Raw genomic sequence first — 57,671 nt, forward strand, 5'->3', positions numbered from 1 at the left:
ACTGAATCCCGTATTTTGCATTTACACAAAATATTTTATAGTGCCTTCTATAGTTTATATCACTTCTTCTTCGGTGTCCGTCTTGCCCACCCTTCTTCACTGAAGTCGGGCTCTGCATCCTTAAAGTCATTGTTGCCCTGGAAGAACTGTTTCCAGTCATCCTTTTTGCCACGGGCTTTGGTGTAACCCCGCTCTTCGCGGCTGGGCTTGCCTTTCTTCTTGTCGTTTGCAGGACTTTCGGCCTTTTCGCTGCGTTTGCCGGTGGCATCGTTCCGTTTGCCGTCTTCCTTGTAACTGCGCTTCTTGCTGTCAAACTCTTTTTTCCCATGGCTTCCGGCTGTACCCGGACGTTTGCCCCTCGGAGCCTCCTTACCCTCGTCTCCAGCAACCTCTACGGATACTTTACGGCCGTTCCAGCTGGCGCGGTTCAGGGCCTTCACTACATTGGTGGCTTCCTTTTCCTCCACTTCGAAGAAGGAGAACTTCTGCATCAGGTCAATTCGTCCCAGCTCTACACGTCCACGTGTATTGTTGTTCAGCAGGCTGATTAATTCGTTGGGGAAGAAGTTGTCCATTTTACCCAGGTTGATGAACAAGCGGGTAAAGCCGGGTTCTGCTTTGCGGCTGCTTCTACGGTCGTTGCGGTCGCCCCTCTCGCCACTTCTTGCACCACGCTCACTACCGGTTGCTGTCTCTATCTCGTCACGGCCGCGATAGTAATCCAGGAAACGGTTGAATTCATGCGAAACCATGCGTTTAATCAGGTCCTCTTTGCTCAGCCAGTCCAGCTTGCGGTAGATGTCGGTCATAAAGTCGGCGATTTCCTCCTCGTTCACTTTCACCTTTTCAAGATCGTCTATCACTTTGAGCAGTTGCTTTTCGCATATCTGTTTGCCGGTGGGCATTTCGCCTGCAATGAATTTCTTGCCGATGATGCGCTCAATCTCGCGCATTTTGCCTTTCTCTCGCAGGTTGATGATGGCGATGGAAGTCCCGGTTTTGCCGGCACGTCCCGTACGGCCGCTGCGGTGGGTATAACTCTCGGTGTCATCGGGCAATCCGTAGTTGATGACGTGTGTCAGGTCGTCCACATCGAGGCCGCGTGCGGCAACGTCCGTGGCAACCAGCAGTTGTAGGTTGCGGATGCGGAACTTTTGCATCACGGTGTCACGCTGCGCTTGACTCAGTTCGCCGTGCAGCGAGTCGGCATTATAGCCTTCCTGCATCAACTTGTCAGCTATTTCCTGCGTTTCTTTGCGGGTACGGCAGAAGATGATGCCGTATATCTGCGGATAGTAGTCCACAATACGTTTCAGGGCAGCATACTTGTCTTTGGCATGTACACAGAAGGCTACGTGTTTCACGTTGCTGGTGCTTTCATTTTTGCGTCCGATGGTGATTTCCTTGGCATCGCGCAGGTACTTCTTGGAGATGCGTGCGATTTCCGGGCTCATGGTAGCGGAGAACAGCAAGGTGTTGCGCTCCTGCGGCACATCGGCGAGAATGGCGTTGATGCTGTCTGTGAATCCCATGTTCAGCATTTCGTCCGCTTCGTCCATAACCACGTTCTGTATGGTGGCGAGGGACACGGTTTTGCGTTCCATCAGGTCCAGCAGTCGTCCCGGTGTGGCTACGATGATGTGTACACCCCGTTTCAGGGCGCGTATCTGGCTTTCGATGGACGAGCCTCCATATACGGGCAACACTCGCAAGCCATCGGTATATTTAGAATAATCGTTCAAGTCGCCTGCTATCTGCAAACAAAGTTCGCGGGTGGGGCAGAGAATAAGTGATTGGGGAATTCGGTTGTTGACGTTAATCTTCTGTATGAGCGGCAGGCCGAACGCTGCGGTCTTTCCTGTTCCTGTTTGTGCCAGTGCTACTACATCATTGTTTTCTCCTAAAAGGTAGGGAATTACTTCCTCTTGTACCGGCATGGGCTGCTCGTAACCCATTTCTTCGATGGCGCGGCGTATCTCCGGCGACACACCGAGCTCTTCAAATGTCTTCATTAAATCTTCTGTATATCTTTATCTTTATATTTCGGGCGCAAAGATAGTGCTTTTCAATGGATAATTGATAATTGATGGTTGATAATTATGCAATTACATGATAAAATCGTTTTTTATTGGCTACTCATTATCCATTATCCATTGTCAATTATCCGTTAAAAGAATGTCTTGCAGTCTCTTTCTTTCTTCTTTTGTCAGACCGATGCCTCTTTGCAGGTAGGTGTCGGTATCTCCATACCTTCGTTCCATTTCTTCGATGGCGGCATTCAGGAAATCCTCGCGTGCCGAGAAGAGGGTGGTGATGGCCTCTTGCGAGCGTGCCGGAAGCTGGTAGGCGTATCGGGAGGCCGCCGGGATGTTGAAGTAGTCGTTGCTGAGGCGGTAGTCTTCCATGATGATGTCTTCGTCCACTCCAAGGGAGGCAAGCACAAGTGCCGATACGATGCCTGTGCGCCCTTTGCCCGACGAGCAATGGATAACGACGGGATAATTGTTCTTGTCCAGCAGAATATCGAAAATCCGGCGGTATTCTTTGGTGTAGTTGCTGATGAGCTCGCGGTTCATCTGCTCCACGATTCGGTAGACAGTATCGCTCTTGATTTTCTGTTCCTGTACACCTTTCAGGATATACTCCATGTCGCCGGTAGGAATGGGGATATGGATCACTTTGAATGCCTGTTGCAAAGGGCTTTGTCTATTCGCTTCGACAGATGAACGCAGGTCGATGATAGTCCTTATGCCTATGTTCTTGAGCTCTTTGCGCGAACACGGTTTCAGTTTATCTATTTCGGCAGAGCGGTACAGCATGCCCCAATGCACTTTCTTTTGGGTGGGATAGGAGGAATAGCCTCCCAGGTCTCGGAAGTTCTGTATGCCGGGGATGTTGATGTTGCGGGTGGCAATCTTTACCCGGTATTTGTCAGCGAATACAAGTGTGTAGTAGTATCGTTGTGTAGGGTCGGTAGTGATGACAGTCATCTTCAGGTCGGAGATGTTGGCGACGGCAACGGGAACATCTTCGGGGATATGGTTGGGATTGGTCGAAGCATATACCTTCACATTTCCTTTGATGAGAGGGGCCATTTCCCATTTTACAATGCAGTTGCCCACGTTGTTTTCTTCGCATACAACGGAAATGTGAGGGGCAGTGCCATTGCAGGAAGGGAGCAGCACTGCCAAAACAAGCAAGTTCAATAAGTTCTTATACATAATTCGTAACCTCTCTGATGTCGTTAATCACAAATATATGTAATTTACCCACAGAAGGTAACAGCAATGCCAAGCTTTTATATTTCTTTTTTGAACTTTAAAAAAACTGCTATAGATTCTTTCGTGCATAGGCAGGTTGGTTTACAATGTTACATCAGCGAACCGGGAGGTGGTAATGGGGGGAGTTTCCCTTGGGGCTTTTGTCTCCATGACAGCATGATGTAATTGAGTTGTTTTCCCACTTCTCCGGGTTTAAAGTGTATTTGTTCTTTCAGTTTTACTTCGATTTCCCTATATACATGCAGTGGTACTCTGGCGTATGGGCTAAAGGTCGTGAAATTGAAATTCACTTCCATTACTTTCCCCGTATCCGGACTGAGTAGCATGGTTATTGTGAACTCACGCTTTCCGAGTTCATCTGCCATGGCTTTGGTAAAAGCTTCGTCCACAATGAAGTCTGCTTGTTTACTCATGGAGCTATTGTATTCAATTACTTTTTTTTCATTCCAGCTACCGATGTATATTTTTCCTGTGGCTTTATATACAATATCTTTGTATGTCAACTTGTTCTCTTTGTTATAAAGAGTCACAAACTGGCTACCGTCATCTACGTCACATTGATACGTATAACCATCTACCTCGAAAGTGGTGGTTTTTTTATAAATGACTGTTCCTTCAAGCGATTCTTCTGTTCTGATAGGTTTATCCTGTGCTACACAAGGGTAGATGTATCCTATAAGCAGTGTAATAAGCAATAGTCTTTTCATTCGTCACAATTTTTAGTTGTTAATTTTGTATGTTGCTTACATTAGCGAACCGGGAGGAGGTAATGGGGGGAGTTTCCCTTGGGGCTTTTGCATCCATGCCAGCATAATGTAGTTGAGTTGTTTTCCTTCCTCTATGGGTTTAAAATGAATTTGTTCTTTCAGTTTTACTTCGATTTCCCTATATACATGTAGTGGCACTTTGGCGTATGGCTCAAAGGTGAAAAAATTGAAATTCACTTCCATTACTTCTCCCGTATTTGGACTGAGCAACATGGTTATCATAAGTTCCGTTTTCCCAATTTCATCTGCCATGGCTTTGGTGAATGCTTGGTCTACTATGAAATCTGCTTGCTGACTCATGAATCTGTCATATTCAATTACATTGCTACTCCAGCTGCCAATATATGTCTTCCCCGTGTCTTTATACACAATCTTTTCGTATGTCAGTTTGTTTTCTTTGTTATAAAGAGTCACAAACTGGCTACCGTCATCTACGTCGCATTGGTACGTATAACCATCTACCTCGAAAGTGGTGGTCTTTTTATAAATGACTGTTCCTTCAAGTGATTCTTCTGTTCTGATAGGTTTGTCCTGTGCTACACAAGGGTAGATGTATCCTATAAGCAGTGTAATAAGCAATAGTCTTTTCATTCGTCACAATTTTTAGTTGTTAATTTTATGTTGGGAAAAATATTGGTGATATCCGAATACTCTTTAAATGGATAATTGTCGTATCCTTCCTGACGGAAAGCATTAACGACATTATTAGATATATAGGTTTCAAAGATATCCAAGAATGAAGTTGTAACATGACCTTGCTGATTTACATATTTAGTCAATGAAGTTGTTGCTCTTAGGCGTTGGCTTTTTGCATATTTATCTTGTTTTTTGTCCGTCCACTCCGCGCTCCTTTGTAAGAACAGGTATTGCGCATAGTGCGCTTCTATCTCTCTGTTCATCATAGAACTTTTGAACGATGATATAGGCTCTTGTGTGGTTTGGAAAACATGGAACATTTCATGCAGAAGGTTGTTTGCTTCCAAGTCTTCCAATCCGATGTGCAAGGTATGCTCTTCCCAATTGTAGGAATACCCTTTGCCGAAATCGAATTCCAGATTGATTTTGTTGTTTTTGACTTTCTCTTTCAGTTGGCTGTATAGGTCTCCTCCCAAACAGTCTTCCATGATTCGGGCTGTCATGTTTTCGGTGATTACCCATAAAAGCGAGTCTTGGTCGGCCTCTTTCTTGAATATATTTCCTGCCGGAGTGCCCGATGAAGAGCCGGAACCTCCTGAACTTCCTCCTCCAATCCACACATCGCCGCTTCCTCCTCCTTCACTGTTCCAGTTGCTATTATTTATAAGGGCATCATCTACCCAATAGGAATGACTAACGCAGTTGGTATAGCTGTATTCCAGCTGGTCTTTAGGTCCGGTATATACATCCCAGCATTGGGTGACGGTTATTACCGAACGGGTCTGGGCATGAGGCTTGAATGTGAGTCCTTGCGCATTCTCTTCGCCAAATACCAGATAGCTTAACAAGTCGAATATGAACACTTGGTCGCTTTCTCTTATGAGTTCGTCATCACGCTTCAATGGAAGGAATTTCATCCATCCGTCTTTGATGTGCAACAGCCAGATGGCATCGATGCAGTGTGGCTTGTCAAGGCGGTAGAGGGGAACGAAGATGCAGGTCTCTTCTTCTTCGGTCAATTGGTAGGTGAAGTTCCAGAGAGGAATGCCGTATTTCAACAGGAAAGGAGCGGTGAAATGCTTTTCTTCTTCTACTCTGCGTAATGCGGAAATCACGGCTTTCAGGGTAGAGTCGGTGTAGGCAAAGAAGTTTTCCGGCTTGAATAACGCTTGCCGGGTCAACGGGATGTTGTTTGCCGGGAATCGGGGTTGATAGAAAGATTCTTCTGTTTCGCAAGAGGCGAGCATTCCTAAAAGAACGCACAGTGCAAGGTAGATGTTTTGCCATTTCTGCTTAGGAGGGGTTGGAGAGTGCTGTCTGTTTCCTTTTCTATTCATAGCGCGAATGCTTAAGGTATAAAGAATAGACAAATAAAGCAAAAAAAAAGCAGAAATGAAAGGAAAAACAGGAGAATTTTGTTAATCCGGAAGCTGTCCTACCACAGATTGCATGGATTTTCAGGCCGTGTAATCTGTGGTGAACACCCTTTTGTAAGGGTGCCTATGGTTGGTATTTCCGTGCTTCTGCAAATTCCTTTGAAACGGAGTTATTGAAACTCTTGCATACCTCGGCGGCAAACTCAATGCCGCATTGGATGATTTTGTCCCAAGTGGCCTCGTCCATGGTATCGAGGTCCTCGTAGCGTACATTGTACTTCAGCAGCCCGAAGATGATGCCTGCATTGAAGTTGTCGCCCGCACCGATGGTGCTGACCGCTTCCAACGGAGGAATGGAGTATTCTTTGGAAATTGTGCCGGTACGCAATGAAACCTGCTCCGCGCCGGCCGTGCAGAGGAAGTTGCGGCAGTAGAACTTCACTTTGTCCTTGTATATCTTGTCGGCCTCCTGCAAGCCCCACATATAGAAGAAATCCTCCTGCGAGCCGCGTACAATGTTGGCGTATTCCAGATTCTCGATGATGGTGGGAGCCAGCTTGATGGCCTCCTCTTTATGGGACGAACGGAAATTGGGGTCGTAATAGATGATGGCATGCATGTCGTGCGCGCGTTCCAGCAGTTCCAATACCTTGTCGCGCAATACGGGGTTTAAGGCATAATAAGACCCTATTATAACGATGTCGTCCTCTTGAATCTGCGGATATTCCACGTCCAGGCGTTGTTTGGGATAATCTTTGTAGAAGATGTATTCCGCATCGCTCCGGTTGTTCAGGAAAGCGAGTGATACGGGGGATTTCCCGTCGGGGAAGACATTGACATGGTCTGTGGGAATATTGTTCTCGCGCATGAAGTTGAGGATGATATTGCCCACGTGGTCGTTGCCCGTTTCACTGATAAAGCAGATGGGAACGCCGATACGTCCCAGTGAAACGATGCCGTTGAATACCGAACCGCCCGGAACGGCCGCTGTGGGCTGTCCGCCACGGAATATGATGTCCAGTATGGTTTCTCCTATACCTATTACTTTACGCATAACGATCTTGATTTTTCTCCGAGGTAACCGCCGTGATGGCGTTTGGAGTAGTCTTCAATGGTGAATCCGGTCTGTTTCATGGTCTGTACTACCAGGATGTCGCCGATGACGGTCATGGCAGTGGTCGAAGTCGTGGGCGTCATGCCCAATACGCATACTTCTTGGGGTTTTCCGGTGCTAAGGCATACATCGGATTCGTGTGCCAGGGGGCTGTCGGGGTTTCCGGTGATGACGATAAACTTCAGTTCTGGGTTCAGGTTATGTGCCAGCTGTGTCAGCTCCACGATTTCACGAGTTTTGCCCGAATTGGAGATGAGCAGCAACAAGTCATTCTCCTGGAGGATGCCGAGGTCACCATGCTGTGCTTCGCTGGGGTGCAGGAAAACGGACGGAATACCGGTAGAGCAGAAGGTGGTAGCGATGTTCATGGCTATCTGTCCTGCCTTGCCCATGCCCGAAGTTACCAGTTTCCCTTTTTTGCGGTGCACTTGTTCTACGATGAGTTCTACAGCTCTTTCATAAGCGTCCGTCACTGGAATGTTCAGTACGGCTTGTGCCTCTTTCTGCAAAAGCTCTTGAATGGATGCAATCATACTTAATGTGCTAATTTGATTAATGTGCTTAAAATTATAGCAATTGCAAATATCTGCAATTTTCTATAAACGGCAATAAGTTTTATTGTATTTTTGTCGCCTCAAATAGTTTGAAACGTCAGAATGAAGAACTTAAAAGAAAATTTACTGCCAACTTTCAATCAATATACCCTGCCCAATGGCATGCGCATCATTCACGAACCCTCAGCCTCCAAAGTGGCTTATTGTGGTTTTGCCGTAGATGCGGGTACGCGTGACGAGCTTGAAAACGAGCAGGGTATGGCGCATTTTGTGGAGCACCTTATATTTAAAGGTACCGCCAAGCGCAAGGCATGGCACATTCTGAACCGCATGGAGAATGTGGGCGGTGACCTCAACGCTTACACCAACAAGGAAGAGACGGTGATTTACTCTGCTTTCCTGACCGAGCATTTCGGCCGTGCCTTCGAACTTCTGGTGGATATTGTATTCCACTCCACCTTTCCGCAACGCGAGATAGAGAAGGAGACAGAGGTGATTATCGACGAGATACAATCCTACGAAGACAATCCTTCCGAGCTAATCTTCGATGATTTTGAGGACTTGATATTCAGGGGGCATCCCCTGGGACGCAACATTCTTGGCAATCCCGAGCAGTTAAAGCAGTTTCGCAGTGAGGATGCTGCCGCATTCACTGCCCGCTTCTACCATCCCAACAATATGGTTTTCTTTGTTCTGGGCAATCTGAGTTTCAAGAAAGTTGTGCTTATGGCAAAAAAACTTCTGGCGGATATACCGGCAACACCGGTGCATTATGGTCGTACTCCGCCTCCCCTCTATGTACCCGAGCATCTTGTAGTGCATAAGGATACTCACCAGGCACACGTCATGATTGGTAGCCGGGGATATAATGCATACGATGACAAGCGCACCGCACTTTACCTGCTGAACAATGTCTTGGGTGGCCCGGGCATGAACAGCCGCTTGAACGTCTCTCTCCGTGAACGTCGTGGGCTGGTCTATAACGTAGAATCTAACTTGACTTCCTATACCGATACGGGAACTTTCTGCATCTACTTCGGTTGCGACCCTGCAGATTTGGACTACTGCGCCCGCCTGGTATATAAGGAATTGAAACGCTTGCGTGATGTCCGGATGACTTCCTCGCAGCTTGCGGCTGCCAAGAAGCAGCTTATCGGGCAAATCGGTGTAGCTTCGGATAATAATGAGAACAATGCGCTGGGTATGGGAAAGACTTTCCTGCATTATAATAAATGCGAAACTTCCGAAGCTGTGTTCCATCGTATTGAACAGCTCACTTCGGAAGCTCTGTTAGAGGTGGCGAACGAGATGTTTGCCGAGGACTATCTTTCGACGCTCATTTATCGCTGACCGCTTTTTTATTTGAAAACCTGCAACATAGGACGTCCTATCCATACTTGTGGCTGTTTCAGCCCGAAGATGTGGGCAATGGTGGAGGCAACGTCATACTGCATCATGCTTTCGTGGAATTCGCCTTCTTTCTTAATGTTCTTTCCGGAGATGATGAAGGGAGTCTGCATTTCCTGCATGGTCTTGCCGCCATGTCCTTTTTCAATGCCTCCGTGGTCGGCAGTAACGATGAAGATGGTTTCTTTCAGCATACCTGCCTCTGTAACGGCCTGGATGATGCGGCTCACATAACCGTCGAGTTCTTTCAGTTTGGAGTAATATTCAGGAGTATTGTGTCCGGCTTGATGGCCTACATGGTCGGGGTTGTCAAAGCAAATGGCAAGAAGGGTCGGTTGTTTCTCCTTGATATACTTTTCTGCCATACCGCATAAGGCTTCGGGATGTTTGTTGTAGTCGGGCGCTTGCGCATAGTGGCTTAAGGCAAGAGTGTCTACAAGGTATTTGATACCGTCCCATTCATACAGGCAGCCTATTTCCGCTTCCGGCCGGGCATCACGTAGCAGCTGGAAGATGGTAGGAAATATGCCGTGCTGGTTCAGTACGCGTGACGGAAGCTCGGGAGTCTTGGAGCCCCATTGCGTATATCCGTGCAATTCAGGACCTGCCCCCATAAACATGCTTGCCCAGTTGACGGCGCTGGAGGAGGGAAGTACAGTCCGTTTTTCTAATGTATAAGAACCGTCTGCCATCAGTTGCTTGATGTGGGGGATGTCTGCTTTGGGAACACTGTAGCTACCCCAGCCGTCAAGACCGATGAAAACTACGTGTTTTGCTTTTCCCTTGGCATTGCAGGGAACTGAAAAGAGGCATGCCACTGCTAGGGCGATGAATAATGTAAAAGTCAGTTTCTTCATGTTTTCTTTAGTTCTTATTGTTAACATGAAACAAAGTTACGGGAAACGTACCTAGTTTTAGTACGATATCGTACATAATCCGGCCGATTTTATATCGTTTCGTTCTTTTCCAACCGTTGCATGCTGAATTCACAGCCGCAATACTGCTGGTTGTAGAAGTCATACTCTTTCAGCAGTTGGTTGCGCCGCTCCTGGAGCCCGCCTTTCCGCCAATTCTGTTCCCAGAAGAGGGTATCCGGATAGAGCGCGGCGGCACGGCGTCCGGCTTCATTGATTTGCTCCAGGCTTTTCCAGCGCGAAGAGGCGAGGGTAGTGGTGAATACGGAGAAACCATGCTCGGAGGCGTAGCGGGCTGTCTCTGTCAGGCGCAGTGTGAAGCACTTTAGGCATCGGCTGCCACGTTCCGGCTCGTTTTCCAGTCCTTTTATAGTGTGCAGCCAGTGTGCATAGTCGTAGTCCGCGTCGATGAAATCGAGGTTTTTGGAGGTTACGAAGCGGATAGCCTCCTCTTTCCTTATCTCATATTCCGCCTGCGGATAGATGTTGGGATTGCAGTAGAATACGGTGGGGCGTATGCCGTTCTCCAGCATGCACTCGATGATGGCAGAGGAGCAAGGTGCGCAGCACGAATGCAGCAGCACCTTGTCTTCACCGTTGGGTGTTTGGACTTTCAACATTATACTTTCAGTTTAATCTTGCCTTTCACCAGCAGGCCGGTCAGCCCCACAATGACAAGCGAGAACATGAGGGACTTGAGCAGCCCCGGTACACCGCTTCCCAATGCCTCGGGATAGTGCAGATGCAGCAGTTGCTGGACAGCATACCAGATGTAAGGGATAATATAGCAGGTCAGCGTTGCCGTACCTGCAGGTTTGATGATATCGAACCAGTTGGTTTTGCCTTTCACGTCCGTCAGCCAGTAGAAGAAACCGAACAGCGGGAAGAACATGGCGAGGCAATAGAACAGCCATGTCGGTGTGGCTTGTATTTTGGATATAATCCAGAACGGGTGTGAGACGAGGGCAAGGACAAGCATTCCTACGCCGAGGGCACAAAGCATGCCGATGAATCGTCCCGGCCGTTCCCGGTCGGCATAGCGCTGCATGAGCAGGGAGGTCAATACGCCGGACATACCGAAGGCATGCAGTGTCCAGTCACTCGGGATAAAGGGAAGCAGGATAATCCGGCTGCCGTACTCTCCCGGTATCAGGTCTGAATGGCTGATTACGGCAAGCAATACGACCACGAACCAGGCAATGGCATTCTTCCGCAGGCTTTCCCGGGTGAACAGATAGATGCCTGCACATACCGCATACGTCCAGCCGATAAGTCCGAGGATGCCCCACCAGCTTATCTGGAACGGTTTCCCGTTCATGTCCTTGTAGATGACGAGGAAGGCGAGCAGCAGCACGCCTGCTGTTTTCATTGCGGTGAAAAGGGTCTTTTTCGTTCCTTCCGCTTTGGGATATACCCCCCAGGTGAGGAAGAAGCCGATGACCATCAAGATGGAAAACCATTGATGTGAGAGGCCGCCTTCGATGCCTCCGCTGTTCAGTGAAAACAGTCCCATGGCAATCAGTGCCACTGTCCGCCAGAAGATATGGGCCACGACTTGCAGGGTGTTGTCTCCCTTTTTGTACCGGTTTTGTATGGCAAAGGATACGGACATGCCCATGCAGAAAAGGAAAGCAGGGAAGATGGTGTCGGAGAATCCCATCATGTCTTCGTCCATCCTGGCATGCATCAGCCAGTGGGGCACGTTTTTCAGTCCGGGAATGTCGTTGACAAAGAGCATGAGGAACATGGTGAGTGCGCGGAATACGTCTACCGCGGCAATCCGTTGGAGTGTTAAGCTTTTCATGATAGATAATTTGTTTGGGGGTTTTGAACGCAAATATAGGAAACTATTCTTTCCGATGCTACTGCTTTGCAGGATTTCTTGCTATATTTGCATGAACTTTATGGTCATGGAAAGGAGATTGTTCATTTTTTGTTTTCTTGCCGTCGTGGTATGGCAAAGTGTGGCTTTGGCTGCCGGCACGCCCTCTTTTACTGCGCTGACGTCCTCTTTGGATGAGGCTATCGAGGCGCACCGGCACTATGTCGCCGTGCGTGAAGGACGCATTGCCCGGCTGAAGCGCCAAGTGTTGGATACCGATACCGCCAATATCTCTTTTTTTCGATGGAATGGGGAAATTTATAAGGAGTATAAGGCATATATCTGCGACTCTGCCATCCATTATCTTCGTGTCAATCTGGATTGGGCAGAGCGCTATGGCCGGCAGGATGCAGCACTCGAAACAAGGCTGGAGCTTGCCCACTTGATGGCTTCGGCAGGCATGTACGAGGAAGCCGCCGAACTCTTGAGGCAGACGGACAAAGCCTCCCTTCCCTCCCATCTGCTGCCGGACTATTACAATGCCTGTCATAAACTTTACACAGAACTGAGTTTCTATACGCTGGACGATTCTTTCAAGAAGCATTATCAGGCTTTGGCTACCCATTATGACGATTCTTTGATGCAGGTACTTCTGCCTTCATCCCCCCTCTATCTGGAACGAAGAGAGACGCGGGAGGCCGCTGCAGGCCATCCGGACGAAGCCTTGAGCATCAATGATACGCGTCTGGCACATGCCAAGCCCAATACTCCCGAATATGCGCTGGTGACCTATCAGCGCTCATTGCTCTACCGCCGGCTCGGGAACCGGGAGGAGGAGAAGCGCTATCTGGCTTTGTCTGCACTGACCGATATTCGCCTGAGCATCACAGACCATGCCTCACTCTGGAACCTGGCGGAACTTCTTTATGAGGAAGGGGATATGGAGCATGCCTACCGTTACATCCGTTTCTCGTGGGACGAAACCAACCGATACAACGCCCGTAGCCGCAGCCTCCAGACTGCCGGCATCCTTTCACTGATAGACCTCACTTATCAGGCCATGCGTGAGAAGCAGAATGACCGGCTCCGGCTGTACCTCTGGCTCATCAGCGCTTTGATTGTGCTGTTGGTGGTGGCAGTGGGCTTTATCTACCGGCAGATGCAGCGACTCTCTGCCGCACGGAACAAGCTGGAGCATGCCAACGAGCAACTGCAACTCTCAAACAACATCAAGGAGGAGTATGTGGGCCGTTTCATGAATCTCTGCTCCGTTTATATCAACCGGCTGGATACCTACCGGCGGATGGTCAACAAGAAAATCTCTGCCGGGCAGATGGAAGAGCTGCTGAAGATGGTGCGTTCCCGCGAGGTGCTGGACGCCGGACTGAAGGAACTCTATGATAACTTTGATACTGCCTTCCTGCACCTTTTCCCCGATTTTGTCGATGAATTCAATGACTTGCTGCAGCCCGAAGAACGCATCGTGCTCCGTAAAGGCGAGTTGCTGAATACGGAACTCCGCATTTTCGCCCTGATTCGTCTGGGCATCGACGACAGTTCGCAGATTGCAGAATTCCTCCGTTATTCCGTAAACACCATCTATAATTACCGTGCCAAGGTGAAGAACAAGGCCCGCATTTCGCGCGAGGACTTCGAGATGCGGCTGATGCAGATACGCTGACAATACGTCAAACTGGCTTTTTGAATCCACTTTCTGCCTTTCTCTTCTTCTGATTATATTTCTGATTATTAGTTGTTTGTTTGTTCATGCTTCTTCACTCCTTCCACCTATTCCCGATTCGCCGGTACGAGGTGTTCTTATCTTTCCTAACTTTGGGGAAGCAAAAGCGAATATCGCAACTAATACTATAACCAAAATTATTGCCATGAAACATTTATTAGCGACAAGCATTTCCATCGCCTTGCTGTCTTTGGGCCTTGCGGGATGCGGTGAGAAACAAGCGACAAAAGAAGTAACTTCGGATGCATTCGTAACCATTCAGGGTCAGGACTTGATAAAGCCCGACGGTACCAAACTCTTCATCATGGGTACCAACCTGGGCAACTGGCTGAATCCGGAAGGATACATGTTCAAGTTCAACAAGACCAATTCCGGCCGTTTCATCAATGAGATGTTCTGCCAGTTGGTGGGACCGGACTTTACGGCCGACTTCTGGAAAGCATTCAAGGACAATTATGTAACGCGCGAGGACATCCGCTTCATCAAGGAGCAGGGTGCCAACACCATCCGCCTGCCTTTCCACTACAAGCTGTTTACCGACGAGGACTATATGGGACTGACTGCCGACCAAGACGGCTTTGCCCGCGTGGACAGCCTGGTAGAGTGGTGCCGCGAATCGGACTTGTACCTCATCCTCGACATGCACGACGCTCCCGGCGGACAGACGGGCGACAATATCGACGACAGCTACGGCTATCCCTGGCTGTTCGACAGCGAAGTCAGCCAGCAACTCTACTGTGACATCTGGCGCCGGATAGCCGACCGCTACAAGAACGAACCGGTCATCCTCGGTTACGAACTCTTCAACGAGCCCATTGCCCCTTACTTCGAGAACATGGAGGAACTCAACGGCAAGCTGGAAGATGTATATAAGAAAGGTGTAGCCGCCATCCGCGAGGTGGACAGCAACCACATCATCCTGCTGGGCGGTGCGCAATGGAACGGTAATTTCAAGCCTTTCAAGGACTCCAAGTTCGACGACAAGATAATGTACACTTGCCACCGTTACGGAGGCGAACCTACCCAAGCTGCCATCCAGACGATTATCAACTTCCGCGACAGTGTGAACCTGCCCATGTACATGGGTGAGATAGGCCACAATACGGACGAATGGCAGGCCGCTTTCTGCCAGACGATGCGCGAGAACAACATCGGCTATACCTTCTGGCCCTACAAGAAGATGGACGGTTCTTCTTTCGTCGGCATCACTCCGCCGGAGAACTGGGCAAACATCGTGTATTTCTCCGAAGCACCGCGTGCCACGTACAAGGAAATCCGTGAGGCACGTCCCGCGCAGGCCATGTCCCGCAAGGCGATGATGGACTTTATCGAGGCATGCAAACTGAAGAATTGTGTGGTTCAGGAGGGTTATATCCGGTCATTGGGAATGAAGTAGCGGGTGCTGCCTCGCTGCAAACAGTACGTATCAAGTCCCAGAGGATGAGATGCCGGGACTTAGCATGAAAGAGGTAGGGACTGAGCTGTACACACCATAGGACTGAGTATCCAAAACATCCGGATGTTTTAGGGTAAAACATGGGGATGTATTGGGATAAAACATCCGGGTGTTTTGGGGTAAAACATGGGGATGTTTTGGACAACAACATCCGGATGTTATGGGTACTCACTATACGGGTGTAAGGACTTCAGTTCCTATGTAGGTAGGGCTAAGTCATATTCCCTTGTATGTTGGGGATTATCAATGGTACGGACTGATTATGATTGCTTACTTATATAACAACTTAATTATACAACAATGAAAAAAGTATTATTCGGTTTGGTTCTGGCCGCTGTCGCGCTGCCTCTTCTGGCGCAGCAGAAGCCCGTCTATCTGGACGCAAGCAAACCTATTGAAGAAAGAGTGGAAGACGCCTTGAGCCGTCTGACCCTGGAAGAGAAAGTGAAGTTGACTCATGCGCAAAGCAAGTTCAGCAGTGCGGGTGTGCCCCGTCTGGGCATTCCCGATGTATGGACGGACGACGGCCCCCACGGCATACGTCCCGATGTGTTGTGGGACGAGTGGGAACAAGCCGGATGCACCAACGACTCCTGCGTGGCTTTCCCTGCCCTGACCTGTCTGGCGGCAACCTGGAACCCCGAAATGTCTCTCCTTTACGGACAGAGCATCGGTGAAGAGGCGCGCTACCGCAACAAGTCCGTCCTGCTGGGCCCCGGTGTCAATATCTACCGCACACCGCTCAACGGACGCAACTTCGAGTATATGGGTGAGGACCCTTATCTGGCCGGAAAGATGGTGTCGCCCTATATCCGGGGCGTGCAGCAGAACGGCGTGGCTGCCTGCGTGAAACACTTCGCCTTGAACAACCACGAAGTGAACCGCCACACCACCAACGTCATCGTGGACGACCGTGCTCTTTATGAAATCTATCTGCCTGCTTTCAAGATGGCCGTGCAGGAAGGCGGAGCGTGGAGCATCATGGGTGCCTACAACCTATACAAAGGCCAACATCTTTGTCACAACCAATACACATTGAACGATATATTGAAGGGCGAATGGGGATTCGACGGCGTAGTCATTTCCGACTGGGGCGGCACGCACGATACCCGGCAAGCCATCACCAACGGGCTGGATATGGAATTCGGCAGTTGGACCAACGGGCTCTCGAACGGTGCCAGCAACGCATACGATAACTATTATCTGGCAAATCCCTATCTGAACCTCATCCGCGAAGGTAAGGTAGGTACCACGGAACTGGACGACAAGGTACGCCGCATTCTGCGCCTTATCTTCCGTACGGTGATGAACCCCGATCGTCCGTGGGGAAGCATGCTCTCTCCGGAACATTACGAGGCTGCCCGCCGCATCGGTGAGGAGGGCATCGTACTGTTGCAGAACAAGGGCAATGTGCTCCCGATAGACCTGAACCGGGCTAAAAAGATTCTTGTAGTGGGCGAGAATGCCATCAAGATGATGACCGTAGGCGGTGGTAGTTCTTCCCTGAAGGTACAGCGCGAACTCTCTCCGTTGGACGGCATCAAGCAGCGTGTGGCCGGCAAGGCCGAGGTGGTCTATGCCCGTGGCTACGTGGGCGATGCAAGCGGTGAATACAACGGGGTGGTGACCGGACAGAATCTGAAGGATGACCGTACTCCCGAAGAGCTGATAGCTGAAGCCGTGAAAGAGGCCCGGGATGCCGATTATGTCATCTTCATCGGCGGCTTGAACAAGAGCAACGGCCAGGACTGCGAGGACTCCGACCGTAAGGGTCTGGGCTTGTCCTACGGTCAGGATGCCGTTATCTCCGCACTGGCCGAGGCGAACAAGAATCTGATTGTCGTCAACATCTCCGGCAACGCCATTGCCATGCCGTGGGTGAACGAGGTGCCTGCCATCGTGCAGGACTGGTATCTGGGTTCCGAAGCCGGCAGTTCCCTTGCCGCCATCCTCATGGGTGATGTCAATCCCAGCGGCAAGCTTCCGTTCACCTTCCCCGTGAAGCTGGAGGACTGCCCGGCCCACAGCTTGGGCGAATATACCGGCAAACGGAGCAAGGACATCATCGACATCAAGTATAATGAAAGCATCTTCGTGGGCTACCGTTGGGCCGATAAGCAGAAGAAGGTGAAACCGTTGTTCCCCTTCGGCCACGGTTTGAGCTATACCACTTTCGAATATGGCAAGCCGACGGCCGACAGCAAGACCATGCAGGCCGACGGTACGCTGACCGTGAAGGTTTCTGTAAAGAATACCGGAGCGCGCGAAGGGCAGGAAGTTGTCCAACTGTACATCAGTGACAAGAAGTCCTCTCTGCCTCGTCCCGTCAAGGAACTGAAAGGTTTCCAAAAGGTGAAACTGGCTCCGGGCGAAACAAAGGAAGTCACATTTACCATTGATAAGGAGGCTCTTAGCTTCTTCGATGACACCCAGCACGCTTGGGTGGCCGAGCCGGGCAAGTTCGAGGCTGTCATAGCAGCTTCGGCAGCCGATGTGAAGGGAACGGTTCCTTTTGAATTGAAATGATGTAGGAAAATAAAGTTTCCTTTTAGGTTATTATCAAAGATAGTGTAGATGGAGGGTGTGGCCGTGAGGTTGCACCCTTTCTTTGTACTCTTTACAAGCCAATATGTTTTCTTATATTTCTGAGTTTCTTCGGGTTGGCTAAGGAAGATGCAGATATGCTGGATGTTAGAGTTAAAGCAGTGATGTTTTGTAGTAATGGGTGAGTTTTTACCGCCGTGTTTGGGCAGATTTTCATCTTTTATATTTATTTTTACAGAAATGATCGGGACAATGGTTCTTGTCCTGATGGGATGTGGTAGTGCTGTCTTTGCCGGAAGTGCGGCGGGGGCGGTTAGTGCAGGTGTCGGAACGCTGGGAGTGGCTTTTACTTTCGGCTTGTCCGTTGTGGCGATGGCATACGCTATCGGAGGAATCTCGGGCTGTCATATTAATCCTGCCATTACCCTGGGCGTTCTGTTGTCCGGCAGGATGAGCGGGAAAGATGCAGCCATGTATATGGTGTTTCAGGTTATCGGGGCGGTTATCGGTTCTGCCATTCTTTATGCATTGGTGTCTACGGGCGCTCATGGTGGTCCTACGGCTACCGGTTCCAATGGGTTTGCTGACGGAATGATGTTGCAGGCATTCATTGCAGAGGCTGTGTTCACGTTTATCTTTGTGCTGGTTGTCTTAGGTTCTACGGATTCCGAGAAGGGGGCGGGTAATCTTGCAGGATTGGCCATTGGTCTTACGTTGGTATTAGTGCACATTGTTTGTATTCCTGTTACGGGAACTTCTGTCAATCCTGCCCGTAGCATCGGTCCGGCACTGTTCCAGGGTGGCGAGGCTCTCTCTCAGTTGTGGCTGTTCATTGTAGCTCCGTTTGTGGGTGCTGCGCTGAGTGCCGTTGTATGGAAAGTGCTTGCTGCAAAAGAAGGTAAATAAATGTCGGCAGACAGTGCCTTAAGAAGAGGCGGCTGATGGCAGAAAACTTATAAAGGGAAGCCCTCCGTCCGAAACTTCAAAGTTTCGGACGGAGGGCTTCCTGTTCTTTCCTTATGCTTGCTATATCTTGTGCCTTATTCGTACAGCGATTTGGCTATACCCATTTCCAGTCCACGAAGCTCTGCCAGTCCGCGCAGACGGCCGATACAGGAATAGCCGGGATTGGTTTTCTTCTTCAAGTCGTCTACCATCTGGTGTCCGTGGTCGGGTCGCATCGGGATAGAGACACCACGGCGTTGTTGCAGTTCAAGGAAGGCTTTCATCACGTGATACATGTCCACGTCTCCTTCCAGGTGGTTGGCTTCGTAGAAATTGCCTTCGGCGTCGCGTTGTGTACTGCGCAGATGGACAAAGTTGATGCGGTCGGCAAATTGCTGCATGATGACTGCACAATCGTTGGCGCTGCTTACACCGAGCGAACCGGTGCAGAGGCAAAGACCGTTGCTCTTGTTGGGAACAGCGTCAATCAGTGCCTGGAAATCGGCAGCACAGCTCATGATGCGTGGCAGGCCGAGGATGGAGCACGGTGGGTCGTCCGGATGGATAACGAGCATGACACCTGCTTCGTCGGCTACCGGAGTGATTTCTTGCAGGAAATAGATCAGGTTGGCACGCAGGCGTTCCGGAGTGATGCCCTTGTAGCGGTCCAGTTCCTGTTGGAACTGTTCCAGGGTGAAGCTTTCTTCTGAGCCGGGAAGTCCGGCAATCATGTTGCGTACAAGCAGTTGTTTGTCTGCCTCTGTCATCTGTTCGAAGCGGGCACGGGCTTTGGCCTTTTCTTCATCGGTGTATTCGCCTTCTGCACCGGGACGACGTAGCAGGAAGAGGTCGAAGGCGATGAAAGCGGCACGTTCAAAGCGGAGGGCACGACTGCCGTCGGGTAGTTCGTAGGCGAGGTCGGTACGTGTCCAGTCCAGTACGGGCATAAAGTTGTAGGTGACAATGTGAATGCCGCATTTGCCCAGGTTACGCAAGCTCTCTTTATAGTTGTCGATATACTTCTGGAAGTCTCCGGTTTGGGTCTTGATATGTTCGTGTACGGGTACACTTTCTACTACAGACCAGCGCAGACCGACGGCTTCAATCATTTCTTTCCGTTTCTTGATTTCCTCTACTGTCCATATTTCCCCGTTTGGAATATGATGCAAGGCGTTTACAATGCCGGTAGCCCCGGCTTGTTTGATGTCCCAAAGGCTTACCGGGTCGTTGGGACCGTACCAGCGCCAGGTTTGTTCACAAAGAATCATGTTATTTATTGTTTGATGATTTGCAATTTACTATTTACATGGCGAATGCGTTGAACCCTCCGTCCACTACAGCCACCGTACCGGTGACAAAGCTGGAAGCATCGCTGATGAGGTATTGGATGGTTCCGCAAAGCTCTTCTGCACGGCCCATACGTCCGAAGGGAGTTTGGCGAATCACATCTTGCCCACGTTCCGTGTAGCTTCCATCCGGGTTCGTCAGCAGGGCACGGTTCTGCTCTGTGAGGAAAAATCCGGGTGCGATGGCATTTACACGAATACCTTCACCAAACTTCTTGGCAACTTCCGTAGCCATGAAGGCTGTGAAATTGGAGATACCGGCTTTTGCGGCAGCATATCCGGCTACACGCGTCATGGGGCGGAAAGCAGCCATGCTGGAGAAGTTGACAATAGCGCCTGTCTTCTGTTCCACCATCGGTTTGAGGAAGACTTGTGTAGGCAGTACGGTACCGGTCAGGTTTAATTCAAGCACCCGTTGGAACTCTTCTATCTTCAAATCGAAGAAAGTGCCCGTGGGCGCGATGGTGGCACCCGGCATATTTCCGCCGGCTGCATTCAGCAGGGCATCTATGCGGCCATAGGCTTTCAGGATGTCAGCCAAGTTCTGTTCCAGCAGTTCACGGTTCATCACGTCGGTTGTCAGGAACATGGCTTCTCCACCGTTTGCCTTGATTTCGTTGACGATGGCGTTTCCTACCTCTGCTTTGCGACCTAAGATTACCACTTTCGCTCCTTCTTCCGCCAGATGAAGAGCGATAGCTTTCCCCAATACTCCCGTTCCGCCGGTTATTACTACTACTTTGTCTTTGATGTTGAATAAGTTCTTCATAATGTTATGTATTAGTTTATAAAATGAATCTTTTTCGCAAAGTTAGGGATTAAATCATTTTCAGTGCTTAAATAGAGTGCTAAAATACTTATCTTACTGGCCGGAAACGGAAATTAGTGCGGTTTTTAAGATTCGTTTGCTATCAGATGCACTCACCACGACGGGTGCGTGCTGCTTGTTTACGCGGATACTTGCCCGCCCGTTAGCAGCTTGTATGCGGCGTGAGCCTTGCGCGGTGCCTTGGTTGCGGAGTAACGCTTCACTGTCTGTGCAGCCGAATTCTATGAACTGGCAGGCATCCAGGCAACGTATGCCGTTTTCGTCTATCAGTTCAGCCTGCACAAGTATGGTTTCCGCATCCTGGGCGGTCTGCGTCAGAAGTATTCTTGACGGTTTGCCCCAGGTTCGGGTTTGATACTCCTGCTGAATTTCATCGTCGAGGCGCAGCTTGCCGTCATACCCTGTGGCGGTAATCTTGTTGTTTCCTTCTCGTAATGGCACATTCCAGCGCAGCCCTGCTGCCGGAAAGTCCTGGCTGTTGCGCTTCTTCCGTCCTTGCGACACACCGTTGACAAACAACTCCACTTCGGGGCAGTTGGAATAGACCAGAATTTCCTTGGGCTCGCCCGGCTTGCCCCAGCGCACCGGCCAGGAGTGTCCGTAGATGTGCAGCATCGGTTTGCTGCTCCAATAGGATTGAAAGACGTAATAGCTCTCTTTCGGGGTGCCGTCTCGTTGCACCACCCCCTTCTGATTGACGTAAGGGATGGGATTGTCCGGGCGCAGCGGAGTGGAGAAGTCCTTGAAAGTCCAGAAGAGGCTCCCCGTAAGCCGGGGCATGGTCTCTTGTTCTTTCAGGTGCCAGTCGAAGAGGCGGATGATATAACTTTCGCTCCAGTCGCCGTTGCGGTCTGCGGCTTCGATGTCGAAGTTATCTATTCCTTTTCTGCCCGTCTCCTTGTTCACTTCCATATGGCGCCCGGCATGGCTGTCGCCTCCCCATTCGGCATGGAGGAAACGGGTGGTGGCGTTTATTCCGGCCGTCTCCATCTCGCGGTAGTTGCGGAAGCGGCGGCCATACCAGCCCGCCCAGATGGTGGGGGAGTAAACGTCCACAATGTCTTTGCAGAACTCGCAGCGGCGAATGGCTGTGGAGCGCGTCGGGTCGAGGCGATGGGCAAGGTCGTGCAGCTCGCCCATAAAGGCGCGTATGCTGTCTTTTTCGAACGTTTGGAAATCGCCCGGCCAGTCGTTCTCATTGCCCAGCCCCCACAGGATGACGGAAGGATGGTTGCGATGTTGCTCAATCATATTGGTGAGCATCCGGCGCGCCTGGTTCTTGTAGCTCTCTCCGCCCAGACCGCCGCGGCACCAGGGTATTTCTTCCCAGACGAGAAGTCCCAGCTCGTCGCAGAGCCGCAGAATGATGCCGGACTGCTGATAGTGCCCCAGGCGGATAAAGTTGGCACCCATCTCTTTTATTTGTTGCATTTCGGTGCGCATCATCTCTTCGGTCAAGGCAGCGCCTACTCCGGCATGGTCTTCATGGCGGTGAGTGCCGCGCAGCAGCAGCCGTTCGCCGTTCAGGTAGAAAGGCCCTTTCTCTTCGAAGCGGAAATGGCGGAAGCCGAAGTGCTGGGTGGTGCGCAGGGTATCTCCGTTGTCGATAAGTTCTGCCACGCAGGTGTAGAGAGCGGGAGAGTGGGGGCTCCACAGCTGCGGGCGTTTCAGGGAGATTTGGTACGAGGATATTTCCGTAAGCTCGGATGATATGGAATTAACCTCCTTGCCTTCGGGTGAGAAGACGCGGAGAGAGAACTCTTTTGCCTTCTTCTCCTTGCCGGATAGTCCGCCGAAAGCAATGTCTATCGAGATACTGCCTTGCTTCCCTTTCTCATCGGTTGTTGCTTCTATCCGTATCTGCTCAAAATGGACGGCAGGCGTATAGACGAGGTTGACATATCGGTAGAGTCCGCCGTAGAGGTTGAAGTCGGACATATCGGAAGGAATCATCTCCGTGTCGCGGCTGTTGTCGCAGCGAATGGCAATAGGAATCTTTCCGCCGAAACGCTCCCGGCAGAGCGGCGTGCGACGGAATGCTTCCACGGCTTCGGTGATGTCTGCCTTCCACTCGTCGTAACCACCCACGTGCGAAGCGATTCGGGTGGTATAGACATATACCTCTGTCTTCTGTCCCGCGCCTTCAAACTCCAGGCAGGTGCGTCCGTTGGTATAGGGATTCTCTATGTTGAGCATGGTGCGATACCAGCCGGGGCCTTGATAATAGTTCACATCAGGGTCAACGGCGTCTTCCGCATTGAAGCAGTGGGGCAGGGTGACTTTCTGCCAGAGGGGAACGGTTTCGGGCTTTCCTGCTCCGGTAATAGGGCGCATCACTTCCCAAATGCTTCCCATATCCTGGCGGATAAACTCCCAATGCTCCGTAAGACGTTGCTTGCGGTCGGTAGGAATCAGTGCGTGTGCCTGCAACAACAGGCTGCTGAACAATAGACTAAGTAGGATTCGGGGTGCTTTCATGGTATGTTATAAAAATGATACATATATACGTCCTGCGGGGTATATATATAAAAGTTGTTAGGTATTAAGGATAAAGTTCTGAGGTATAGGGAGAAAAGTTCTTTTCTCTTAAGACAATTCTCTGTTCGCAGCTTGCGGATAAACATTCGCAGTGCGCGGATAAGCGTTCGCAAGCCCCGGATACATATCCGCAGCTTGCGAATAAACTTTATTTCATGTCCAGCGCCTCTTTCCTTGCCAACGCTTCCAGATAGAAGTAATCGGCATAGTTCAGCGGCACGTCTATTTCGCTTCCTCCCGGATGATGTCCCGTGGAATGCAGCAGCAGGAAGCCGTAGTGAGTGCCCGGTTCTGCCCGGTAATGCTTGTTGAGGCTATCGACAATCTTGTCGGCAACGGCGCGATACTGTTTACCCTTCTCCGGAGCTACGTAGGTGCAGAGTTCATATAAACCCGAAGCGATGAGTGCGGCGGCAGAAGCGTCGCGCGGCACGTCGGGGTTGATGTTCTCGGGGGTGCAGTCTTTAATGACATCCATCTTCATATCCCAGTAGGGCACGCCGTCTGCCGGCATATTGGGCAGGTTGAGGAAGAAGTCGGCAATGCCTTCCGATTGTTTCAGATAGGCGGGGTCTTTGGTGAAACGGTAACACATGGCAAAGCCGTACATCCCCCAGGCTTGTCCGCGGCTCCAGAAGGAGTCGTCCGAGTTTCCCTGGTGTGTACACTTCAGGCGGACTTCACCTGTTTCCGGGTGGTAGTCCACTACGTGATAAGAGGAGTAGTCCGGACGGAAATGATTCTTCAGTGTAGTGTTGGCATGGTTCACGGCCACATTCCAGTAAATGGAATCGCCCGTCAGCTGCGTGGCACGGAACAGCATTTCCAGGTTCATCATATTGTCGATGATGACCGGATATTTCCATCGGTCGCGGTTGTGGTCCCACGAGCGGATGCTTTTCACCTTCGGGCTGTAGCGGGTAATCAAAGTCTTGGCACTTTGCAGCACCACATCCTTGTAAGAGCGTTCACCCGTCAGTTCATACGCCTTTCCAAAGCTGTCGTACATCATAAAGCCGAGGTCGTGCGTGCCCTTGTGCCACTTGGCTTCTTCAATAGGCCAGGTCCACGAGATGGCAGCCCGGCGCCAATCGTCATCATGCGTATAGGCATATACCTGCCACAACGAGCCGGGGAAGAAACCCGAGCACCAATCGTGGGGATGTATCATAGCCAGCGAACCGTCTTTATGGATGCTGCGCGGCATGACGCGACGCCGGGCAGCATTCTTCTCCTCTTTCTTTGCTTTGTCGGCGCACTGCATGGCAAATTCCAGTTGTTTGCAGGCAAAGGCATAGGCGTTATCCACTTCGGAGGGTTGCACATAGAGCAAGTTGAAGCGGTCTTTCCACTGAATGACTCTGTGGGCTTTGGATAGTCTCAGATAGTCTTTGCGTGCAGGGTTGAGCAAGCCGGCACGATATAGGTCTTTACAGAATTCCTGTTGTTTGTAGTCCCATTCGCTAATCTGTTGGTAAGGCCATTCCTTTACATCCTTCCCTGTATATTGCGCCAGGAAATCCATTGCCCGGTAGAAGTTGCGTCCGTCGGGAGAGGTGGCATTATCAATCCTGATTCCTATTTTCTCTGCCATGCAGAAGATATCGAGTAGATGGGTCAGATTGTATTGGGAATAACCGAAGGCAAGCGTGCGGCGCAATTCATGCGGCTGCCGTCCGTCCGGTTCTATCTGGGTGAAGATGCGCTTGGCAGGAACGGCGTTGATAACTTCCCGGGCTACTTTAAGGTTGCCGGTGTAGAGGGCAATGGCTATCACCTGCGCATCGTAGGCCGTACTGTGGTTGTTGGCCTGGCGGGATTCTTCTTGTCCCTGCGGGCTGGTCAATATCCAGTTCAGCAACTTGCCGAACCATGCTTGCAGCTGCTTGGAATCTTTGGCCGTAAAAGACTTCGATTGCTCCAACAACTTCACGGCATCCAGCATCTCTACAAAGGAGTAACTATCCAGCACGCCGTAGCAACGGCCTTTGCCGCCGTTGTGTCCGGGTATCATCTGCGCATACTCCAGGTTGGGATTCATGCGTGTATCCTTGTCGAAGAACCATACGCGGATAAGCTCCGTTGCCTTTTGGGCATACTTCTCTTCTCCGCTGAAGTACCAGGCCAGTGCCAGCGTGGTGACGCGGCTGGCGGTTGCTCCCAGGCGGTTGCGGTCGAGCTTGTTCAATTCGGGGTTCGATTCGCCGTCGCGGCTCACGTAAGGCAGTCCGTCGGGCTTTGTGGGGTCCGGCCAATAATAGCGGGCCTGGCTCATGTAGTCGTGCTTGTTGCCACTGGCAGGCACCTTCTCTTTCATCATCACGGAAAGAGGCTGTACATCCAATAGTTTATCGGCCTCCGCTTGCAATGCCTGGTAGGCGGTTGCGTAGAAAGGTTCATGGATGGACTGTTTTACGTTGGCAAGGTGCGTGGCATCCCAGATGGATTGTGCTTGTGTGCAAGGCGCCAGAAGCAATAAAGCAAGCACCCATTGTACTACTTTTAGTTTCATGGTTTTCTATTTTATTGATTAATAAATGTTTCTGAGTTTGATACCGTTCAGGAAGCAAGTACCGCTTGTTGAATGGAAACGTATATCGATGTATTCTTTGTCGTTCGTAATGTAGTATTTCTTTCGCAAAGCACGGAAGTACCCGCTTTCTTTGCAGGGAGAGAGGCTCTCTTCCACCACTTCCCCGTTTATGGAAATGCCGAATGTGCTTTCCCGGTTCTCTTGTTGCCCGTTCCGGTCCAGTTGGTAGGCAATGCCCGCATTCCGGCGGAAGATATCGGTAAAGAGAAGCTCTATTTCATATACACCTTGGGGAGCATCGAAGCGATAACCTTCTATCTCATTCCGGAGGGTTTGGAACAAGGGGCCGTCTGCCGTGTTTTGGATTTCGGTTTGTGCAGTTCCCTCCTTACCGCCGATGTATCCCCAACTGCCTGCGGCATAAGGCTGGTCGGGTAGCCAGGTCAGTTGGCTTTCGTCCGAGGTGAAGAAGCATTGGCTTCCTACATTAACGGCCAGTTCCAACCCTTTCAGGTTGTTTGCATCCAGGCATGCCGGTATGGGAGTGAAGTTTATTCTCAGCCCGTCTTGCACTGTCTTTCCTTGATAGTTTCCTTGTGCGAATAGGAAAGGATTTCTGTTAGAAAATGGAACTTCGAAGGTGGCCGTGTAGTTCTCTGTTTTCTGCTTTCCCAATGAAATACCGTCGATAAACAGCTCTACCTCAGAAAGGTTGGTGTATATCTTGACCGGCAGATATACGGGAGCATTGCCTTGCTGCACGCCGGCACGGTCTGTCCAGTCGCGGCTGGCAATATGTAGCACCGGAATGTCCTTGCGCCAAGCTGCCTGATAGTAGTGATATACATCTTTCGGGGTACGGTCGGCATAAACCAGCCCTTTATTGTTGATGCGTGGCATGGATTCGTCTCGCAGGGCAGAAGAGAAGTCGATAAAGTTCCAGTGCGTGCCGCCGCAGATATAAGGTGTATCTTCCAATACCGGCAAATAGTGTTCGAGGTACTTCTGCTGGTATTCGATGCTGAAGTCAAAAGCACGCGGATGCAGCGAATGTAATCGCTTGTCCGAACCTGCACCATATTCGCTTACAATCATCGGGTGAGTGGGATGGTTTTGGTGTTGTTGTGCCAGGAACTTCTCAAAGCCCGTGAGGTCACCCCCATACCATCCCTGGTATAAGTTCCAGCCTACAATATCGGTGATTTTGCTTAATCCGGTTTCGTTGTAGCTGTTGCTGCCGTGGAATGCCATGGTGCTTATGCGGGTGCTATCTTCTTCTTTCAGTACCCGTTCCAGCCTGTTGGCCAGTGCCAGTGTGCGTTCCAGTACCGGCTTCAGTTCCGCTTCGGTTTTGTACTTCCGTTGGGTTACGAGCAATATTTCGTTCATATATCCCCAGGTGATGATAGAAGGGTGGTTGTAGTGCTGGCGAATCATTTCCCGCAAGTTTCGTTCGCAGTTATCTCCATAACCCGGCGTATTGGGCACAATGTCTATAATGGGAATCTCTTCCCATGCCAGCATACCCAGCTTGTCGCACATCTCCAGCAGGGCATCGTCTTGCGGATAGTGGGAGATGCGGATAAAATTGGCTCCCATCTCTTTCATCAGCAGGAAGTCTCTCCGGTGCATCTCGTCTGTCAGCGCGGGACCTATGGGCTTCTGGTCTTGATGGCGACAGATACCGCGCAGTTTATAGGGCTTTCCGTTGAGGAAGAAACCCTCATCTCCGTCGAACCGGAACCAGCGGAAAGCGGTGTAATGATTGCTTTGGTCCAGCAAGGTTTTGGTCTTACGGTTGCGCAGGGTTGTTTCTACGCGGTAGAGGCGGGGCGTTTCAGGAGTCCACAATTCAGGTTTCAACACCGGGGTTGCCTCGTTGCTGAAAGCGTAGGTTTCTCCGGCTTTTAGCTGTATATTCTTCTTGAGTGTTTGTAGCAGGGTGCCGTCAGGACGGTAGATAGTGTGCGTCAGTTCCAGTGTTGCTTTTTCCTTCGCATCGTTCTTTACTTCACCGCGGATGGAAATGATGCCTCGTTCTTCAGACACTTGCGGCGTGCTGATAAACAGCCCGTCCGAGCTGTGGTTCGTCAGGTTGAAGTGTTGGTTGGGAACCGCCGTAAGCCAAACATCCCGGTAGATACCTCCAAAGAAAGTGAAGTCTCCGGAGATGGGAGCAATATCCTGGCGGGCATTATCCACGCATATGGCCAGCGTGTTGGGTGTGTCGAAAGAGAGGAACGGCGTGATGTTGAATGAGCAGGCGGTATATCCTCCGGCATGCTCACCTACGTTTTTGCCATTGATATAGATGGTGGCTGCTTTGCTGGCAGCATCCAGTCTCAGGATAATCTGTTTCTCTTTCCAGCCCTGAGGCAAGGTCAGTTGTCGGCGATACCAACCGGTGCCGCGGTAGTAATCCTTTTCGGTATAAGCATCGGTATTCCAGGTATGGGGCAGATGGATGGATGTCCATTTGCTGTCGTCAAAGGCGCTGTCGGCTGCTGCGGTGCATTCTCCTTTGAGGAACTTCCAGCTGTCGTTGATGGTTTGGGTTTGGCGTTGGGCGTGGACAGGGGGCAGGACAAATAAGGATATAATAACGGCAGCCATCCAATGGCAGGCCTTTTGCAGGAGTGTATTTTTCTCTCTTTCCATGGTGATATGTTATAAATGATATTACTGCCAAAACTACTAAAAAAGAGGCGGATGTAAAAAAAACAAGTAGTTATCCGCCTCTTTAACTTAAACCTGAATCGCAACCTTAGTTACAAACTTAAAAATCTAACCTATGAAAATATCACTTTGTCATGATTGATAATCCTAATCTCTTATTATGATAATCCTATTGTTAAAGCTCTATTTGATAGAGCGAAGAAAGAGCTGTGATATAGAGCTTGTTTCCTGATATCAGTAGAGACGTGGGACGTTCCGGCACCTCTAACGTACCTATGGATTCACCTGACGGGGAGAATATGGAAATGTCTCCGTTGGCTACATATACGTTGCCTTTAGAGTCCGTAACTACGCTCCGGTCGCCTCCGTCGGCAAATATGCGACAGTTTTGCAAGAAGCCTTGGGCATCTACATCCGCATGGATTACGCGTTGGTGATATTCATCCAATGTATAGACTGTTTTGCCCGGTACTGCCTTAACCAGAGATGAACAACGGAATAAATCTTCGTAATTCGGAATGATGGTTACACCGTCGGGAGCAACAAAACATTGTTCCGGCTTTCTTCCGTTGTAATACTCGCTTTGAGTGATGGTTCTATTACCCGGATAATAAATTTGTTGCGGTGCAGCAAATTGCTTCATATCCACTAACGGTAAAACTTGGAAACTTTCATCCGGATTATCGGGACGTATTGCGTAAAGCTTAGGAACATAATTGAAGCCCCACAGCCCTCCCGAACCTTTCCAGCCGAATAGAGGACGGTTGCCGTTACGGGTATCGTCATTATTATAGCCGGGTTGGGAGATGTATTTGGTAACGACAATCAAGTTGTCTTGTGTATCGCATGCCAGTGCTACTGCGTTCCAGGGGAAATCGGCAATAGAAGTTACCTGCCCGCTTCGGGCATCCAATTTATAGATGCGGCGCATGCGATGCTCGCAGAAATATATATTTCCCCGGCTGTCTTGTGCCAGTCCGTCAATGAACTCAAATCCGGTGACTACAAGTTCGGCTTTTCCTTTTTCCTGGCTCAATGGGTATTTACGGTTTTCCTTGCCGGTCAATGAAAGGCGTGCCAGTTCCCAACGGCGTGCTTCCCGGTGGGTATTGACATCGTAAAGGCTGGCATTGGAAGTGAACTTTACGCGGGCATGTGCATAGTTGTGAACATTCAGAAACTCAATATCCTTGCAATTCCAGGTGCGTATAGCCGACGGATAGGATTTCAACATGCGCGATACGCGATAGGAATAGAAATTGGCAAAAGTCAGGTTCTTGCAGTCTATCAGGTCCAAAGGTTGCGTATCGATGCCTTCTGCTTCCACTTCAAACTGGAAGTCGTAGATTTTCCAGTTGGCAACATTGCGGAAGATGGCTTCATTGCGTAAATGATGCTCTAAAGACATTCCGTAAATACGTCCCGGGGTATCTGTATGACTGATGTACAGTCCTGCCGAACTATATTCGTTGGCTGTCCATATATCCCGGAATGAGCCTCCTCCTCCGTTTGTAATCCATAGGCTCCAATGCTGGTTGTCCCAGGCACGGGTAATGAGGTCGTGAGTTTCCGGAGTGATGGACATAGGTTTCTCCAAAGGATTGACCGCACTTTGTCCGTTGTGGAAGAAACGGGCTTTATCGTGCCCGCTGAATTTGACATCATACATATAGGAGCCTTCGCCTGCCATCCATTTGCAATTGACAGCCCGGTAATTGTAGGCATCGGCATTCAGGAAGATACCGCATACGATGTTCTTTCCACCTTGGGGAGTAGTCAACTGTGCTTGCGGGGCACCGAAGCCGCTGAATGCGAGATTGCCGCCCAAGGTTAATAAGATAGTAGTGCCGGGGTGCAGGCCTATCAGATTCGTGTTTTGTTTCAGAGTCAACGGCTCTTTTACAATGTACCATCCTTGGGGAATATAGATATTGGCATACTTTTCTACTGCTTCCTGGAAAATGTGTGTGTCATCACTGAAACCGTCTCCTTTGGCACCCAAATCGCGGATGTTTACCCATTGCTCCGTAGCGGGCAGCATCGGGGTATCGCCGGCATCCAAAGGAGTAATGTTTTTAATAGGTTCTGTTTCTACCCGGCGCACTATTTGAGGAGTGTCTTCCAGACTGTCGGCATTAAAACCGAAAATGAAACGGGTTACCCGGTATGTTTTTCCTTTACCGGATACTTGTTTGTTTGTAAAGCGTTCCAAAGCAAACATAGGAACATTTTTACATTGGATATTTCTAAGGTTGATTTGTGTTGCTGCATTTCCTGCATCTGTCAGAATAACCCCGGTGTGGTGTACATCTTCGAAAATGCAATCTTCCATAAATAGCCTGTCGGGAGCATTCTCTTTAATTTCTATGGCTACGGGTACATTTTTTGCCCGCATACGAACGATGGTCAATCCTCCTTCATTAGTGAGGATGGCACTCCTACGCTGTCCTTCAAAATAGGAGTTAAGTAACATAATAGGCCATCCGGGAGCTGACTTGTCTGTGTCAATTCCATACTCTCCTCCGTAAATGGCTATATTCTCCAAATGGTTTCCGGCATCGACAATACCCGCACGGCCTTTTCCCACATGAATGGTTACGTTGGAAATAGAGCAGTGCTGTGCAAAATGTGCGCGAATGGCAGAGGCATTGGGATTTCCGTCTTCAATACGAATATCTACGTTCATCATTGAACTGTAGAAAGTCCCTGCATTGGCATCGCCTATACGGCCTCCCGGACGGTAGCCGCCGCCGATAAACCAAAAAAGGTATTTCCCTTTTGCAGTTTCCCGGGTAACTTCTTGAAAACCGGGTGCTTGCTTGGCAAGGACAAAAACCGGGCGTTTGCCGCCATAACCAATGATACGAACACCTGAGGGGATGTAAATCGTCTTGCTGAGTTTATACACTCCTTCGGGGATAAAGAGGATACCGCAACCATTTTCTTTCTGTTTGGTTCGGTTCAATGCTTCTTGCAAAGCATCGGAAACATCCATACGCCCGTCAGTTTTCACATTAAAATTCTCGGGAGTGAAATATATAGCTGCCTCATCCACCGGTCGGTCGGTAAAGACCGACCGGGGATTTTGAGCAGATATTCCTACTGAGAGGATAATCATGAGAAGAAGAGTCAATGTTTTTATTCGGTTCATGTTGTGTAAGGGGTTAGATTACAAAGGATAACGTTTGATACTTACTGTCATCTTACCGCTACCGTCAACGCTGTTCACGTAGATGTATGCAGCCCATTTACCGTCGGCAGTCTTCATAAATGCACTATCGTCCTTTTTCAGGTTCAGTACATAGTTCATGGCTCCGCCTAAATCCAGCGTCTCGAAGTCTATATCGTCCACGTAAACAGCCGGATTGCTTCCTTTCAACTGGGCATCATGCACATTGGCACGTTGTTCCATGGGGGTGCTGTTGGTGGCACCCGAGGGGACAATACCACTGATGGCGATGAATTTCGGGTCCGTTGCAGGAGATACGAAAGAGTGTGCATAGTCAAAATCATTCAGTTTGGCCTGGTAGTTATAGATGAAATCAATCTTGCCGGACAAGTTCAGAGCGTTTACTTCCTCTTTGGTATAAGCCTTCATGTCTTCGATAGAGAAGTAGCAGGCACCTTCGTTCTCCAATTCGATAAGACGTTTCATGTCCATCTTGGAGATTTTGTAATTAGGGGTTTTGTAAGACACTCGGTCGCCTGTACTGGAAACGGCAGTAAAGGTAATGCTGAATGTTTTGCCTTTTGCATCTTCGGGCACTACGAAGTTATAGCGTAGTGTGGCGGCAATGAGGTCTGTCTGGGTGGTTCCGATGGCAATGGTCGGGTTGATGTAATGCGCATCGACTTTCTCCATCAGGTTGGCTGTAGAAATGCTACCGTCGGTAGATGCGTCTTTAACGGTTTGGATAGGCACATCTTCACCGGCACCATAATGTACACCGTTAACATCCATTCCGGTCTGTGCTGTGAACCAGGAGTGCAGCTCAAATCCCGTACCGGTTGCTCCGGTAATGGAGGCAACTGCTTCAGCCTTATTTATTCTTCCATTAGTGGTTCCCATGGCATAGGCAAACTCTATTTTTTCTCCGGCTATGGCAGGAGAAACCGTCTTCTTTATCATGTCATTTTTAATGGCAGATTCATCGTCATCGCTACATGCGAAGCAAGAGAGAGCGATGAAGGGCAGCATTGCATATTTCAATAGTTTCATAACAATATTCTGTTTCTTAGAAGTTTATACTGATCGATTATTCTCCTTGCAAAGTGATAGTGACCGTATAGGTCTTCTTCACTTGACGATTACCGGAAATTACAGTGTACTGGCGGGGTTGGCTGAAATCAGTCCACACTCCCATAGTCGGAGTTACGATACAATCTTTGGCAGTACCACATTCTGGCTTCAGTTTCTTGATGTTGGTACCAAATTTAGCTATCCCCGTAATGGTGTTGTTTTCGTCATCGATGGTAACACCGCTTATCAATACGTCCCTATCATCCGGTCCTCTCAATATGAGGGAAGAGATGTAACATTCTTCACTGTCAGTAACCAGCAAACCATTATCATCTACCGGATAATCATTGCATGATTGGGACAAAAGACATACTATGACAAGAGTCAATATTTTATATAGGTTTTTCATACGATTCTTTTTGTATTTAATGAACTTTATGGTAATTGCTTATCTCCACGGAGTATTCTGAGTCAGATTCGGGTTGCGGTTTCTTTCGTTTTCTGGAATCTGGTAGATATAATTCTTTTGGAAATTGAGTTCGGGTGCATTCTTGAATTCATCACGTATGCGTGTGCCATTTGTATCATACAAGGTTAAACCGTCACTGTTTGCCTCTCCCCATATGTCATGGATTTTTCTCCAGCGGCGAATATCGAATGGACGCATACCTTCAGTGGCCAGTTCCACAATACGTTCTTGCTCAATGGCATTGAAGAATGCTTCGGAATTGGCATACTTGTCGGGTGTTAAAGCCGGCAGGTTGCCACGGCTGCGAATCTTATTCAGCAAGGCTACACATTCGCTGGTAGGACCGGACGTTTCGTTGACAGCTTCGGCATACATCAGATACACATCGGCCAAACGCATCAGATAGAAATCCTGCGGACCATCTGTACGCTCCCAACCGGCTTCCTGGCGTATCCATTTACGGAAGATATAACCGGTTTGATTGCTGGCATCATTATTGATGAAACCGTTGGCCTCATTTCTTTCACCGAACATCCAGGTATATTCGTCACCCATTGTCAGGCCGTCCGTTGTAATTTTCTTGTAAGACTCACCATCCCACATGATGGTCGATTTCATACGCCAGTCACGATTCTCATAGCTGGCACGGTTACGCGCTCCATTAGGGAGTGTAGCATCTTTAGACAAGATAAGCTCATCACAGAAATCACCGGTGACAGTTGATTGGTAACGGTTTGCCAAGCGGACAGTAGGCATAATCCAGCATTGTGCATTACCGGTGGTACGGGTACCGAAGTCGCGCAACAAACTTTCACCCTGGCCGAGAGAAGGACCGCCATAAGTAATGGAGAAGATGATTTCCGAACAATTTTCATTATAATATTGGAACAGCTCTCTATAGTTGGGTTTGTCTTCAGTGCCGGGATTACCATCACCAAAGATTGTCAGGCCATAATTGTTGATTACTTTGCTGAAGTCTGAAGCAGCGGCGGCATAATAGGTTTGGGCTACACTGCTGCTCGGCTCGAAGCCTTCCAGTTCGGGCCATCCGTTTTTGTTCCAACAAGCATAGTACAATTCTATTTTTGCTTTAAAGCCCAGTGCGGCAACTTGCGTGGCACGTCCGTACTTATCACCATAGCTTACGGGAAGCTTTTCAGATGCATTCTGTAAGTCGGTGATTAGTTCAGGAATGATGGTAGCAATAGGGGTGCGTACCAATGAGCATGCTTCATCATTGCCGCTGAGTACGTGGCGATAGTAAGGAACATCACCCCAGTTTTGAACCAAACGGAAATAGGCCAATGCACGCAGGAAGTAATTCTCGGCATTGATAGCCTCCAAAGATGCTTTGGTTACGGCATTCTGTTCTGCTTGAATCATTTGCTCTACATACTGAATGGTGTAGTTGGCACGGTTGATAACCCGGTATGCATTGTTCCACATACTGGAAAATCCGCTGCCCGGCGTTCCGGGTCCCCATGAAGAAATATCACCGATACTCTTACCGCGAGTATTTTGGAATTCGCCATGCCCGTCGTAGTAGTAATCAGTTGCAAACAAAGTCCGCACTGCGTTGTAAACACCGTAGGTAGAGGACAAGGCATCATCTGTACTTGTCCAAAAGAGGTCCGAAGATACTTCTGTTGTAGCAGGACGGTTCAGCAGGTCATCTATACAAGAAGATGTTAAACCGACCAGTCCGGCTAATGCTATATACTTAATATATTTCATATTCTTTCTTATTTGTTGAGTTATCAGAATTCTATATTCAAACCGATTGAGTAGGTTTTAACCAATGGGTATAGGTCGTTTCCATGAGGCTTTTCAGGGTCGATACCTTTCCAGGGAGTTAAAGTGAAGAGGTTCTCACCGGATAAGTAGATACGTGCACGGTTGAAACCGATTCTCTGCATATAACGTTCGGGAACGGTATAACCAACCTGTAAGTTCTTCAAACGGAAATAGTTGGTATTATAAGCCCAGTATGTACTTTCTTCACGGTTCTTGTTACCGCCGCTACCATTCAGCAGACGGGGTAGGGAGGCACCACGATTGTCTAACGACCAAGAATCACTCCAATGGAATTGTTGGAATGCATAACGGTTATCCGGTATCTTGGTATTGTTCAAATCATCCAACCATACATCAGAACGTCCGTAGTTACCCTGGAACAAAGCCTGGATATCAAAACCCTGGTAGGCTCCGGTCAAAGTAATACCGAATTGTCCCATCGGGGTATCGCGGTATTTGTCGGTGTATGCTTTCTTATCAAGGTCACTGATTTTACCGTCACCATTCAAGTCTTTGAGGATAATGTCACCCGGTGCGTTGTAGGCATCTCCTTGATAGGGTGCATTGTAGAGTTGATTCCAGCTTTGCACCAAACCCGGATAAGCTTCATATATATAGAGGAAGTGGTAAGGCATGTCGAGCATAATCCACCCACGGTTCAGATAGTCACCCCATTTCTCCAGCTTATTTACGTTATAAGAAGCGTTTACATTGACGCTGTATTCGAATTTGCGAATACTGGACTGCCAGTTCAGATTCACTTCAATACCGCGGTTACGCAGGTCGGCCACATTGATATTCGGTGCCGAATAACCGGTTAATAACGAAGATATGCTGGAACCACGAATCATACCGGTGGTGAAACGGTCGTACCAGTCGAGTTCCGCAGTCAGTCGGTTGTTGAAGAATCCTAAGTCCAAACCTATATTGATGACACGGGTTTCTTCCCAAGAAAGGTCTTGGTTAATCATCTTATTGGCACTGAATCCGGTTGCAAGACCGTTGTTTCCAACAATATAATTGGTAGTTCCCATTGTTTCTTTTTGTTCGTAACGTCCTACTCCGGAGTTATTACCCAGAGAACCGTAAGAAGCACGGAACTTGGCATTACTGATTGCTTTCTTTAACGGGGCGAAGAAGGCTTCTTCCGAAACACGCCAACCTACAGCAGCTGATGGGAAGAAACCCCATTGATGTCCTTTGGCAAAGCGGGAAGAACCGTCGGAACGGAAGTTGAATTCAAACAAGTATTTATCAAATAATGTATAGTTGATGCGCCCTATGAAAGAACGCAAACCTTCGGATTCGGATTTACCGTCGTTGGTCTGTACTTCCTTGGAAGCTGCATCCAGTTCTTCAAGGCTGTTGTGTAAACGGTTCTTACGTCCTGCACCCATGTTGCGTTGGAACCAGTATTCTTCGGCTGCATTGAACATGGCGGAAATATGATGCCCTTTGAAGATTTCCTTTTCATAAGTGATACGTCCTTGGAACAAAGTCTTATGACCTTCGTTATTGGAATTGCTGATGATATCACCTGTATCCGGCATGGTGCGGGCTATACTGTTGGTCTGGAAGTTCATCTGGTTCACCACATTCTGGATGCTTTTGCTGAACTGGTTATAATAGCGCAAAGCGTAACTGACGTTCAACTTCAAATCCTTAAGCGGTTCCCATTCCAAGTAAGCGTTTCCATTAAATTCTTTGCGGGAAGTATTTGTGCGATAAGCTTCGTATTCGGCAACAGCATTACCGGCAGAAGCAGATTCTCCATAAGCCATGGCACCGCCGTATTCACCTGTTTCAGGATGCTTGTTCAAAATACCGGAGATGACATATTTTAAACCTGCAGTTTCCAAACCTGCGCCGCGAGGTGTCTGGCGCTCTGACCAGCTACCATCTGTTCTGATACCTATTTTTACGTTATCACGAACCTTATAATCCACGTTCAAACGCATGTTATAACGGCTGTAGTCATTATGGATTTGCAGACCTTCCTGGTCCATGATGCCGAGTGAAGTATAGAAATTTATCTTATCGTTGCCGCCGGAGGCTGAAACCGTATGGTTCATGATGGCACCGGTACGGAACATTTCGTCATATTGGTCGGTGTTCGGAAAAAGAATAGGATCTACCAAGCCCATGGCCATCCATTGTTCTACCGTACCCTGCTGGAAACTGGTCGATTTGTTACCTGTGGCAGCAGAGCGCATCTGCATGGTCAGTGCACGGCTATAGTCGGCTAAATAGTCGTAAAACTCTACGGGGCTTGATAAGGCATAAGAACCATTATAAGTCACTTTGGATTTGGCTTCTTTAGAACCGCCTTTGGTGGTAATCAAGATAACACCGTTGGCTGCACGCGAACCGTAAACGGCTGACGAAGCTGCATCTTTTAAGACTGAGATGCTTTCAATATCGTTCATATTAATACGATTGATATCTACATCCGGCATCCCGTCCACTACAATCAATGGGTCAGAATTGTTGATGGAACCCAAACCGCGTACTTTCAGCGAAGCACCGTCTCCACCTGCAAAACCGGTTGTTTGGCTCACTACCAATCCCGGCACCAAACCCGAGAGACTGGAAGATACGTTTGTGATGGAACGGCTGGCAATCTTTTCATCGACTTTTACTGCTGCAACAGAACCGGTCAGGTTTACTTTCTTCTGAGTTCCATAACCCACTACAACGACCTCATCCAGTGTTTGAGAGTCTTCCGAGAGGGTTACTACTACATTGGTTCTACCTTTCAAGGGTACTTCTTGAGTAATGTATCCGATGAAAGATACTACAAGAGTTGCATTAGATGAGGCTTCAATGTTAAAATGTCCGTCGATGTCTGTGATTGTGCCGCCGGTGCTGTCTTTTACTTTTATATTAGCACCGATAACCGCCTCTCCTGTGTTATCTTTTACTGTACCGGTAATTCTGGCATTTTGTGCCGTGACACTTCCGATACCAATAAAGAGTAATAGGAATACCAAAAAATGTTTCATATTAGACTTAATTTTGAATGAATAAATTAAAGGTTAATTTTCATGTGAAGATGATAACCTTCATCTTCTTTCTCTCTACAGAAAACAGTTGAGCTGCTTCCTATAAAGAAAGTGTATTCTCATAGGTGTTACTTCATAGGCGTCCTTTCTTTTTTAGAGTTATTAATGAGGTCTTGTTGTGAGCTATTTATATGCTTCGGTTAATTCTTTATACCATTTCTGCAAAACAAAGAATGCTTTCTTTTTCTGTCCTTTGTCAGAAACCAGTCCTTTACGGTTGAAGTCGTCCTGAATCTCGGGTACATGGCGGCGCGGTGAGCGGAAATCTTTCAATATCCACGGAGTAGTGCCGGCAAGTCCCGGAATACGTTTCAACATGTTCACGTGGCGGATATACAAATCTTCCTGATACTCCTCCGTGAAGCGTTCTTTGGGTGAGCCGTGGCGCCCGTACAAAGCACCGCCTCCGAGTTCACTGATGAATACCGGTTTCTGAGTATCGAATGTCCAGTTCACGCGGTCACATTTCTCAGAGTCGCCATCGTACCAGCCCACATACTCGTTGAAGCTGATGATATCCAATAGCTCTCCCAACGGGTCGTTTACCGTCAGAACACCCGGCTGTACTTCTTCCTTCTCCATAGCTGCGCCAATTAGGCGGACGCTATCGAGGCTTCTTGCTTTGTTTGCCAGATTAGAGAGGAACGTGAGACGCGTCTCGCTGTGCGGAGTTTCGTTGGCAATAGACCAGATGATGATGTTGCAACGGTTCTTGTCGCGGGCAATCATGTCGCACAATTGTTGCTCCGCATTTTGGTAAGTATCCTTGTTCTCCCAGTGAATCGTCCAATACACGGGAATTTCGGACCATACAAGGAAGCCCATACGTTCGGCCTCGCGCACCATCTCTTCATTATGGGGATAATGGGCCAGGCGAACAAAGTTGCATCCCAGTTCCTTTGCCCAACTCAGCAATGTGTGGGCATGGTCTTTTGAGTAAGCACGACCACTGTAATAGGGAGTTTCTTCGTGGATGCTGATACCCCTGCAGAAGATTTCCTTGTCATTCAGCAATATCTTGATGCCCTCCGTGCGAATCGTGCGGAAACCTATCTCATCAGAAACCTTATCCGTTTCGGAAGCCAGGTTCACGGCATATAATTTCGGATTCTCCGGAGTCCAGAGTATAGGTTTGCTTTTTATTAGGAATGAAGCATACCCGTTGGCATCGGTCGTGACTTCTTTCTTTACTTTCAGTTCGGGAATATCCAGTGTTATCTTCTGTTCCTTGTCAGAACCTTCCAGTTGCACCCAGCCCTCAATCATGTTCTTGTCATCCTTTGCCAACTGTACGTAATAGTCGCGTATATAGGTTGCAGGCATTTCTATCAGAGTGACGGGACGGGTTATTCCACCGAAGTTCCACCAATCTGCATTGACCGTGGGCACAGCTTCGGGCAGGCGTTTGTTGTCCACCTTGACCACGAGGCTGTTCGTGCCTTCTTTCAGGAGGTTGGTAATTTCAAAGTTGAAAGGAGTAAACCCGCCGATGTGCCTTCCCAGACGTTTGCCGTTCAGCCACACGATAGCCTCGTAATTAACAGCTCCGAAGTTTAGGAAAAGGCGCTTGCCCGGCTGCAAGGAGTATTCAAAATGTTTGCGGTACCATACGGTTCCTTCATAATAATACAATTGCGGACGCTGTGTGTTCCAGTCTCCGGGAACAAACAGCAGTTTATCCGTTTCAAAGTCGTATTCCTGCAACTTGGTCTTGTCGGAATAAGTCTTGTCCTGGGCATAACCTCCGTCATAGGGTTTCAGACGGTAATCGTAGTAGCCGTTTTCAAAAGGATCTACAATTGTTTTCCACTGCCCGTCGAGGGATGTCGTCTGGCGTGCGCTGACATTCATTATCTGAGGTGCTTGCTGGGCGAAAGCCAATACCGGCATCAGCATCAAAAGAAAAGTCAGACTGTTCTTCAAGAGTGTTTTCATACTACTATATTTTGATTTAAAATTAAGAAGAACGATTTCCATGCATTCTTCTGTAGAGTAATGACAAATATACAGGTATGAGGCATTCGTATTCCGAAATCGGCTACATCATAATTACATCAAATGCCGGTTTTGACTACATCATTACTTTCTCACGAATGTTGTAAGGTGCTGGTTATAAGTACGTTTTCTTTCAAGTATGCTTCTTCTGAATAAAACTGTTAAAGATGATGTGGTGGAATACTACTTTAGAGTAAAGGAGTTATCTTTGCTTCATAAACGCAAATGTTGACCGCTATGAAAAGCAAGTCCTATTTTATACTTACCCTTTTGTTATTGCTGTCGGTGCAGTTGAATGCAGGATGGCAACGCCCGGTAACGAACTATACCCGCCATACTTATAAGGCAGGTAATCAAAACTGGATGTTACAGCAACACGATAACGGTTGGATGTATGTGGCCAATAGTAACGGTTTACTCGAATTTGACGGTGCAAGCTGGAATCTTTACCCTATACGTAATGCAAAGGCGCGGGCCATGAGAATAGGGAATGACGGACGGATTTATATCGGTGGAATCGGGTGGTTCGGTTATTTCACTCCAAACAGGCTGGGCGGATTGGACTATACATGCCTTTCGGATAATTTGCCCCCGAATTCAATAGTTGGCGTGATATGGAACATATTGCAGGATAAAGAGAGAATCTATTTCCAATCAGACCGTAGTTTGTTCTACTGGGAAAATAATAAGTTGGAATACTTGGAGTATCCGGGTGAGATTTATACGTCGGCCATTTTATATAATAAGTTCTATATCGGTGCGGCCGAGGGAGTTCTGGTGATGGATGGAAAGAAGTTCAGTTTGGTGCCGGGTTCGGAGATGCTGGGCAGGGTATCGGGACTATTACCCTATAGTGGCAAGATTCTGATAGCCACCCGTTACAACGGCCTTTTTATCTATGATGGCGAGACGGTGCAGAAGTTCAATAGTGTTGCAGATAGCTTTATGCAGCACAATCGTGTGTTTTGTGCTGCTCTTAACCAGTCTTTGCTGGCACTTGGCTCTGTGCAGGATGGGGTTTGTTTGCTTGATTTGGAAAAGGATGAAATGAATGTGATTTCCATTAATAGTGGATTGCAGAACAAAACAGTGCTCAGTATGTCTTTCGATGCGCTGAACAACCTTTGGTTGGGGCTGGATAATGGCATTGACTGTGTACATTTGAGTTCGCCCGTTTCTTCTCTATATGGTAATAAACCGGTCATTGGGTCCGGATATTCTTCTATCGTTTATCAGGGTAAGTTGTATCTGGCTTCCAATCAAGGCCTTTATACAACACTACCATCCACTGAACTGAACAAAGAGATACCGATGACTTTTGTTCCCGGAACCGGTGGACAGATGTGGTCTTTCCTAAACTATGACGGTAAGCTGTTCTGTGCTTCGGACAACGGTGTCTTTGTGATAGACGGCGATAAGATGGAGCATTTGGATGGTATAAAAGGTGTCAGGAGCCTTGTCCCTTTGAACGGTCGCCCGGATGTGCTGATTGCGGGTACTTATGGTAAATATAGTGGGTTGCATTTACTGAAAAAAGTGGCCGGGCGTTGGCAGCCTGCTTTCCGGCTTAAGAATTTCACTTATGCTGCAAAAAGCCTAATGGCTGAAAGTTCGGGTAATGCGTTATGGGTGACAAATAAGGACAGAGGTGTCTGCCGCTTGATTCTGTCGGATGATTTGCAGGAAGTGGTAAGTTTGAAAAAGTATAACCATAGCGCTTTCCCTTCCGGTTATGATATATTTCTGACGCAGGTAAACAGTGAAACAGTTGCAGTGTCACATTACGGGTTGTGGCGCTACAATCAAGCCACGGATAGTCTGGAAGAATATCATGAGTTGGAAAATATGTTGGACGGGAAAGCCGCTTACAGTTATCTCACCATGGATATGGCCCATAATATATGGTACGTTTCAGGTGAAGCTCTCAAGTTGTTGCGCTACGATGCTGTGAAGAATACCTATTCAAAATTGCCTCATGACACATTCTTGAAGGGCTCTTTGATAGAGAACTATGAGCATGTAAATGTATATGACGGGCAAGCTGTGGTGGGAACGGAAGAAGGTTTTTCCCTGGTACGCTTTTCATCGACGGCTGTGGGTAAGGAAAAGCTATCTCTACAGATACGCCGTGTATATCTCACAGGACGACGCGACTCATTGATTTACGGGCGTAGCTATCATTACACAGATTCTCTTGTCACTATTCCCTATAAACACAACTCCCTCCGCATAGAGTATAATGTGAACAGTAACGATGCATCCCAATCGGCTCTTTTTTCCTATCGCTTGAGCGAGGGGAGCGAAAGGGGAGAATGGAACGAGTACAGTGAGAATACTATTAAAGAATTTACGGGTCTGCATGAAGGTAAGTATGTGTTTAGCGTAAAATTGATGACCGATAAAGACCAGGAGTTGGTAATGACTTCGTTCTCATTTGAAATCTTGCCCCCTTGGTATCGCACCTGGTGGAGCTACCTGATATATGCAGTCGCTGTGGGTTTACTACTATATTATATAGCCTATCGCATAGCTGTCAGCCGGAAGCATCTGTTGATGCAAAAAGAGCTGGAGCTCTACAGGCAGAAACAAGAATTCAAGAAAGAGAGTGAATTGAAAGACCAGAAGATTGACTCACTGAAAGAGGAGAACTTGCAGGCAGAGTTAAGCCATAAATCAGAAGAACTAATCCGTACTACCTTGAATATTGTGCGCAAGAATGAGATGCTGATGGGTATCAAGAAAGAAGTATTAGGCATTTCCCATTCCATCAGTGAAGAAAACTTGGTTTCCCTCCGGCGTAAAACACTTCGGCTACTGGGACAGATTGAAACGAATATTGAGCACGATGACGACTTGCAGGCTTTCCAAAGCACCTTTGACTCTGTGTACCACGACTTCTTCAGAAAACTCGAAGAGGCATATCCCGAATTGAACAACAAGGATAAACTGCTCTGTGCATATATCAAGATGAACCTGCTCTCCAAAGAGATAGCTCCCTTGCTGAACATCTCTCTGCGCGGAGTGGAAATCAGCCGTTATCGCCTTCGGAAAAAGCTGGGCCTGGAAGAAGGGGAGAACCTGGCGGAGTTCTTGCAGAGGTTCAATAAGTGATGCGAAGCAGGGGTTGAATACTCCCCGAATCCCCTAAAGGGGAGGTGGATACTTCGTACCTCTGTGTTCAATCCCGCTACGAAATGAGCACAATGATATTTTGATAATTTGTTGTAATTTATCAAGGTTTTGACTGTGTTTTTTGCAACTTCTTGATTATCAGTGTTATTCTGGTGTGCTGCATTCACTATACGACTGAGCCCTATTCACTATACGACTGAATTAGGTTCAGTATGCTACTGTTTCTTGAATCTGTGTTGTTTGTAAATAATGCAGATTGCTATTCGGCTCTTTTCCCGGTTCATAACGGGGCAGAAATGAAGTAAATGATATACCGCAAGGCGCTTGTTGCCTTGTCAACTTGTCCCCTCGTGATACTGACATTTATCTCAAACCCGTTTAGAAATGAACTAATTCAACCCCTAATTCCCATAAGTAACCTACAACATCAACAAACTCTCCGGCCCCATATTGAACAGCAAATCTACAATGCTCAGGTTAGGCAGAAAGCCGTGCTTCTCCTGAAAGACCTGGTAATAGGGTTTGGGAGAAAACTCAGGGTCTTCCAGTCGGAAGTCTTTCTTAGGATGGATGCGTTCGCGGAAATCCGCTTCATTCGGAGTGAATTCAGTCCGGTATTCGGTGGTGCGTGCCATATCGGGCTGTATGTCTATCAGAGAACAGATAAGATGGCAAAGTTCTTCGTTGAAATCGACTAAAAACTCATACTTCTTTTCATAGAAAGGGTGGAAGTCGTCTTTATAATATTCAAAGAAAGGAGTGTGGTTGTAGGCAGATTCAAGCGCATTCCAGTGCAGATGCCGCCAGTTACCGTGGTCGGAGATACGGATATCGCGCATCGGGCATTTTAGGCTATCCGGCTTTACGGTAGGGATGGAAAGTGCCAACTCGCCGTCCGGTGCGGCAATGGTGCAGCGGTTGCGGTAAGTCTGCTTCATATAGTGGTCATGCTGTTCGATGAATACTTTATCGTATGCCAGCAATTTGGTATAATATTCTATGGGAGCCAAATAGGCGGAAGAAAGAAAAACTGTTTTCATCAGTATATTTACGATTAGATGATTTGCGATTTACGATTGAAGCTACTGTTCATTGTTTGTATTTTCATTTTTATTCTTTCATTTGTTTGTCATTCCACTCTTTTCCATATCTTGCCCCATCGGTAACCGCTGAAAGGTCCTGTTCCCTTTTCTTTGGAGAACCAGATGATAGATGCCTTGCCTATGATGTGGTCTTCGGGGACGAAACCGAAAAGACGGGAGTCCGAAAGATTGATGGCATTGTTGGCACTTACCCAGTAGTAGTCTTTGGTAAAATGGCAGTGTTGCACGGGTTTGCCTTCCACATAAAGGGTGTCGTTTTTGATTTCGGCTTGTTTCTTTTCGTGAAGTACCAGGGTGTTTCGCAACAAAGTCTTGTTCCACGGATATACGCGTATGGCTTTGCCTTTGCTGGGGATTATCAGAGGTTTCAACATCTCCATGGAGTCTTCCTTGACAATCGGTTCTATCCAGCAATTCCCGTTCATGGCTTGTTCCAGCAAGTAGTGTTCATAGCGGCTGAAACTACGTATATTCTTTATTGAGTCCTGTCCCAATAGTTGGTTGGGAGCGATGGAAAGGATGGAAAGCAATGAATCCAACTGTTGTTCCCGTTGACTGGGGTAAGAATAAAGAAACTTCTGGTCGGGTGCATTCTTTTCGGAAGGAATCACTGAAAAAAGCGAATCTATCAGCAAGGTATCTCCAGGAGTACCGATGCAACGGCTGATAAAGACTTCCCGTCGGTCAATCACGGGTTCTGAAAGATTGGCAGGATTGTTGAATACAAGAATATCCTCTTTCTGCACCGGACTGTCCGCCCAGCGATGATATCCCCATAACTTCATGAAAGGAAGCCGCAGACCGTAGCTCCACTTGTTTACAAGAATACGTTCACCCTGATACAGTGAGTTCTCCATGCCGGAAGAGGGGATAAGATAGGAAGTTGCCACACAACCCCGAAGCAGCACCACGACGAGTGCCACTCCAACTATTGTGATTGCTATCTTACACCCTTTTTTCATTTAATGCCGTCCACCCACTTGAATATCCGGTTCCAGCGTATCTTACCGTCAAACCAGCCTCGGTCTTTGTCCAGTGACAACCATACTACGATAGGCTTTCCTACGACATGGTCTTCCGGCACAAAGCCCCAGTAACGGGAGTCAGCGGACTTGTCGCGGTTGTCGCCCATCATCCAGTAGTAGTCCATATTGAAGGTATAGGAGTCGGTCTTTTCACCATTGATGTAGATGCCGTCTTCCTTGACTTCCAGTTTGTTGCCTTCATAGGCAACGATGCAGCGTTCGTAGATGGGCAGGTTATCCTCGGTTAGCTTGATGGTGGCACCTTTGGCGGGAATCCAGATTGGACCGTAGTTATTGCGGTCCCATTTGGTGTAAAGGTTCAGCGGATACATCTGTCCCGAGAACTCTCCCGGTTCGATGATAATATTACTGATGAGTTTCTTGTTGCCTGAAAGGGTCTCGTACATCTTTTTGGTAAGCGGAAGATGATAGACCGGTGCCAGTCTTCCTTGGGCATCCCGGCGGTCCAATCCCATTTCAATCAGATTCTCTTCCCAGCCCAGACCGTCGGTCATCAGTGTCTGGTCCTCTTTGCTGATGCCCAGTTCACGGAACATATCATCGGTGATATAAGGTCCCGTTGTCTGTACAAAGTAGTTGAATTGCATTTCTGTAGGGTTCTCAATGGCTTTGCCGTCGATGTATACTTGTCCTTTCTTGATTTGCAACGTATCGCCGGGCAGGCCTACGCAACGTTTTACATAGTTTTCACGACGGTCAACGGGGCGTATGACAATGTCACCGTACATTCTCGGATTGGAACGGATGAGGTTACGTCCGGCATTGTAGTACAAATCATAGACGGTACGTTGCTGCTTGCGTGTCAGGCTGTCCATATTCACCTTGTTGGGATACGCGCGTTTTCCTTCTTCGTAAGCAAGGGTATAGAAGTCTGTCTGCTGGAAGTTGGTGGCTACCGTGTCGCCTGCCGGGAAGTTGAACACCACAATGTCGTTCAGTTTCACTTTGCCGAAGCCCGGTACACGTTTGTATTCCCATTGGGGCCATTCGATGTACGACTTGGTGTTGAATACCGGTAGTGTATGTTGTGCCAGCGGCATGGAAAGCGGCGTATTCGGTACGCGCGGGCCATAGCTCATCTTGCTGACATAAAGGAAATCGCCTACCAACAAGGATTTCTCCAGTGAGGAAGACGGTATCTGGTAATTCTGGAACACATAGATATTTACGAAGTAGACGGCTACCAGCGCAAATACGATGGCATCCACCCAACTCATGATGCTGCGTACGGCAGGATTCTCCGATTTCTTCCAGAACCCCCAGGGTATCTTCTTACTGATGTAGATGTCAAAAATGAAGGGTAGTACAATCAGTCCCAGCCAGCTTTTTACCCAAACCAGAAAGGCAAGGTAGAGCAAGGTGACTATACTGAATTTAATCCATTGGGTGCGTGTTGCTTTTCTCATGATGTTTTAGTCTTTTAAAAATGGAAACAAGTCACTCATTCCCAAAGCACCTTCGTGCTTGGCGGTATATTCGGCAGCAAGGACAGCTCCCAAGGCAAATCCCCTGCGATTCTTGGCATCGTGGGTGATAGTGATGCTGTCGGCTTCGGAGTCGTAGCGGATGCTGTGGATGCCCGGTACTTCTCCTTCGCGGATAGAACTTATGGGTAGCTCATTGGCTGCACATTCCGTAGAGCCCGAAACGGTTCCGTCGGGAGCCTGGAAAGTTCCTTCTATCCATTTGTCCTTACGGTCGAGATTCTCCAGAATACCTTCGGCAAGCGTGATGGCCGTTCCGCTCGGAGCGTCCATCTTGTGGATGTGGTGCGTTTCGCTCATTGTCACATCATAGGCAGGGAATTGGTTCATTATCTTTGCGAGGTACTTGTTGACGGCAGAGAATATGCTTACTCCCAGACTGAAGTTGGACGACCAGAACAGTGTCTTGCCGCCTTCGGTACAAAGTCTCTTCACTTCGTCTCCATGTTCCGCCATCCAGCCCGTACTGCCGGATACCAGTTTGACCCCGGCGCGGAATGCCTTCATATAGTTATTGTATGCAACCATGGGGTTGGTGAACTCTATGGCAACGTCGGCGCTCTTGAAGGCTGCCGATTCAAAGTCTTCCTGATTGTCGACATCGATGATGCTTACAATTTCGTGTCCGCGGCCAAGGGCTATTTTCTCGATTTCCTTGCCCATTTTTCCGTAGCCGATTAATGCGATTTTCATTGTTTCTATCTGTTTTTATTTAGTTTATCAACAAACTATAGGTCGCAAAGATAATCTTTTTCTTACATTTGTGCTCAACATTAACGTCTTGTTAACATGGAACAACTACTGCATTATGTTTGGAAGCACAAAATATTTCCTTTGTCATTGCTCCAGACAACCTCCGGCCGGCCGGTAGAAGTGATAGATCCCGGTTTGCCGAACATGAATGCAGGCCCCGATTTTTTTAATGCCAAACTGAAAATAGACGGTACGCTCTGGGTGGGCAACGTCGAAGTGCATACGCAGGCATCAGACTGGCTGCTCCATAGGCACGACCGTGACAAGGCGTATGATACCGTCATCCTGCACGTGGTGGGCGAATCGAATTGTGATGTGTACCGCACGAACGGTGAGCTGGTTCCCCAGATGGTGCTCACTTGCCCCGACACTGTCCGCTTGCGTTATGAAGAGCTTCGGCAGACAGAGATTTATCCTCCCTGCTATTCCATCCTTGCCTCCCTTCCGAAGCTGACCGTCCACTCCTGGCTGTCCGCTTTGCAGGTAGAGCGTTTTGAGCAGAAAGCATGCGTCATATCCCAGCGGCTCGAACGCTGCAATCATCATTGGGAAGATGTTTTCTTCATTACTCTTGCTCGTAACTTCGGCTTCGGGCTGAATGGGGATGCTTTCGAGGCATGGGCAAACCGCCTTCCATTCCGCGCCGTAGACAAGCATCGGGACAGTCTGTTTCAAGTGGAGGCTTTCTTCCTGGGGCAGGCAGGCCTGCTGGAGGAGGTCTCGGCAGAGGCAGATGATTATTATTTGATACTTCAGAAAGAGTTCCGCTACCTGCAACACAAGTTCGAGCTGCCAGCTCCCATGTCTGTTGAGCAGTGGCGGTTTCTGCGTCTTCGTCCCGATAACTTTCCACATGTACGCCTCGCCCAGCTTGCCTGTCTGTATCACAAGGAGCAGTCGCTCTTCTCGCGTGTTATGGAGGCGGAAACGCTGGAAGCGGTGAAGAAGATACTGACAGCCAGGACTTCCGCGTATTGGGAGGAGCACTTCAACTTCAGAAAGGTTTCACCCCGGAGGGAAAAGCGGGTAGGGGATGGCGCCTTGAATCTGATTGCCATCAATACGGTCATCCCGTTTCTTTATGCTTATGGCCTGCACAAGGCCGATGACGTTTTGTGTGACCGTGCCACCCGTTTCCTTGAATCCTTGAAGGCCGAAAACAATCACGTAACCCGACTTTGGGATGGTGCCGGTTTGCCGGTATCTACCGCTGCCGATTCGCAGGCTCTGCTTCAACTTCAAAAGGAATATTGTGACAAGAAAGACTGCTTGCGTTGCCGGTTTGGTTACGAGTATCTGAAACATAGATGATAATAATTATCGCCCCATAGCCTTAGCATTTTATTACTTTTATATTATCTTTGCGCATTGAAAAATAATCCGAGTATATGAAGGCTATCCGCTTTGTTTTTTGTCTGTTTGCGGCACTCATGCTGACGACTCTCAATGGTCTGGCTGCCGAAGAGGAGGATTTCAAGACATTTCTCCAGAAATTCACGTCCAGTGCTTCATTCCAGTATTCCCGAATCAAGTTTCCTTTGAAGTCTCCCATCGCCCTCTTGAAGGATGACGGTGAGACGGAACAGACTTTTCCCTTCACCCGCGAGAAGTGGGCATTGCTAGACGAAGAAACGCTGAAGGAAGGACGTACTACCGAAGAGGAGGGAGGTACCTATATTTCTCACTTCACTGTCAATGAGCCTGCCCATAAAGAGTTCGAAGCAGGCTATGATGAATCAGAACCTTCCCTTCGTGTGGTCTTTGAACTGACGGATGGCAAGTGGTATGTCACCGACTGCTATAACGACTGGTACAACTTCGATCTCCCTATCAATGAACTGGAAGAAACTATTCAGGCGGTACAAGAGGAAAACAAGGCTTTCGAAGAACTTCATCCCTGATGAAGTAGGGGCAGAAATCCGCCTCAATCATTATTTTATCCTTCTTCTGTACGATTTATGCCCCTCTTTTTCCAAAAAGAGGGGTTTCTTTGTACCGTACTAATACATTGAAATATGCGGTTACAACTTCTTTTGATGCAACTTCTCTTATGTGTCCTCCCCGGTATGGAGATGGGCGCTTCCTGCCGGCTTACCGCCTGGGTCGTGGAGGATTCTTCCGGAAAAGTGGAAATTACATGTATCGGCGATACGATGGATATTGTATCTCCGGACGGGCTGTCCCTTTGGTATAAGGAACGGTTGACGGGAAACTATGAGATTACCTACCGGGTACAAGTGGTGGTTGAGAATGGTAGCTACGACCGTCTCAGCGACTTGAATTGTTTTTGGGGGGCCGATGACCCCCGGCATCCGGATGACTTCTTTGCCCGCAGTGCATGGCGCAACGGCGAGTTCAAGAATTACAATACGCTGGACCTTTACTATGTGGGCTACGGCGGTAATGATAATGGAACTACGCGTTTCCGTGAATACCATGGAGAGTATTATGGAGTGGACGATGCAAAGATTAAACCCATCTTGAAAGAGTATACCGATGCCGCCCACCTTTTGAAGCCCAACCATTGGTATGAAGTTAAAATCCGTGTGGAGAATGGAGCCACCACTTATGCCATGGATGGTGAAGAGCTTTTCAGCTTACCGGTTGCCGATGGCAAAGGAGACGGCTATTTCGCCTTACGGTTGTGGCAGAACCACGTACGTTTTGCAGATTTCCAAGTAGCAAATATCGATAACCTTAAATAAACAGACATGATGCAATTCAGTAAATGGAAAATAGGAGCGATAGCGCTCGTTTGCATGTTGCTGCCGGGCAGTGTACATGCACAAATCGTGAAGAATGAGCGCTTGCTTTCTTTTGAGGAGAAGCAGGTTCCGGCGTTTGTCACTACGGCAGCTGGTTCGCAGTTGGGCATTAGCGACGAACATTATAGGGATGGCGACCACAGTTTGAGCTGGACTTTCGAGCCGGGTGCCGCACTGTCTATCAAAAAAGACTTGAAGTTTGAGAAGAAAGACCCGACGGGGAAAGACACCTATCTTTCGGCTTTCATCGTATGGGTGTACAATGAGCAGGCCCAGGACAAGCAGATTCGGTTCGAGTTCCTGAAGGATGGCAAGGTATGCACCTCTTTTCCTTTTGGCATCAACTTCACCGGTTGGCGCGGAGCATGGGTATGTTATGAACGCGATATGCAAGGCACCCCGGAAGAAGGGATGGACGAAATCCGCATTGTAGCCCCCGACGTGAAAGGGAAACTCTTTTTCGACCATCTGATTACTGCCAGCAAGGTAGATGCCCGCCAGCAGACTGCCGACTTGCAGGTACCGTTTGTAAATAAGGGAACCACCAACCACTGGCTGGTTATCTACGAACACTCCTTGTGGAAACCGGACATCCCTCTAACAGACGTGACCGAGGCGCAGAAGCAGGATATACGGGTTATGGAGAAGCGTTTCCGCGGCATGCTCTACACACCTTCCGCGCTTTCGGACAAGGAGATGCAGTCCATCCGTGAGAAGTATGATTTTTATCGGATTACCTACAAGAACGGCAAGGTAGCAGGACGTCCTATCTATTTCGTACGTCACTCCGAGGCATACGAACGTATGGTACCCGATTGGGACAAAGATATGTTCTCCAGACTGGGGATAGAGATAAGCGACTATTTCAACCTGATGAAACGCGTCGCCATCGCCTACAACAATGCGGAGGATGCGGCGCTGAAACACGAGTTGAAGCAGAAATTCATCGCCATGTACGATAACGCCACCGACCAGGGTATTGCCTACGGCAGTTGCTGGGGGAATATCCACCATTACGGATATAGTATGCGCGGTCTGTTTGTGGCTTATTTCTTGATGAAGGACGTGTTGCGTGAGGCAGGTAAGCTGGAAGAGGCGGTACGTACGCTCAACTGGTATGCCATCACCAATGAGGTATATCCCGAACCTGCCGTCAACGGTATTGATATAGATACGTTCAACACCAAGTTGCAAGGCCGCATAGCCAGCATTCTGATTATGGAGGATACACCGGAGAAACTGCAATACCTGCGTTCCTTCTCCCGTTGGCTGGACAATGGCTGCCTTCCTGCGCCGGGATTGGCCGGTTCTTTCAAGCCGGACGGTGCTTGCTTCCATCATTGCAACAATTATCCTGCCTATGCAGTGGGCGGTCTGGACGGTGCCACTAATATGATTTACTTGCTGAGTGGTACCGAGTTCCGTCTGTCCGAGCAGGCACACGAGACGGTGAAGAAAGTGCTTCTCACCATGCGTTTCTATTGCAATCTGAAGCAATGGTCTCTCTCCATGTCCGGACGCCATCCCAACGGGGGAGGAAGCCTGATACCTATCCAATATGCCACGATGGCCATTGCCGGTACGCCGGATGGCAAGCAGAAGTATGACCCCGAAATGGCTGCTGCCTATCTGCGCCTGGTTGCCTATACAGAAGCTCCGGACAAGAATGCGCCCGACTATCTGCCGAAGGCTTCTACCTGCCACGAATTGGAGATGAAGAAGTTGCTCGAAGCCCAAGGCTTCCGTCCGGAACCCGACCCGCAAGGCAATCTGGCTTTGGGTTACGGTTGTGTATCCGTACAGCGTCGCAGCAACTGGGCTGCCGTAGTACGCGGACATTCCCGTTACCTCTGGGCTGCCGAGCACTATCTCCCCGCCAACTTCTATGGCCGTTATCTGGCACATGGCAGCATGCAGATTCTTACCGGAAAACCCGATGAAATGGTTACTTTTGCCACCAGTGGCTGGCAGGAGGCCGGTTTCGACTGGAATCGTATTCCGGGTGTCACGAGCATTCATTTGCCTTTCGACCAGCTGCGTGCCCGGGTATTGAATGTCGATACCTTCTCCGGCATGGAGGAGATGCTCTATTCCGACGAAGCTTTTGCCGGCGGTTTGTCCCAAGCACATCTGAACGGTAACTTCGGTATGGTGCTGCACGAACATGACAAGTATAACGGTTCTCACCGTGCCCGCAAGTCGTTCCATTTCTTCGACGGCACCATTGTATGCCTCGGTACGGACATCGAAAACCTAAATACCGAATATCCAACGGAAACCACCGTGTTCCAGCTTGCCGCCACCACTCCCGAAACCCGCCGGTACTGGGAGTCCTATCAGAGTGATGGACAGACTTATATAGACCCCAACGGCGTAGGTTATTACATTTCCAAAGCTTCCCGTCCTACTGCCCGATATGAGAAGAACTTCCCGCAAGTGACCGTAGGCGAGCGTAGCACCAAGCCTACTTCCGGCGACTGGGTGTCCTTGACATTGCAACATGGCAAAGCCCCGAAAGGCGCTTCCTACGAATATGCAGTGCTGCCCCACACGGATGCCGCCGCTTTGAAGGCATTCGCCAAGAAACCCACTTACAAGATTCTCCGGCAAGACCGCAACGCCCACATTGTGCGTTCTCCGGCAGACGGTCTTACTTCTTACGTCTTGTTTGAGACTCCGCAGGCTCTGCCCGACGGTGGATTGTTGCAGAAAGCCGATACATCGTGCCTTGTCATGATACGCGAATATAAGGACAAGCTTCTGCTGACTGTTTCCCAGCCCGACTTGGCCTTGTATCGTGGTCCGAGTGACGAGGCTTTCGATAAAGACGGAAAACGTATTGAGCGCAGTATCTATTCACGCCCGTGGACTGACAATGAGAGTCAGGAGATTCCCGTAACCGTTACTTTGAAGGGACAGTGGAAGGTTGCCGAGACGCCCTATTGCAAGGTGTTGTCGGCAGACAAGAATCAGACTGTGCTGCGCTTTACTTGCCGGGATGCTGCAAGCTTAGAGGTAGAGCTAAAGAGGTAGGGAGAGTATAGGTTAGACATTGATACTGAATACCCACAACACCCGGATGTTTTACCCCATAACATCCGGGTGTTGTGCTATAAAACATGGGGATGTTTTGGGGTAATACATCCCCATGTTTTGGGTGAATACATCCGGGTGTTGTGGGTATTCGGTATAGGAGTCTTAGCCTTTCTCTCCTATAGAGAAAGATACTGGAAACGGTTGTTTAATATGTTCCGAGCAGATTGCTTACTGCTGACTGATAGTTTGCCAGTTTGCTGGTCTTATGAATGGTCTTTCTCGCTTTGCGGTCTCCGTCCGGCAATAGGTACTCCCAGAAACTTTTCATTTTCATTAATAGCTGTGCCTCACCGCCTTGCAGTAGCTCTTGATAGGCGTTGAAGACCTCGGTGTGTAGTTGTCCCACTTTTTTCGCCATTTCATCGGAAGAAATCGGGGTTCCTTGCTTGTATTCCAGCGCCAGGGCAGGATTGGCGAGTAGCCCGCGGCCGATGACGATACCTGCCAATCGGGGGAACCGTGTGGTGATAGAACGGATATCATTCGCGGTATGCAGGTCTCCGTTGTAGAACAGAGGGTGGGTGCACTCTTTGTAGAAAGCTTCAAATCCCTCCAGGTCTACCTCTCCTTTGTATTGCTGCTTGCCCAGACGCGGGTGCAGGATGATGTGTGCGAGGGGGAGTTCGTTGAACAGCGGTAGCAGGGCAAGACACTCCTCTGCCTGCTCCCAGCCCAGACGCAGCTTCACGGAGAAACGGATGTCGGGATGTCGGTCGATGGCTTCGGAGAGCAGCGCCTTCACTTCTTCGGGATAGGGCAGCATGCCGCAGCCATTGTGGCGCCGGGCCAGCATCGGAAAAGGACAACCCAGATTGATGTCCGCTTCCTGGTATCCTTTTTCGATGAAAAGGGACATTATGTGCTCCAGCTTGTCCGCATCCGGAGCAATGAGCTGGGGGATGAGGTGCAGGTCCGGGTTGTTGTCCGGCTCAATGTCACGGGCATCTTTCCGCCGGATTTCTCCGTGCTCCATGCGTACGAAAGGAGAGTAATAGGTCTCTATGCCGCCGAATATGCGTGCATGCGCCCGCCGGTAGACGGCATCGGTGTAGCCTTGCAGCGGGGCGAAGTGGATGGGTAATATGTTCTCGTTCATGGCTGCAAAGATACACATTTTTACTTCCGATCTTTGATGGGAATCACCATATTCCAAGAACGGGATGCATTTTCGAATCCTCCGGGCCCGTCCATCGTGGCAAAGAAGATGTAGGCAGGCTTTCCGTCCTCGAAGAGGATGAAGGGGCGTTCCAGTTGTCCTTGCTTCTCCACGCTGCCGTCTTCCCACTCCACAGTGAGCGAGTAGGCTTTCGGGTCTTTGTCCACCGTCCATTGGATGCCGTCTTTGGAATGTGCCATGACGCCTCCGCCCCGTTCGCCAGTAAACTTGGCTACATGGTCTTTGAAGATGGCATGATAACCGTTTGCATCTTTCCAGAGGAAAGGGTCTTCCGCTTCGCCCTGACCGTCTACTTCAAAGATGGGACAGTCATTGTTCAGCACTCGATAAGGGCCTTCTATGGTAGGAGCATAAGCCATTCCGAGGCTCATGGCCGAGTGCAGGTAACCGTTCGTGTAATGTCGCCCCTTGAATATCATCATCACCGAACCGTCTTCTTGAATGATAGGCGAGGGATTTGAGGTCAGAAAACTGTAGAAAGTATTGGGCTTGGTCTTCAAGATGGGCTCGTCCAAGCGTTTCCACGGACCGTAGGGCGAGTCGGCAACGGCCAGTCCCACGCGTTTGTTGGCGCGGGCAACGGTACACCAGGGGCTTTTCAGGGTGAGTTGTTCGTAAGTAGGGTCGGCAAAGGGGTGGGTGGAACCCATATAGATAAGGTAGTATTTCCCGTTCTGCCTCAAAATGCGTGGATTGTGTGTGGAGCGTCCGTCCCAGTATTGCGCACCACGGGCAGGGAGGGCCACTTCGCTGAACCGATAAGGTCCCTGCGGTATCTCGGATACGGCATGTACAATCTCCGAGGCTACCATCCATCCCGGATGGAACGGCAAGCTTTTGGGAAAGCGGGAAACGAACATATGGTACTTGCCGTCATCTCCTTTCACTACCGAACTTCCCCAGGCCCAATAGCCTTCGCACTCGAAAGCTGGTGTACGTGGAGCTTTGTCCAAGTGATGAAACAGTGGGTTTTCCGACTTCTGTTTCAGTTCTACCAGATTGTCCAGCTTCTGGGCAGAAGACGTTATAGCTATGAAAGCGGCAAAGAGAAAAAGCAGATGATGTCTTTTCATGGGGAGTGTTGTTAATAAGGTTATTATGATGAAACAAAGATAGCCAATCTTTTTATGCCTGTTGCCGCACTCAGCCAGTTCCGTACGAAAACTGCATCTGTTTTGTATGATTGCCGTCATTTCTTCCCTCTGCCTTTCATTATATTTGCTGAAAATATAATCGGACATTATACAATAACCAATACGATTCTAATATGCAGAGAAACCTTATTCTGACCATTCTCGGCCTTTGCTTGGCCGCAACCGCTTTTCCGCAGGAGAAGGAAACGCAGTTTGCTTTCAATAATTATCACCGTTACTACAACGAAGCCCGGCAGCGGGGGGATGCAGAGAAGGAGAAGTCCATCAAGGCTTTCCGCGCTTCCTTTGCGCAGCATCCTTACCGTTATCATTCCCTGGACACCCGGTTGAGTGCGCAGGAGTGTCTGGCACAACTCACTGCCGACGGTATCTTTTCTGGTTTAAGGGAGCAGGAAGAGCAATTCCGCAAAGAGAATGCCTTTCAGAAGCCTTACTCCAACCCGCAGGCCGAAATAGGCTTGTTCGTGGCGGATGCCTTCAACCGTATCTGGAAAGTAGCGGATGCCTATCGTAAAGGTGAACTGACAGAAGAGCAGGCCTTGTCCGGTAAAGTGCTGAAGGCAATCTTGCATTACGGCGGTATCGAGGCAGGACGCCCCAATGACGGTCCCCGTTTCCATGCATCTTGCTTTGCCATACCTACGGCAGCGGTCAATACTTATTTCTGCTATCTGAAACAGATGGACGATGCTGAAGGTGGGAAAGGCGGCACATTGCTGCAAGAGGCGTGCGATATGTTGAAAACCATTGCCTTACAAGCTTGGACCCAACCTCTCCGCCACGACGAAACCGATGAGAATGTAGTTTCCATTTCCCGTTTCCGCAACCATGTGTGGTGGGTGGGCGGCAATGCATTGGCCTATCGTTCCCTATTGCCCGTGGCCGCCATGTACCGTTCCATTCCTATGATAGACTTGCTGGCGGAAGTTTGCCAGCGCGGTATCAGTATGACCTCCCAAACTACGTATTCCGATGCTTTCTGGACTGAGGGATTCACTGCCGACGGGGCAGGTTGGGGACATGGAAAGCAATGCCTGATTTGGGGCTATCCCATTGACGGGACTTCCAATGCACTTAAAATGCTGAATATGCTGAAAGGCTCTCCCTGGGCCAAGAATCTGGGCCGGGATAATGTGCAGGCACTTCTTAATTTCCTGCGTGGTGGTGCCTGGTATTATTATAAGGGATATCGCCTTCCTTGCCTGGACCGTGGCTCGTATGTATATAATCCCACAGAGCTTTCCATCCCTTATGCCGGAATGCTGGATAACCTTATCGGCAACTGGATGGACTCTTTCACCCCCGAAGAGCAGCGGGAACTGTTGCAATTGCAGCAAGAGGTGAAGAAGAATCGCATCACGATGGAGACGTATGCTCCGGGCGTCTATTCCGGTACCCGTTGGTTCTTCAACAACGACGACTTGATAAAGAAGACCCCCGACTATCATATCACGATTAATATGGCCTCTGTCCGTTGTGACGGACTGGAGAGTGCCGCCAGTTTTGCTGATGCCTACAATTTCTATCCGACGGATGGAATGACGTTGTTCCAGCGCAGCGGCGATGAGTATTTCCGGATTATGGGCGGTTGGGATGTCACCGCTTCCCCGGGTGTGACTGCACGCGAAGGCATGGACAAACTGGTTCCCGTAGAGAATTGGCGTGGTTATTGCAGCAGGAGTAATTTTGCTGCCGGTGCTACGGATGGCGGGAGTAATGCCGTTGCAGGATATATCTTCGAAAAGATGAACGCTTCTGCGAAAGAGGGTGTGAACGACAAGGGGAACAGTGAGGGTTTGAACGAGGTTCTTTATGGCTTCAAGGCATATAAGTCTTATTTCATTCTGGGAGATTACATGGTAGCTTTGGGTGCGGGCGTAACCAATAAGCGTCCTGAACTGGATGGGGAGATTCGCACCACC

The 57,671-nt window shown here is 48.9% G+C and carries 38 protein-coding genes (1 of these 38 running past the window's edge); 11 read left to right on the forward strand and 27 right to left on the reverse strand.

Translation table 11 applies throughout. The annotated features are described in order from the left end of the window. Positions 1 to 59 precede the first annotated feature (59 nt). From DW896_RS13965 to DW896_RS13995, 7 genes are all read right to left on the reverse strand, one after another. The gene (locus tag DW896_RS13965) at positions 60 to 2,012 is read right to left on the reverse strand and encodes a DEAD/DEAH box helicase (RefSeq protein ID WP_009037442.1); all 1,953 of its coding nucleotides are present in this window, start codon (positions 2,010 to 2,012) and stop codon (positions 60 to 62) included. A 144-nt stretch (positions 2,013 to 2,156) separates the two neighbouring features. After that, the gene (locus DW896_RS13970; RefSeq protein ID WP_022401897.1) at positions 2,157 to 3,221 is read right to left on the reverse strand and encodes a tyrosine-protein phosphatase; all 1,065 of its coding nucleotides are present in this window, start codon (positions 3,219 to 3,221) and stop codon (positions 2,157 to 2,159) included. A gap of 149 nt (positions 3,222 to 3,370) precedes the next feature. Then, the gene (locus DW896_RS13975) at positions 3,371 to 3,988 is read right to left on the reverse strand and encodes a DUF5043 domain-containing protein (protein WP_005826097.1); all 618 of its coding nucleotides are present in this window, start codon (positions 3,986 to 3,988) and stop codon (positions 3,371 to 3,373) included. A 36-nt stretch (positions 3,989 to 4,024) separates the two neighbouring features. Beyond that, positions 4,025 to 4,639, reverse strand: coding sequence for a DUF5043 domain-containing protein (locus DW896_RS13980; protein ID WP_005826095.1), 615 nt, complete (start codon positions 4,637 to 4,639; stop codon positions 4,025 to 4,027). After that, positions 4,636 to 6,021 (reverse strand): hypothetical protein, encoded by a 1,386-nt coding sequence (locus tag DW896_RS13985; protein ID WP_119993359.1) that lies wholly within the window; start codon positions 6,019 to 6,021, stop codon positions 4,636 to 4,638. Before DW896_RS13985 ends, DW896_RS13980 begins: the two co-directional genes overlap by 4 nt. Before the next feature lie 163 nt (positions 6,022 to 6,184). Next, a complete protein-coding gene (locus DW896_RS13990; RefSeq protein ID WP_044468247.1) occupies positions 6,185 to 7,114 on the reverse strand; it encodes a carbohydrate kinase in 930 nt (309 codons plus the stop codon). Then, a complete protein-coding gene (locus DW896_RS13995) occupies positions 7,102 to 7,707 on the reverse strand; it encodes an SIS domain-containing protein (RefSeq protein WP_119993362.1) in 606 nt (201 codons plus the stop codon). Before DW896_RS13995 ends, DW896_RS13990 begins: the two co-directional genes overlap by 13 nt. 123 nt (positions 7,708 to 7,830) lie before the next feature. Between DW896_RS13995 and DW896_RS14000 the strand changes: the two genes are divergently transcribed. Continuing rightward, entirely contained in the window at positions 7,831 to 9,078 is a 1,248-nt protein-coding gene (locus tag DW896_RS14000) for a pitrilysin family protein (protein WP_119993364.1), read from the forward strand. An 8-nt stretch (positions 9,079 to 9,086) separates the two neighbouring features. On the opposite strand, the gene DW896_RS14005 is transcribed toward DW896_RS14000, so the two are convergent. The 3 genes from DW896_RS14005 to DW896_RS14015 all read right to left on the reverse strand — a co-directional run bounded on the left by DW896_RS14005 (position 9,087) and on the right by DW896_RS14015 (position 11,853). Further along, a complete protein-coding gene (locus DW896_RS14005; protein ID WP_057256589.1) occupies positions 9,087 to 9,992 on the reverse strand; it encodes an alkaline phosphatase in 906 nt (301 codons plus the stop codon). 89 nt (positions 9,993 to 10,081) lie between these two features. Beyond that, a complete protein-coding gene (locus DW896_RS14010; RefSeq protein ID WP_008662117.1) occupies positions 10,082 to 10,669 on the reverse strand; it encodes an epoxyqueuosine reductase QueH in 588 nt (195 codons plus the stop codon). Continuing rightward, the gene (locus DW896_RS14015; RefSeq protein ID WP_057281865.1) at positions 10,669 to 11,853 is read right to left on the reverse strand and encodes a DUF5009 domain-containing protein; all 1,185 of its coding nucleotides are present in this window, start codon (positions 11,851 to 11,853) and stop codon (positions 10,669 to 10,671) included. Before DW896_RS14015 ends, DW896_RS14010 begins: the two co-directional genes overlap by 1 nt. Before the next feature lie 106 nt (positions 11,854 to 11,959). Here DW896_RS14015 and DW896_RS14020 point away from each other — a divergent pair, with 106 nt between their 5' ends. The 4 genes from DW896_RS14020 to DW896_RS14035 all read left to right on the forward strand — a co-directional run bounded on the left by DW896_RS14020 (position 11,960) and on the right by DW896_RS14035 (position 18,518). Next, entirely contained in the window at positions 11,960 to 13,552 is a 1,593-nt protein-coding gene (locus DW896_RS14020) for a DUF6377 domain-containing protein (RefSeq protein ID WP_227224156.1), read from the forward strand. 205 nt (positions 13,553 to 13,757) lie between these two features. Further along, positions 13,758 to 15,008 carry a glycoside hydrolase family 5 protein gene (locus tag DW896_RS14025; RefSeq protein ID WP_009037434.1) on the forward strand — a complete coding sequence of 417 codons (1,251 nt, stop codon included), beginning with the start codon at positions 13,758 to 13,760 and terminating at the stop codon, positions 15,006 to 15,008. Positions 15,009 to 15,368: 360 nt separating this feature from the next. After that, positions 15,369 to 17,594 carry a glycoside hydrolase family 3 C-terminal domain-containing protein gene (locus DW896_RS14030; RefSeq protein ID WP_008662112.1) on the forward strand — a complete coding sequence of 742 codons (2,226 nt, stop codon included), beginning with the start codon at positions 15,369 to 15,371 and terminating at the stop codon, positions 17,592 to 17,594. Between the two features lie 258 nt (positions 17,595 to 17,852). After that, positions 17,853 to 18,518 (forward strand): MIP family channel protein, encoded by a 666-nt coding sequence (locus DW896_RS14035; protein WP_119993367.1) that lies wholly within the window; start codon positions 17,853 to 17,855, stop codon positions 18,516 to 18,518. Positions 18,519 to 18,652: 134 nt separating this feature from the next. On the opposite strand, the gene uxuA is transcribed toward DW896_RS14035, so the two are convergent. From uxuA to DW896_RS14090, 11 genes are all read right to left on the reverse strand, one after another. Further along, positions 18,653 to 19,825 (reverse strand): mannonate dehydratase, encoded by a 1,173-nt coding sequence (uxuA, locus tag DW896_RS14040; RefSeq protein WP_005826068.1) that lies wholly within the window; start codon positions 19,823 to 19,825, stop codon positions 18,653 to 18,655. A gap of 34 nt (positions 19,826 to 19,859) precedes the next feature. After that, a complete protein-coding gene (locus DW896_RS14045) occupies positions 19,860 to 20,672 on the reverse strand; it encodes an SDR family oxidoreductase (RefSeq protein ID WP_117588615.1) in 813 nt (270 codons plus the stop codon). Positions 20,673 to 20,765: 93 nt separating this feature from the next. Further along, the gene (locus tag DW896_RS14050) at positions 20,766 to 23,210 is read right to left on the reverse strand and encodes a glycoside hydrolase family 2 protein (protein WP_035447606.1); all 2,445 of its coding nucleotides are present in this window, start codon (positions 23,208 to 23,210) and stop codon (positions 20,766 to 20,768) included. A 208-nt stretch (positions 23,211 to 23,418) separates the two neighbouring features. After that, positions 23,419 to 25,782 (reverse strand): alginate lyase family protein, encoded by a 2,364-nt coding sequence (locus DW896_RS14055; RefSeq protein ID WP_035447609.1) that lies wholly within the window; start codon positions 25,780 to 25,782, stop codon positions 23,419 to 23,421. 18 nt (positions 25,783 to 25,800) lie between these two features. Further along, positions 25,801 to 28,461, reverse strand: coding sequence for a glycoside hydrolase family 2 TIM barrel-domain containing protein (locus DW896_RS14060; protein ID WP_117588613.1), 2,661 nt, complete (start codon positions 28,459 to 28,461; stop codon positions 25,801 to 25,803). Positions 28,462 to 28,654: 193 nt separating this feature from the next. Continuing rightward, complete coding sequence (locus DW896_RS14065; protein ID WP_035447615.1) at positions 28,655 to 31,630, reverse strand: glycosyl hydrolase family 28-related protein; 2,976 nt, start codon at positions 31,628 to 31,630, stop codon at positions 28,655 to 28,657. An 18-nt stretch (positions 31,631 to 31,648) separates the two neighbouring features. Then, a complete protein-coding gene (locus DW896_RS14070; RefSeq protein ID WP_009037427.1) occupies positions 31,649 to 32,698 on the reverse strand; it encodes a DUF4466 family protein in 1,050 nt (349 codons plus the stop codon). Between the two features lie 37 nt (positions 32,699 to 32,735). Then, positions 32,736 to 33,128, reverse strand: coding sequence for a hypothetical protein (locus tag DW896_RS14075; protein WP_005833867.1), 393 nt, complete (start codon positions 33,126 to 33,128; stop codon positions 32,736 to 32,738). 39 nt (positions 33,129 to 33,167) lie between these two features. Then, positions 33,168 to 34,922, reverse strand: a complete 1,755-nt coding sequence (locus DW896_RS14080; RefSeq protein WP_035447618.1) for a RagB/SusD family nutrient uptake outer membrane protein — start codon at positions 34,920 to 34,922, stop codon at positions 33,168 to 33,170. Positions 34,923 to 34,945: 23 nt separating this feature from the next. Continuing rightward, entirely contained in the window at positions 34,946 to 37,984 is a 3,039-nt protein-coding gene (locus tag DW896_RS14085; RefSeq protein ID WP_119993369.1) for a TonB-dependent receptor, read from the reverse strand. A 183-nt stretch (positions 37,985 to 38,167) separates the two neighbouring features. Continuing rightward, a complete protein-coding gene (locus tag DW896_RS14090; RefSeq protein ID WP_016272112.1) occupies positions 38,168 to 39,979 on the reverse strand; it encodes a glycoside hydrolase family 2 protein in 1,812 nt (603 codons plus the stop codon). A gap of 285 nt (positions 39,980 to 40,264) precedes the next feature. On the opposite strand from DW896_RS14090, the gene DW896_RS14095 reads away from it, so the two are divergent. Continuing rightward, the gene (locus DW896_RS14095) at positions 40,265 to 43,150 is read left to right on the forward strand and encodes a hypothetical protein (protein ID WP_035447626.1); all 2,886 of its coding nucleotides are present in this window, start codon (positions 40,265 to 40,267) and stop codon (positions 43,148 to 43,150) included. Positions 43,151 to 43,590: 440 nt separating this feature from the next. On the opposite strand, the gene DW896_RS14100 is transcribed toward DW896_RS14095, so the two are convergent. From DW896_RS14100 to dapB, 4 genes are all read right to left on the reverse strand, one after another. Continuing rightward, positions 43,591 to 44,211, reverse strand: a complete 621-nt coding sequence (locus tag DW896_RS14100; protein ID WP_119993372.1) for a WbqC family protein — start codon at positions 44,209 to 44,211, stop codon at positions 43,591 to 43,593. An 89-nt stretch (positions 44,212 to 44,300) separates the two neighbouring features. Next, the gene (lepB, locus tag DW896_RS14105; protein ID WP_117703735.1) at positions 44,301 to 45,236 is read right to left on the reverse strand and encodes a signal peptidase I; all 936 of its coding nucleotides are present in this window, start codon (positions 45,234 to 45,236) and stop codon (positions 44,301 to 44,303) included. Next, on the reverse strand, positions 45,233 to 46,726 hold the full coding sequence (lepB, locus tag DW896_RS14110) for a signal peptidase I (protein ID WP_119993374.1): 1,494 nt from the start codon (positions 46,724 to 46,726) through the stop codon (positions 45,233 to 45,235). Before lepB (DW896_RS14110) ends, lepB (DW896_RS14105) begins: the two co-directional genes overlap by 4 nt. Positions 46,727 to 46,732: 6 nt before the next feature. Next, entirely contained in the window at positions 46,733 to 47,497 is a 765-nt protein-coding gene (gene dapB, locus DW896_RS14115; RefSeq protein WP_005833852.1) for a 4-hydroxy-tetrahydrodipicolinate reductase, read from the reverse strand. Between the two features lie 96 nt (positions 47,498 to 47,593). Here dapB and DW896_RS14120 point away from each other — a divergent pair, with 96 nt between their 5' ends. The 4 genes from DW896_RS14120 (at position 47,594) to DW896_RS14135 (ending at position 53,355) form a co-directional block, all read left to right on the forward strand. Then, the gene (locus DW896_RS14120) at positions 47,594 to 48,868 is read left to right on the forward strand and encodes a DUF2851 family protein (protein ID WP_119993376.1); all 1,275 of its coding nucleotides are present in this window, start codon (positions 47,594 to 47,596) and stop codon (positions 48,866 to 48,868) included. Positions 48,869 to 48,945: 77 nt separating this feature from the next. Continuing rightward, positions 48,946 to 49,458, forward strand: coding sequence for a hypothetical protein (locus DW896_RS14125; protein ID WP_005826053.1), 513 nt, complete (start codon positions 48,946 to 48,948; stop codon positions 49,456 to 49,458). A 114-nt stretch (positions 49,459 to 49,572) separates the two neighbouring features. Next, on the forward strand, positions 49,573 to 50,262 hold the full coding sequence (locus DW896_RS14130) for a DUF6250 domain-containing protein (protein ID WP_005826049.1): 690 nt from the start codon (positions 49,573 to 49,575) through the stop codon (positions 50,260 to 50,262). 6 nt (positions 50,263 to 50,268) lie between these two features. Further along, positions 50,269 to 53,355, forward strand: a complete 3,087-nt coding sequence (locus DW896_RS14135; protein ID WP_008662106.1) for a chondroitinase family polysaccharide lyase — start codon at positions 50,269 to 50,271, stop codon at positions 53,353 to 53,355. Between the two features lie 208 nt (positions 53,356 to 53,563). Here DW896_RS14135 and DW896_RS14140 read toward each other — a convergent pair whose 3' ends face one another. Beyond that, the gene (locus tag DW896_RS14140; RefSeq protein ID WP_005826046.1) at positions 53,564 to 54,532 is read right to left on the reverse strand and encodes a tRNA-dihydrouridine synthase family protein; all 969 of its coding nucleotides are present in this window, start codon (positions 54,530 to 54,532) and stop codon (positions 53,564 to 53,566) included. A gap of 2 nt (positions 54,533 to 54,534) precedes the next feature. Further along, positions 54,535 to 55,668: a glycoside hydrolase family protein gene (locus DW896_RS14145; protein WP_008662105.1), complete on the reverse strand. Its 1,134-nt coding sequence runs from the start codon at positions 55,666 to 55,668 to the stop codon at positions 54,535 to 54,537. Positions 55,669 to 55,862: 194 nt separating this feature from the next. Between DW896_RS14145 and DW896_RS14150 the strand changes: the two genes are divergently transcribed. Then, positions 55,863 to 57,671, forward strand: the 5' portion of a protein-coding gene (locus tag DW896_RS14150; RefSeq protein WP_119993379.1) for a polysaccharide lyase family 8 super-sandwich domain-containing protein. The gene runs 672 nt beyond the window's last position; only the first 1,809 of its 2,481 coding nucleotides appear in the window; it begins with the start codon at positions 55,863 to 55,865; the stop codon falls past the right edge of the window.

It is taken from the genome of Bacteroides sp. AM41-16, assembly GCF_003603495.1.
In the GTDB taxonomy this organism is placed as follows: Bacteria; Bacteroidota; Bacteroidia; order Bacteroidales; family Bacteroidaceae; genus Bacteroides; species Bacteroides uniformis.

Bases quoted from the DNA above. Each gene is read 5' to 3' on its own strand.
- DW896_RS13965 (WP_009037442.1), bottom strand. From the start codon at position 2,012: ATGAAGACATTTGAAGAGCTCGGTGTGTCGCCGGAGATACGCCGCGCC.
- DW896_RS13970 (WP_022401897.1), bottom strand. From the start codon at position 3,221: ATGTATAAGAACTTATTGAACTTGCTTGTTTTGGCAGTGCTGCTCCCT.
- DW896_RS13975 (WP_005826097.1), bottom strand. From the start codon at position 3,988: ATGAAAAGACTATTGCTTATTACACTGCTTATAGGATACATCTACCCT.
- DW896_RS13980 (WP_005826095.1), bottom strand. From the start codon at position 4,639: ATGAAAAGACTATTGCTTATTACACTGCTTATAGGATACATCTACCCT.
- DW896_RS13985 (WP_119993359.1), bottom strand. From the start codon at position 6,021: ATGAATAGAAAAGGAAACAGACAGCACTCTCCAACCCCTCCTAAGCAG.
- DW896_RS13990 (WP_044468247.1), bottom strand. From the start codon at position 7,114: ATGCGTAAAGTAATAGGTATAGGAGAAACCATACTGGACATCATATTC.
- DW896_RS13995 (WP_119993362.1), bottom strand. From the start codon at position 7,707: ATGATTGCATCCATTCAAGAGCTTTTGCAGAAAGAGGCACAAGCCGTA.
- DW896_RS14000 (WP_119993364.1), top strand. From the start codon at position 7,831: ATGAAGAACTTAAAAGAAAATTTACTGCCAACTTTCAATCAATATACC.
- DW896_RS14005 (WP_057256589.1), bottom strand. From the start codon at position 9,992: ATGAAGAAACTGACTTTTACATTATTCATCGCCCTAGCAGTGGCATGC.
- DW896_RS14010 (WP_008662117.1), bottom strand. From the start codon at position 10,669: ATGTTGAAAGTCCAAACACCCAACGGTGAAGACAAGGTGCTGCTGCAT.
- DW896_RS14015 (WP_057281865.1), bottom strand. From the start codon at position 11,853: ATGAAAAGCTTAACACTCCAACGGATTGCCGCGGTAGACGTATTCCGC.
- DW896_RS14020 (WP_227224156.1), top strand. From the start codon at position 11,960: ATGGAAAGGAGATTGTTCATTTTTTGTTTTCTTGCCGTCGTGGTATGG.
- DW896_RS14025 (WP_009037434.1), top strand. From the start codon at position 13,758: ATGAAACATTTATTAGCGACAAGCATTTCCATCGCCTTGCTGTCTTTG.
- DW896_RS14030 (WP_008662112.1), top strand. From the start codon at position 15,369: ATGAAAAAAGTATTATTCGGTTTGGTTCTGGCCGCTGTCGCGCTGCCT.
- DW896_RS14035 (WP_119993367.1), top strand. From the start codon at position 17,853: ATGATCGGGACAATGGTTCTTGTCCTGATGGGATGTGGTAGTGCTGTC.
- uxuA (WP_005826068.1), bottom strand. From the start codon at position 19,825: ATGATTCTTTGTGAACAAACCTGGCGCTGGTACGGTCCCAACGACCCG.
- DW896_RS14045 (WP_117588615.1), bottom strand. From the start codon at position 20,672: ATGAAGAACTTATTCAACATCAAAGACAAAGTAGTAGTAATAACCGGC.
- DW896_RS14050 (WP_035447606.1), bottom strand. From the start codon at position 23,210: ATGAAAGCACCCCGAATCCTACTTAGTCTATTGTTCAGCAGCCTGTTG.
- DW896_RS14055 (WP_035447609.1), bottom strand. From the start codon at position 25,782: ATGAAACTAAAAGTAGTACAATGGGTGCTTGCTTTATTGCTTCTGGCG.
- DW896_RS14060 (WP_117588613.1), bottom strand. From the start codon at position 28,461: ATGGAAAGAGAGAAAAATACACTCCTGCAAAAGGCCTGCCATTGGATG.
- DW896_RS14065 (WP_035447615.1), bottom strand. From the start codon at position 31,630: ATGAACCGAATAAAAACATTGACTCTTCTTCTCATGATTATCCTCTCA.
- DW896_RS14070 (WP_009037427.1), bottom strand. From the start codon at position 32,698: ATGAAACTATTGAAATATGCAATGCTGCCCTTCATCGCTCTCTCTTGC.
- DW896_RS14075 (WP_005833867.1), bottom strand. From the start codon at position 33,128: ATGAAAAACCTATATAAAATATTGACTCTTGTCATAGTATGTCTTTTG.
- DW896_RS14080 (WP_035447618.1), bottom strand. From the start codon at position 34,922: ATGAAATATATTAAGTATATAGCATTAGCCGGACTGGTCGGTTTAACA.
- DW896_RS14085 (WP_119993369.1), bottom strand. From the start codon at position 37,984: ATGAAACATTTTTTGGTATTCCTATTACTCTTTATTGGTATCGGAAGT.
- DW896_RS14090 (WP_016272112.1), bottom strand. From the start codon at position 39,979: ATGAAAACACTCTTGAAGAACAGTCTGACTTTTCTTTTGATGCTGATG.
- DW896_RS14095 (WP_035447626.1), top strand. From the start codon at position 40,265: ATGTTGACCGCTATGAAAAGCAAGTCCTATTTTATACTTACCCTTTTG.
- DW896_RS14100 (WP_119993372.1), bottom strand. From the start codon at position 44,211: ATGAAAACAGTTTTTCTTTCTTCCGCCTATTTGGCTCCCATAGAATAT.
- lepB (WP_117703735.1), bottom strand. From the start codon at position 45,236: ATGAAAAAAGGGTGTAAGATAGCAATCACAATAGTTGGAGTGGCACTC.
- lepB (WP_119993374.1), bottom strand. From the start codon at position 46,726: ATGAGAAAAGCAACACGCACCCAATGGATTAAATTCAGTATAGTCACC.
- dapB (WP_005833852.1), bottom strand. From the start codon at position 47,497: ATGAAAATCGCATTAATCGGCTACGGAAAAATGGGCAAGGAAATCGAG.
- DW896_RS14120 (WP_119993376.1), top strand. From the start codon at position 47,594: ATGGAACAACTACTGCATTATGTTTGGAAGCACAAAATATTTCCTTTG.
- DW896_RS14125 (WP_005826053.1), top strand. From the start codon at position 48,946: ATGAAGGCTATCCGCTTTGTTTTTTGTCTGTTTGCGGCACTCATGCTG.
- DW896_RS14130 (WP_005826049.1), top strand. From the start codon at position 49,573: ATGCGGTTACAACTTCTTTTGATGCAACTTCTCTTATGTGTCCTCCCC.
- DW896_RS14135 (WP_008662106.1), top strand. From the start codon at position 50,269: ATGATGCAATTCAGTAAATGGAAAATAGGAGCGATAGCGCTCGTTTGC.
- DW896_RS14140 (WP_005826046.1), bottom strand. From the start codon at position 54,532: ATGTGTATCTTTGCAGCCATGAACGAGAACATATTACCCATCCACTTC.
- DW896_RS14145 (WP_008662105.1), bottom strand. From the start codon at position 55,668: ATGAAAAGACATCATCTGCTTTTTCTCTTTGCCGCTTTCATAGCTATA.